General features: G+C 54.6%; 58 protein-coding genes (2 of these 58 cut by a window edge). 15 read left to right on the plus strand and 43 right to left on the minus strand.

The features are described from left to right. From purB to phoQ, 3 genes are all read left to right on the plus strand, one after another. Nucleotides 1-940: the 3' portion of an adenylosuccinate lyase gene (gene purB, locus V6944_RS07735; RefSeq protein WP_333498524.1), read on the plus strand. Its footprint begins 431 nt before the window's first position; the window shows 940 of its 1371 coding nt (coding positions 432-1371); its start codon lies off the left edge, out of view; the stop codon is at nucleotides 938-940. Between the two features lie 124 nt (nucleotides 941-1064). Then, nucleotides 1065-1739, plus strand: coding sequence for a two-component system response regulator PhoP (phoP, locus tag V6944_RS07740; protein ID WP_035896075.1), 675 nt, complete (start codon nucleotides 1065-1067; stop codon nucleotides 1737-1739). After that, complete coding sequence (gene phoQ / locus V6944_RS07745; RefSeq protein WP_333498525.1) at nucleotides 1736-3199, plus strand: two-component system sensor histidine kinase PhoQ; 1464 nt, start codon at nucleotides 1736-1738, stop codon at nucleotides 3197-3199. The genes phoP and phoQ overlap by 4 nt, the downstream gene beginning before the upstream one ends. Before the next feature lie 145 nt (nucleotides 3200-3344). Here the strand turns inward: phoQ and V6944_RS07750 are convergent, their stop codons facing one another. The 29 genes from V6944_RS07750 to V6944_RS07890 form a co-directional block, all read right to left on the minus strand. Next, entirely contained in the window at nucleotides 3345-3602 is a 258-nt protein-coding gene (locus V6944_RS07750; protein WP_333498526.1) for a pyocin activator PrtN family protein, read from the minus strand. Next, on the minus strand, nucleotides 3603-3812 hold the full coding sequence (locus V6944_RS07755) for a hypothetical protein (protein ID WP_333498527.1): 210 nt from the start codon (nucleotides 3810-3812) through the stop codon (nucleotides 3603-3605). Between the two features lie 152 nt (nucleotides 3813-3964). After that, a complete protein-coding gene (locus V6944_RS07760) occupies nucleotides 3965-4300 on the minus strand; it encodes a hypothetical protein (protein WP_333498528.1) in 336 nt (111 codons plus the stop codon). Between the two features lie 29 nt (nucleotides 4301-4329). Continuing rightward, nucleotides 4330-4659 carry a hypothetical protein gene (locus V6944_RS07765; protein ID WP_333498529.1) on the minus strand — a complete coding sequence of 110 codons (330 nt, stop codon included), beginning with the start codon at nucleotides 4657-4659 and terminating at the stop codon, nucleotides 4330-4332. A gap of 122 nt (nucleotides 4660-4781) precedes the next feature. Continuing rightward, nucleotides 4782-4997, minus strand: coding sequence for a hypothetical protein (locus V6944_RS07770; RefSeq protein ID WP_333498530.1), 216 nt, complete (start codon nucleotides 4995-4997; stop codon nucleotides 4782-4784). A gap of 371 nt (nucleotides 4998-5368) precedes the next feature. Further along, nucleotides 5369-5755, minus strand: a complete 387-nt coding sequence (locus tag V6944_RS07775; RefSeq protein ID WP_333498531.1) for a hypothetical protein — start codon at nucleotides 5753-5755, stop codon at nucleotides 5369-5371. A gap of 272 nt (nucleotides 5756-6027) precedes the next feature. Then, nucleotides 6028-6312: a Ref family recombination enhancement nuclease gene (locus V6944_RS07780; RefSeq protein WP_333498532.1), complete on the minus strand. Its 285-nt coding sequence runs from the start codon at nucleotides 6310-6312 to the stop codon at nucleotides 6028-6030. Further along, complete coding sequence (locus V6944_RS07785; RefSeq protein WP_333498533.1) at nucleotides 6309-6548, minus strand: hypothetical protein; 240 nt, start codon at nucleotides 6546-6548, stop codon at nucleotides 6309-6311. The genes V6944_RS07780 and V6944_RS07785 overlap by 4 nt, the downstream gene beginning before the upstream one ends. A 77-nt stretch (nucleotides 6549-6625) precedes the next feature. Then, entirely contained in the window at nucleotides 6626-6802 is a 177-nt protein-coding gene (locus V6944_RS07790; protein ID WP_333498534.1) for a hypothetical protein, read from the minus strand. Between the two features lie 78 nt (nucleotides 6803-6880). Further along, nucleotides 6881-7513, minus strand: coding sequence for a recombinase family protein (locus V6944_RS07795; protein ID WP_333498535.1), 633 nt, complete (start codon nucleotides 7511-7513; stop codon nucleotides 6881-6883). Between the two features lie 173 nt (nucleotides 7514-7686). After that, nucleotides 7687-8217, minus strand: a complete 531-nt coding sequence (locus V6944_RS07800; RefSeq protein WP_333498536.1) for a hypothetical protein — start codon at nucleotides 8215-8217, stop codon at nucleotides 7687-7689. 199 nt (nucleotides 8218-8416) lie between these two features. Then, on the minus strand, nucleotides 8417-9436 hold the full coding sequence (locus tag V6944_RS07805) for a hypothetical protein (RefSeq protein WP_333498537.1): 1020 nt from the start codon (nucleotides 9434-9436) through the stop codon (nucleotides 8417-8419). Further along, the gene (locus tag V6944_RS07810; RefSeq protein WP_333498538.1) at nucleotides 9436-11172 is read right to left on the minus strand and encodes a hypothetical protein; all 1737 of its coding nucleotides are present in this window, start codon (nucleotides 11170-11172) and stop codon (nucleotides 9436-9438) included. Before V6944_RS07810 ends, V6944_RS07805 begins: the two co-directional genes overlap by 1 nt. Further along, nucleotides 11169-12014 (minus strand): phage baseplate protein, encoded by an 846-nt coding sequence (locus tag V6944_RS07815; protein WP_333498539.1) that lies wholly within the window; start codon nucleotides 12012-12014, stop codon nucleotides 11169-11171. Before V6944_RS07815 ends, V6944_RS07810 begins: the two co-directional genes overlap by 4 nt. Further along, a complete protein-coding gene (locus tag V6944_RS07820; RefSeq protein WP_333498540.1) occupies nucleotides 12014-12253 on the minus strand; it encodes a hypothetical protein in 240 nt (79 codons plus the stop codon). Before V6944_RS07820 ends, V6944_RS07815 begins: the two co-directional genes overlap by 1 nt. Further along, nucleotides 12240-12845, minus strand: a complete 606-nt coding sequence (locus V6944_RS07825; protein WP_333498541.1) for a phage adaptor protein — start codon at nucleotides 12843-12845, stop codon at nucleotides 12240-12242. The genes V6944_RS07820 and V6944_RS07825 overlap by 14 nt, the downstream gene beginning before the upstream one ends. 52 nt (nucleotides 12846-12897) lie before the next feature. Further along, nucleotides 12898-13203 (minus strand): DUF2829 domain-containing protein, encoded by a 306-nt coding sequence (locus V6944_RS07830; RefSeq protein ID WP_333498542.1) that lies wholly within the window; start codon nucleotides 13201-13203, stop codon nucleotides 12898-12900. 222 nt (nucleotides 13204-13425) lie between these two features. Continuing rightward, nucleotides 13426-13698: a putative Ig domain-containing protein gene (locus V6944_RS07835; protein WP_333498543.1), complete on the minus strand. Its 273-nt coding sequence runs from the start codon at nucleotides 13696-13698 to the stop codon at nucleotides 13426-13428. Then, nucleotides 13698-14669: an SU10 major capsid protein gene (locus tag V6944_RS07840; protein ID WP_333498544.1), complete on the minus strand. Its 972-nt coding sequence runs from the start codon at nucleotides 14667-14669 to the stop codon at nucleotides 13698-13700. The genes V6944_RS07835 and V6944_RS07840 overlap by 1 nt, the downstream gene beginning before the upstream one ends. 103 nt (nucleotides 14670-14772) lie before the next feature. After that, nucleotides 14773-16530, minus strand: coding sequence for a hypothetical protein (locus V6944_RS07845; protein WP_333498545.1), 1758 nt, complete (start codon nucleotides 16528-16530; stop codon nucleotides 14773-14775). Then, nucleotides 16530-17948: a hypothetical protein gene (locus V6944_RS07850; protein ID WP_333498546.1), complete on the minus strand. Its 1419-nt coding sequence runs from the start codon at nucleotides 17946-17948 to the stop codon at nucleotides 16530-16532. Before V6944_RS07850 ends, V6944_RS07845 begins: the two co-directional genes overlap by 1 nt. Further along, the gene (locus V6944_RS07855; protein ID WP_333498547.1) at nucleotides 17948-18451 is read right to left on the minus strand and encodes a hypothetical protein; all 504 of its coding nucleotides are present in this window, start codon (nucleotides 18449-18451) and stop codon (nucleotides 17948-17950) included. The genes V6944_RS07850 and V6944_RS07855 overlap by 1 nt, the downstream gene beginning before the upstream one ends. 7 nt (nucleotides 18452-18458) lie before the next feature. Then, nucleotides 18459-18860: a hypothetical protein gene (locus V6944_RS07860; RefSeq protein ID WP_333498548.1), complete on the minus strand. Its 402-nt coding sequence runs from the start codon at nucleotides 18858-18860 to the stop codon at nucleotides 18459-18461. An 8-nt stretch (nucleotides 18861-18868) separates the two neighbouring features. Beyond that, complete coding sequence (locus V6944_RS07865) at nucleotides 18869-19783, minus strand: hypothetical protein (RefSeq protein WP_333498549.1); 915 nt, start codon at nucleotides 19781-19783, stop codon at nucleotides 18869-18871. Continuing rightward, nucleotides 19783-20700 carry a hypothetical protein gene (locus V6944_RS07870; protein ID WP_333498550.1) on the minus strand — a complete coding sequence of 306 codons (918 nt, stop codon included), beginning with the start codon at nucleotides 20698-20700 and terminating at the stop codon, nucleotides 19783-19785. Before V6944_RS07870 ends, V6944_RS07865 begins: the two co-directional genes overlap by 1 nt. Nucleotides 20701-20709: 9 nt before the next feature. Further along, entirely contained in the window at nucleotides 20710-22695 is a 1986-nt protein-coding gene (locus tag V6944_RS07875; protein WP_333498551.1) for a portal protein, read from the minus strand. Nucleotides 22696-22706: 11 nt separating this feature from the next. Continuing rightward, nucleotides 22707-24413, minus strand: a complete 1707-nt coding sequence (locus V6944_RS07880; protein ID WP_333498552.1) for a terminase large subunit domain-containing protein — start codon at nucleotides 24411-24413, stop codon at nucleotides 22707-22709. Continuing rightward, the gene (locus V6944_RS07885; protein ID WP_333498553.1) at nucleotides 24410-24907 is read right to left on the minus strand and encodes a hypothetical protein; all 498 of its coding nucleotides are present in this window, start codon (nucleotides 24905-24907) and stop codon (nucleotides 24410-24412) included. The genes V6944_RS07880 and V6944_RS07885 overlap by 4 nt, the downstream gene beginning before the upstream one ends. A 541-nt stretch (nucleotides 24908-25448) precedes the next feature. Continuing rightward, nucleotides 25449-26528, minus strand: coding sequence for a site-specific integrase (locus V6944_RS07890; protein WP_333498554.1), 1080 nt, complete (start codon nucleotides 26526-26528; stop codon nucleotides 25449-25451). A gap of 209 nt (nucleotides 26529-26737) precedes the next feature. Here V6944_RS07890 and V6944_RS07895 point away from each other — a divergent pair, with 209 nt between their 5' ends. Beyond that, nucleotides 26738-27859: a ribosomal protein uL16 3-hydroxylase gene (locus V6944_RS07895; RefSeq protein ID WP_185669972.1), complete on the plus strand. Its 1122-nt coding sequence runs from the start codon at nucleotides 26738-26740 to the stop codon at nucleotides 27857-27859. A 96-nt stretch (nucleotides 27860-27955) separates the two neighbouring features. On the opposite strand, the gene pepT is transcribed toward V6944_RS07895, so the two are convergent. Further along, entirely contained in the window at nucleotides 27956-29182 is a 1227-nt protein-coding gene (pepT, locus tag V6944_RS07900) for a peptidase T (protein ID WP_333498555.1), read from the minus strand. A 267-nt stretch (nucleotides 29183-29449) separates the two neighbouring features. Between pepT and potA the strand changes: the two genes are divergently transcribed. The 5 genes from potA (at nucleotide 29450) to V6944_RS07925 (ending at nucleotide 35147) form a co-directional block, all read left to right on the plus strand. Beyond that, nucleotides 29450-30586 carry a spermidine/putrescine ABC transporter ATP-binding protein PotA gene (gene potA / locus V6944_RS07905; protein ID WP_333498556.1) on the plus strand — a complete coding sequence of 379 codons (1137 nt, stop codon included), beginning with the start codon at nucleotides 29450-29452 and terminating at the stop codon, nucleotides 30584-30586. Beyond that, nucleotides 30570-31427: a spermidine/putrescine ABC transporter permease PotB gene (potB, locus tag V6944_RS07910; protein WP_185666384.1), complete on the plus strand. Its 858-nt coding sequence runs from the start codon at nucleotides 30570-30572 to the stop codon at nucleotides 31425-31427. The genes potA and potB overlap by 17 nt, the downstream gene beginning before the upstream one ends. Next, a complete protein-coding gene (potC, locus tag V6944_RS07915) occupies nucleotides 31424-32215 on the plus strand; it encodes a spermidine/putrescine ABC transporter permease PotC (protein ID WP_185666385.1) in 792 nt (263 codons plus the stop codon). The genes potB and potC overlap by 4 nt, the downstream gene beginning before the upstream one ends. A 16-nt stretch (nucleotides 32216-32231) precedes the next feature. Beyond that, nucleotides 32232-33278, plus strand: a complete 1047-nt coding sequence (gene potD / locus V6944_RS07920; RefSeq protein WP_333498557.1) for a spermidine/putrescine ABC transporter substrate-binding protein PotD — start codon at nucleotides 32232-32234, stop codon at nucleotides 33276-33278. A 684-nt stretch (nucleotides 33279-33962) separates the two neighbouring features. Further along, nucleotides 33963-35147, plus strand: a complete 1185-nt coding sequence (locus V6944_RS07925; protein ID WP_333498558.1) for a hypothetical protein — start codon at nucleotides 33963-33965, stop codon at nucleotides 35145-35147. A gap of 110 nt (nucleotides 35148-35257) precedes the next feature. On the opposite strand, the gene cobB is transcribed toward V6944_RS07925, so the two are convergent. Genes cobB through lolC form a run of 5 tightly spaced genes read right to left on the minus strand, consistent with a single transcriptional unit; the run spans nucleotide 35258 to nucleotide 40201 of the window. Continuing rightward, a complete protein-coding gene (gene cobB, locus V6944_RS07930; RefSeq protein WP_333498559.1) occupies nucleotides 35258-36079 on the minus strand; it encodes a Sir2 family NAD+-dependent deacetylase in 822 nt (273 codons plus the stop codon). Between the two features lie 12 nt (nucleotides 36080-36091). Then, complete coding sequence (gene nagK, locus V6944_RS07935) at nucleotides 36092-37003, minus strand: N-acetylglucosamine kinase (RefSeq protein WP_333498618.1); 912 nt, start codon at nucleotides 37001-37003, stop codon at nucleotides 36092-36094. Nucleotides 37004-37063: 60 nt separating this feature from the next. Continuing rightward, nucleotides 37064-38308, minus strand: a complete 1245-nt coding sequence (gene lolE, locus V6944_RS07940) for a lipoprotein-releasing ABC transporter permease subunit LolE (RefSeq protein WP_185666392.1) — start codon at nucleotides 38306-38308, stop codon at nucleotides 37064-37066. Beyond that, nucleotides 38308-39009: a lipoprotein-releasing ABC transporter ATP-binding protein LolD gene (gene lolD, locus V6944_RS07945; protein ID WP_333498560.1), complete on the minus strand. Its 702-nt coding sequence runs from the start codon at nucleotides 39007-39009 to the stop codon at nucleotides 38308-38310. The genes lolE and lolD overlap by 1 nt, the downstream gene beginning before the upstream one ends. Continuing rightward, the gene (gene lolC / locus V6944_RS07950) at nucleotides 39002-40201 is read right to left on the minus strand and encodes a lipoprotein-releasing ABC transporter permease subunit LolC (RefSeq protein WP_185666394.1); all 1200 of its coding nucleotides are present in this window, start codon (nucleotides 40199-40201) and stop codon (nucleotides 39002-39004) included. The genes lolD and lolC overlap by 8 nt, the downstream gene beginning before the upstream one ends. Before the next feature lie 172 nt (nucleotides 40202-40373). Here lolC and V6944_RS07955 point away from each other — a divergent pair, with 172 nt between their 5' ends. Continuing rightward, the gene (locus tag V6944_RS07955) at nucleotides 40374-40997 is read left to right on the plus strand and encodes a DUF2238 domain-containing protein (RefSeq protein ID WP_333498619.1); all 624 of its coding nucleotides are present in this window, start codon (nucleotides 40374-40376) and stop codon (nucleotides 40995-40997) included. A 28-nt stretch (nucleotides 40998-41025) separates the two neighbouring features. Here the strand turns inward: V6944_RS07955 and V6944_RS07960 are convergent, their stop codons facing one another. From V6944_RS07960 to melA, 3 genes are all read right to left on the minus strand, one after another. Continuing rightward, nucleotides 41026-41280: a SemiSWEET transporter gene (locus tag V6944_RS07960; protein WP_220439554.1), complete on the minus strand. Its 255-nt coding sequence runs from the start codon at nucleotides 41278-41280 to the stop codon at nucleotides 41026-41028. A 2-nt stretch (nucleotides 41281-41282) separates the two neighbouring features. Then, complete coding sequence (gene melB, locus V6944_RS07965) at nucleotides 41283-42713, minus strand: melibiose:sodium transporter MelB (protein ID WP_333498561.1); 1431 nt, start codon at nucleotides 42711-42713, stop codon at nucleotides 41283-41285. A gap of 83 nt (nucleotides 42714-42796) precedes the next feature. Continuing rightward, a complete protein-coding gene (gene melA / locus V6944_RS07970; RefSeq protein ID WP_333498562.1) occupies nucleotides 42797-44152 on the minus strand; it encodes an alpha-galactosidase in 1356 nt (451 codons plus the stop codon). A 419-nt stretch (nucleotides 44153-44571) separates the two neighbouring features. On the opposite strand from melA, the gene V6944_RS07975 reads away from it, so the two are divergent. From V6944_RS07975 to fhuE, 5 genes are all read left to right on the plus strand, one after another. Continuing rightward, nucleotides 44572-44838, plus strand: coding sequence for a hypothetical protein (locus V6944_RS07975; RefSeq protein WP_185666398.1), 267 nt, complete (start codon nucleotides 44572-44574; stop codon nucleotides 44836-44838). Nucleotides 44839-44859: 21 nt separating this feature from the next. Continuing rightward, nucleotides 44860-45198, plus strand: a complete 339-nt coding sequence (locus V6944_RS07980) for a hypothetical protein (RefSeq protein ID WP_185666399.1) — start codon at nucleotides 44860-44862, stop codon at nucleotides 45196-45198. A gap of 181 nt (nucleotides 45199-45379) precedes the next feature. Then, the gene (gene melR, locus V6944_RS07985) at nucleotides 45380-46306 is read left to right on the plus strand and encodes a transcriptional regulator MelR (protein WP_185666400.1); all 927 of its coding nucleotides are present in this window, start codon (nucleotides 45380-45382) and stop codon (nucleotides 46304-46306) included. Between the two features lie 116 nt (nucleotides 46307-46422). Next, on the plus strand, nucleotides 46423-49869 hold the full coding sequence (gene mfd / locus V6944_RS07990; RefSeq protein ID WP_333498563.1) for a transcription-repair coupling factor: 3447 nt from the start codon (nucleotides 46423-46425) through the stop codon (nucleotides 49867-49869). Nucleotides 49870-50153: 284 nt separating this feature from the next. Next, nucleotides 50154-52337 carry a ferric-rhodotorulic acid/ferric-coprogen receptor FhuE gene (gene fhuE, locus V6944_RS07995; RefSeq protein ID WP_333498564.1) on the plus strand — a complete coding sequence of 728 codons (2184 nt, stop codon included), beginning with the start codon at nucleotides 50154-50156 and terminating at the stop codon, nucleotides 52335-52337. Nucleotides 52338-52518: 181 nt separating this feature from the next. On the opposite strand, the gene ptsG is transcribed toward fhuE, so the two are convergent. The 5 genes from ptsG to yceG form a co-directional block, all read right to left on the minus strand. Next, nucleotides 52519-53952 (minus strand): PTS glucose transporter subunit IIBC, encoded by a 1434-nt coding sequence (gene ptsG / locus V6944_RS08000; RefSeq protein ID WP_220440298.1) that lies wholly within the window; start codon nucleotides 53950-53952, stop codon nucleotides 52519-52521. Between the two features lie 319 nt (nucleotides 53953-54271). Next, nucleotides 54272-55066, minus strand: a complete 795-nt coding sequence (locus V6944_RS08005) for a metal-dependent hydrolase (protein WP_333498565.1) — start codon at nucleotides 55064-55066, stop codon at nucleotides 54272-54274. Nucleotides 55067-55076: 10 nt separating this feature from the next. Continuing rightward, entirely contained in the window at nucleotides 55077-56081 is a 1005-nt protein-coding gene (gene holB / locus V6944_RS08010; protein WP_333498566.1) for a DNA polymerase III subunit delta', read from the minus strand. Further along, nucleotides 56078-56719 carry a dTMP kinase gene (gene tmk, locus V6944_RS08015; protein ID WP_333498567.1) on the minus strand — a complete coding sequence of 214 codons (642 nt, stop codon included), beginning with the start codon at nucleotides 56717-56719 and terminating at the stop codon, nucleotides 56078-56080. The genes holB and tmk overlap by 4 nt, the downstream gene beginning before the upstream one ends. After that, a protein-coding gene (yceG, locus tag V6944_RS08020; RefSeq protein ID WP_333498568.1) for a cell division protein YceG crosses the window boundary here: on the minus strand, nucleotides 56709-57671 show its 3' portion. 60 nt of this gene lie beyond the right edge of the window; the window shows 963 of its 1023 coding nt (coding positions 61-1023); its start codon lies off the right edge, out of view; its stop codon occupies nucleotides 56709-56711. The genes tmk and yceG overlap by 11 nt, the downstream gene beginning before the upstream one ends.

Genomic DNA, 57671 nt, shown 5'->3' on the forward strand with positions numbered 1-57671 from the left:
GCCGTACTGGCGCAAAACCATCGATGCTATCAAAGATCTGGCCGTTCAGTATCGCGATATTCCGCTGCTCTCCCGTACTCACGGTCAGCCAGCCACGCCGTCAACCATCGGTAAAGAGATGGCGAACGTGGCCTACCGTATGGAACGCCAATATCGCCAGCTGGCACAGGTTGAGATCCTCGGCAAAATCAACGGCGCGGTGGGTAACTACAACGCCCACATCGCCGCCTATCCGGACGTTGACTGGCACCAGTTCAGCGAAGAGTTCGTCACCTCTCTGGGCATTCAGTGGAACCCGTACACCACTCAGATCGAGCCGCACGACTATATCGCCGAGCTGTTTGACTGCATCGCACGCTTCAACACCATTCTGATCGACTTCGATCGCGATGTGTGGGGCTACGTTGCGCTCAACCACTTCAAGCAGAAAACCATCGCCGGTGAAATCGGTTCTTCCACCATGCCGCACAAGGTTAACCCGATCGACTTCGAAAACTCCGAAGGCAACCTGGGTCTGTCCAACGCCGTGCTGCAGCATCTGGCAAGCAAACTGCCGGTTTCCCGCTGGCAGCGTGACCTGACCGACTCCACCGTGCTGCGTAACCTGGGCGTGGGTATTGGCTATGCGCTGATCGCCTACCAGTCCACCCTGAAAGGCGTGAGCAAACTGGAAGTGAACCGCGATCGTCTGCTCGACGAGCTGGATCACAACTGGGAAGTCCTGGCTGAGCCAATTCAGACCGTAATGCGTCGCTACGGTATCGAAAAACCGTATGAGAAGCTGAAAGAACTGACCCGCGGCAAGCGCGTGGATGCCGAAGGCATGAAGCAGTTCATCGACGGTCTGGCGCTGCCAGAAGAAGAGAAGACCCGTCTGAAAGCAATGACGCCAGCAAACTATATCGGCCGCGCTATCGCCATGGTTGACGAGCTGAAATAATCCCGCCCTCCCCCTCCTTCTTCCTGAAGGAGGGGACTTTCCCGCCAATTTAGTAAATGTTTATCTCCATAAGCTCATAATCAGCGTTAAACTATTCATGTCTTTAATTTAATGGAGAAACAGCATGCGCGTACTCGTCGTAGAGGACAACGCTCTGTTACGTCACCACCTGAAAGTTCAGCTCCAGGAAATGGGCCATCAGGTGGATGCCGCAGAAGATGCGAAGGAAGCAGACTATTACTTAGGCGAGCATATCCCGGATATTGCGATTGTGGATTTAGGGCTTCCCGACGAGGATGGCCTATCGCTGATCCGCCGCTGGCGCAGCCACGACATTTCGCTGCCTATTCTGGTGCTCACCGCGCGGGAAAGCTGGCAGGATAAGGTGGAAGTGCTGAGCGCGGGCGCCGACGACTACGTCACCAAACCTTTCCATATTGAGGAAGTAGCAGCCCGTATGCAGGCGCTGATGCGTCGTAACAGCGGTCATGCTTCACAGGTTATCTCCCTGCCGCCGTTCCAGGTTGACCTCTCCCGCCGCGAGCTCTCCATTAATGACGAAGTGATTAAGCTCACCGCGTTTGAATACACGATTATGGAAACGCTGATCCGCAATAACGGCAAAGTGGTCAGCAAAGACTCCCTGATGCTTCAACTCTATCCCGATGCGGAGCTGCGCGAGAGCCACACCATCGATGTCCTGATGGGTCGCCTGCGTAAGAAAATTCAGGCTCAATATCCCCAGGACGTGATTATCACCGTGCGCGGTCAGGGTTATCTGTTCGAACTGCGCGAATGAAAAATTTACGTCGGCATTTCTTGCCGCTGTCGCTGCGGATGCGTTTCCTGCTGGCGACGGCCGCGGTGGTTATCGTGCTGTCGCTGGCCTACGGCATGGTGGCGCTGGTGGGCTACAGCGTCAGCTTCGATAAAACCACCTTCCGTCTGCTGCGCGGTGAGAGCAACCTGTTCTATACCCTCTCTAAATGGGAAGACAATGCGCTGCACGTTGATATTCCCGAAAATCTCAATATGCAGGGTCCCACGGTCGCGCTGATCTATAACGATCAGGGAAAACTACTGTGGCAGCAAAAAGATCTGCCGTGGCTGGTGAAGAGCATTCAACCCGACTGGTTAAAAGGCAACGGTTTCTATGAGGTAGAAGCCGATGCTACCGCGAGCAGTACCCTGCTGCGCGACGATCATGAGATGCAAAAAGAGCTGACCGAAATGCGCCAGGAGGGCGATGATTCGGAGATGACCCACTCGGTGGCCGTCAACAGCTATCCGGCCACCAGCCTGATGCCCGCGTTGACTATCGTGGTGGTCGATACCATTCCGATTGAGCTTAAGCGTTCCTATATGGTCTGGAGCTGGTTCTCCTACGTGCTCGCCGCCAACCTGCTGCTGGTTATCCCGCTGCTATGGATTGCTGCCCACTGGAGCCTACGCCCCATCGCCGACCTCACCCGCGAGGTACGTGAGCTTGAGGAACATCACCGCGAGCATCTCAACCCCGACACCACCCGCGAGCTGACAAGCCTGGTGCGCAACCTGAACCGGCTGCTGAAAAGCGAGCGCGACCGCTACGATAAGTACCGCACCACGCTCACCGACCTGACCCACAGCCTGAAAACCCCGCTGGCGGTACTGCAAAGCTCGCTGCGTTCGCTGCGCAGTGAAAAGATCACCGTCAACGAAGCCGAGCCGGTGATGCTGGAGCAGATAAGCCGCATCTCGCAGCAGATTGGCTACTACCTGCATCGCGCCAGTATGCGCAGCGATAGCACTCTGCTCAGCCGCGAGCTTCACCCGGTCGCCCCGCTGCTGGACAGCCTGACGTCGGCGCTCAATAAGGTCTATCAGCGTAAAGGGGTCAACATCACCCTGGATATTTCGCCGGAGATCTCCTTCGTCGGTGAGAAAAACGACTTTATGGAAGTGATGGGCAACCTGCTGGACAACGCCTGCAAGTACTGCCTTGAGTTCGTCGAGGTTTCCGCCCGTCAGAGCGACGACTATCTGCATATCTTTGTCGAAGATGACGGTCCAGGCATTCCGCAAAGCAAGCGCGACATCGTGTTTGACCGCGGCCAGCGTGCGGATACGCTACGTCCAGGGCAAGGGGTTGGCCTGTCGGTAGCTCGCGATATTGTTGACCAGTATGACGGTCAGATTATCGCCCACGAAAGCCTGCTCGGCGGCGCGAAAATGGAGGTCCTTTTCGGCCATCAGGGTCTGGACAGTCACGAAGGGTAAATAATGTTTCCGTAGCAGGGTAGTTTTGTGAATACGATGTATAACCCGACGCAAATTTATATAAATCAATAATATATATTTATGCGTGGTGCCTATGGGGTGCCGAATAGGCGTTAAAAAGCCCTCTTTGTGAGGGCTTGGGGGACTATGCGTTGAAGTGCTCGAATGCCTTCTTACCAGCGGCGCGGCCCTTGTCTATCATCTCCGCGAGATCTTCAATGTGTACCAGGCGTGGCGCTTTCTGCGTCTCTACGGTTCGAAACGTTGGTAAAGGCAGCTTTCCTATGTTGGCCCGGTAGTTCGCCGTTGTAGGCTCAATACCGAGGTACTTCTTAGAGATCTGCTCAAGGGTCGGGGTTAGTGTTTCGAACTCCGCCAGCAGATAAAAGAACGTCGTATTCACTTATTGCCCTCCGGCCCGTGGTGATAGTGCCTCTATAGCGGCTGCGCAATCTTGCTTTGCACTATCAGCCGCTTTCCGGTGTTCCTGAAGCTCTGCGTCGTCAATCAGCGCTTTCCACGCGTCAGTCAGCGGGACTGAATCAGCAACCAGGAGGGCCGCAATACGTGCGCCGACAGTGCGCTTGTTTGTTAACTGGTTATTGGTAGTCATAGGGCCTCCTGTAGCTTTCTGGACACTTCCTGCAAGATCGAACTAACCTCCTCATTGTCTTCATTATCAAGCGAATTTAGCGTGTGGAGTAACTGAACAGCTTGCGTGTACGTAAGCTTCAGAGTGACAACGCGGCGTTTATTGTTGGTCATTTAATCGGTCTCCCCGGTTTTGACGTGGCAATAGTGCTCGCCGTTCGGGCGCGTTGACGCTACACCGCAGCGCGGGCATGGCTGCGGCGTAACGTAGACAACACGCCCCGTCCCTCCCGCCGCAACAACCGCGTCATAGGTTTCCTTGTCTGCGTCATACCAATCATCGTTTATTAACTGATAAATCGGCACGGCGGTCAGCGCTGCCAGGGCTATTTCAACCAGAGCCAGATTTTTAGCCGCTGCCACATCATCAGGCCGAGCGTCAACGGCGCACTGCGCCAGCATCTGGCAACCTTTCGCCTGCTCTATTAACTGCTCTTTAGTGAATGTCATTTTGTTTACGCCCCTTGTGGGGCGCTCCGTTAAAAAGGTTCGAAAGGCAGTCGGGCGTTTTCAACCGCCACCTGCTCTGCCACGCTGCGAGATGTGGCACCGAAAATTTTATGGATGTTATAGCCACTCCAGTTCTGGCGGCATTGGTCGAAAATGGTTGGTACGCCGCTTGGTGGCGCTCCGGTGCCGTTTCCGATGGCGAAAGTGCCAGGTGCCACCCGGTGAATCAGCCCCTTGACCGTTGCGTATTTCGCAGCAGACTCAACCGATTTTCTTTCGTGGCCATACATCGCGATCATGTCTTTAATCGTGACCAGCTCGTGTGACTTCAGGTAATCAAGAATGTCGTCTTTTATCATTCTCGCGGCCCTTTGCTAGATGCTCGTGATAAGCGCGCAAGCTGCCGAATTTGGCGATGCGCTCGTTTAGCAGTGCTACGGCTTTTTGTCCGTAGCGCGGGGAACCAAGCCCCGCAACCACTTTAAACATTCTGCTTGCCTTCACACTGAGCACCTTTCTGGCACCCGGTACAGCGCTTAGCTTTGTCATCGCCTGCCAGCGAGCGATAATCACAACCCTGAGACTTAAACCACTTGTCCCACTCATCAACACAATCCGGGCTCTTACCCTCTTTGATGGCTACGGCGATCACCTGGGAGCGGATGTCGCATAACGAACGACCTGCAACAATTTTCACTTACCATTCCCCTTAATTTTTGTGTTGATAGACTGAACGGCTTTGACTACCTTTGCCGGGTCAGCGTCTGAACAAGCGACCTGATAAGAGTCGGCCTGGACGTTGACTGCACATGCACCGCCAAGCGCTACAGTCTCGTTCAGGTTCGGCTCGCTTTTAACGACAGCACACCCGCTAATTAACAGAATTGATGCAAGGAATATTTTTCGCATATTCTTACCTCCTCTAACTCGTTATATTTACCTTCGGCAATTAACCGTGAGCGTTCCCGCGCCGCATTTTTATGCGCAGTCCTGCTTTTATCGTTCCGCCTTAATTTCGATGTAAAACCAATGGATAATGATTCCTTAATATTTCGCTCCCTTGTTCCTTTATTTATTAAATTCCCGTGGATGCTTGTAGCCATTATCAACACTCATTCCCCAACCTGGGGTATTTGGCATCCTTTCGCCCATCATCGCGCCAACCATCCCGCGAAAGCGCAGTTCTGAAATCATCTTTCCGTTTGAATAGATATCCCTACACACCTTCAGAAAGTAACGTTCCTTCCCGCTTGCCACCCGCTCATGCGCCGCGCCCAGCTCGCTTGCCATAGCCATGATTTCAACATCCTTACCCATAGACTCGCGCACCGCCTGTTTTGCAATATCCTGCTGAACCTTCAGTTCGCCACGCAGGTACTTGATACATGAATTGGCCTTTGCCAACTCATTGCGCACCGAAAACCATTTCTTTAATTCCGCTACTAAGCTTTTCATTTCTAACCCTCAGTTCATTTAATGCCGCGTCAATAATCGGCTTATTATGCGACAGCACTTTATTTAAATACTTACGCCCGGATGGGCTGTTATTTCCAGACGACAGACACCATTCAACTGACTCCAATAAATCTGAGTCGGACATCTCGCTAATAATCTTGCTTAAGGTGTTTCTTAACATCGCTCTTACATCCTCTGCCTTTTTGACAGGGGTAGGGGTATGTCAAAACACCATTTTTATTTCTAATGAAATATGGCTGTTTTTTATTTAATCAGATGCTATTGAGAGTTAGGTCAAGTAACTCGCTTTCAGTCCCGTATGCATTTGTGAACGATAGTTTGCCAGCGTGAATTGCTAGTTTCCCATTTCCACTATTTCTATGATGGTTCGTACACAAACAAATAACCTGTTTCCACCCGGCGCGCTGCGCCATGCCTTGGCCCTCTCTAATGTGATGAATCTCTCCCGGCGTTCCCCACACCCCAGCCTGCACATAGCAGGCCACACACCCCAGCTCCGCCACTTTGTTGACGTGCTCGCGCTCTGCCTTTTTCATGATTCCAACCAGGCGAGATCATCAGCAAACAGGCGGTTTGTCTCCTCCACTTCGCACCCGGCTTCCAGAACTGAGAAACAGGCGCGGCCCGTGTTTAATAGCTGGCGATGCATTGCACCTTTGAAGCGGGCAATCTGAGCATCAGATACATGGCTGTTGCGGTTTAAGTATTCGCTCGCCAGTTGCGCGAGGATGCGCTCACGAGCCTGGTTTACCTGCTGAATTAATTTTTCCATTTACTGCTCCTTTGGCTGATTTTGGGCAATAAAAAGCCCACGCGAAGTGGGCTATAGGAAAAGCTCCGACTACGCTGTTATTTTTTGAGTTCTACTGGCACAAGGTCGCGGCGCGGACTACACAGCACATTGTTAACAACCACGTAATCACCGTTAATCCAGTTATTCACCTGCTGTGGCAGCACGCCGTTTGCCCGCGCAAATGCTGATTTATTGCCGTCATAGTATTTTTCAATGTATTCAGTAAGTTTCATAAACCCTTCGTTGTTCCGATGTGATTATATTAAGTGAATTTCACTTAATTGCACAAGCCGTATTTAAGTGATTTTCACTTAATTTATGATTTCAGCACTTTTTGCAACTTTAGCCGCTTTCGCTATCGTTGGGCGGCTAACCCCCATAGCTTTCTCTATCTGGCTGTAACTGCTCCCAGCCTTAAGCAGCGCAATGATAGCTGCTTGCTTATCCAGGTCAGCACCACGCCCCTTGTACTTCCCTTCCGCCTGGGCCTTTGCGATACCCTGCTTTTGTCGGCGGCGGCGATCCTCATAATCCTTTCTGGCAATAGCTGCCAGCATGTCCAGCATCATACCGTTTATTGCGTCCAGCATACGCCCGGTGAACTCATCACCCGCCGCCGCTAACATGTGCGACGTTGGCAAGTCCAGGGCAACAACGCGAATACCCTTTTCCGTGATTGCGGTTCGAAGCTTTATCCAATCCGTGGCATTCAGGCGCGAAAGGCGATCGACTTGCTCAATAAGCAAAACATCACCCACCTGAGCTGATTCCAAAATTCTGAACAGCTCCGGCCTTTCCAGTTTCGCGCCGCTTTCATTTTCAACGTGCCAGATGGGTGAACGCAGCCCATGCTCTGAGGCGAATTTAACCAGATCGTTTTTAGCTCGCTCGGCATCCTGTTCGTTTGTCGAGGCTCTTAGGTACCCAAAAACCACTGAAGCCAATTTTTAACCCTCTTTAGTTAACTTTGAGTCAAATCCCTAAACCAGTTAACTTTAAGTTATTTCCATGCCTAAACCAACACGGTAAATGATGGTTTATAATCGGTACACCCTTACTTAACCACCACAAAAACAAAAAATCCCCCGAAGGGGATTGCGCTGATTTGCTATTTTTGCTAGCTCTGATTTAGCATTTTGTTTACCGTACTGCGGCTAAGCTTTCCGGTGTCCACTCTTCTATCAACTTCCTTTTCGCACAAATATGCCGACATCGCTTTTACATCATCGGCGTGCTTATCACTTTCGTTCGTGACGGACTTTTCACACTCAACCAAATCTTTCAATGTCGCAGCCCTTAACACTTTTTGCATCTCTGGGCTTTTTGCTCGCTCCACCAATAGCTCATGCCGCTCCTGTGCTTTTTCTTGCGCCTGTTCATTCGCTTGTTTGTTCGCTTGCTCCTGGGCCTGCTGCTGTAACTGCGCCTGATATTGGAGTAAATCAAAAGACTCCTCACACCGCTCATAGCGCGCCGTGTCCATATCCGCATCGGCTCGCGCCATATACGTACCAGCCATCGCGGCCCCAAATTGTGATCCCGCCGCTTCGGATTTCAATTCCTGGCACTGCGCATGCCTTGCTTTCCCCGCGCAGCCAGAAAGGGCAACAAGAGCGAATGCCGCCAGCACAAGCCGCTTACTCATCATAAGAGCAGTACCCTCCTTTGTGGTGCGATCCAGTCCCGCCGTGTGGATGCTCACCCTTTGGACAAGCCATCGCCGAAGCTGCAACCAACAACATCCCCAAACACATAATCATTTTTTTAAATTTCACAAGATTTTTCCTAGCCAATAAAAAACCCGCACATCATGCGCGGGTTTGGGTGTTGGGTTTGGTGTGATGGTGCTATTCGGTTTGGGGGATAATAATGCCGGGGTTTAGTGCGAGTAGCTCTGCGTAAATCTGCGCCTTGATTCCTGCATCCCTTGCAGCCAACATTTCCTCCAAACCTTCAACCTCCGCTGCAGTTGGTGGATTTGCCGTTCCGTATAGCGTGTTGATGTTCGCTGTCCCTGCGTCAATCTTTGACTTGCTCCCTGATAACGCTACTACGCGCCCGTTCCCGTAGTTGATATGCAGAAACGCGCTCGTGTCTCCTCCTATACTGAAGAACCCGCACGAGTCTGCTTCCCACTCGGTGATGTCGGACGCTTTGCAACCGTAGCGATAAAATCCTGCCCCGTAGTTGGTGCGCAAGTCCTGCATGATTTCCGCTGCCGTCTTTGTTGTCGCATCGTTTGATACCATCACCCCAGAGCCGACACCATAGCTCGCCCCATTATCCACCACCCTCCCCCCGGTGGTAATTTCCCCCGCCACCGTCAGCGTATCGTCCATTGTCACCGCGCTCGGGAAGTTGGTTAGCTCCACGTTGCCGTCAGTATCTGGGGCGGTGCCGTTCACGGTTGACACTCCTTCAGTCTGCACAACGATATTCCCGTCAGCGTCCGGGCTGGAGCCGTTGACCGTCATAACGCCAGTGTCGATGGTTGCGTTTCCGCTAGCGTCTGGCGATTTGTCATTTACCTTCATCACCCCGGTGTCGACGGTAACATTACCCTCGTCATCTGGTGACTGTCCGTTTACTGTCAGTACGAGTGATACCACGTTGCTTGCCTTTGATTTTTTCCAGAGTGAGAGAACGATTGATTGGCTTTGAGCAATCTTTAACAGCTCCGCCTGAACCAACTTAGTCATGCCGTGCATATCTTCCGGCACGTTGATTTGTGCCACCTGATACAGCTGCGGTGGGGCTTCTGTTACCTGGCTATTGCTGGTTGAGCTGGGGCTGGTTTGCCGGGTGGCCTGCTTGCTTCGCTCCAGTGCGTTCAGCTTTGCGCGCGCCTTTGATTCTGCGGGGGTCATTAGTAGGCTCTCCCGGTATTAGCTGTTTTGAACGTGATGCCCACCGGGATTGCTCCCTGACCGCTGATTTCAAGGCGATAGCCGTGGGTTTCACCTTCCGTTCTCCATGTCTGGCGGCGCTGAGAGTATAGCGTTGCGATGCTCTGCGTGTCCCACGTGTAGCCACCATCTGGGTTATCGGCTCGGCCCATCATGACGGTTAGCGGGTCGGTGCCTTTACCGTTCAGATACGTCTCGCAGATCATGCTGCGATAGCCCGTATTGAACTCAAGCCCCCGGCGCTCAACGTAGCATTGCAGGCTTTGCTGCTGCATGGCCCATGCGCCGTTACTGTAGTTATGGCGATTCTCTGTGTAGCCGCTATTCAGGTAGTAGATGCCACCAGCAGCGCAACTGCCAATCATCGTGCCCTGGCTGATTTTTTCGGCGCCAGCATTCCATATGGCAGTTTCGCTATCCCATTCCGTATCGTTTTCATCCCACTCAACAGGAATCATGTCAGATGTAGGCGGCAACGGTGCAAACACTGCGTCGTAGATGTATGGCAGCGTTCGCTTTGACCACGTGCCGTTAACGTAGTTATACGTTAGCGCCTGAGTCTTTGCGTAATCCCCGTCAGCCTGGTCGGTTCCGCGACACATCACCCATATTTCGTTTAGCTCCGGGTAGTTAAGCATCCGCACCATTCCCGGCTCCGCGCTCGCAACAAGACTTGATAGCCATTCGCGGCACACGTTATCCGCGATGGATTTCCAACTTACGGCATCGTGGCGAACAACGTCCGACCCGGTAAACACATAGTTATAGCCTTTGGCGTTGACGCAACAACCAATGTCGAGACAGCCTAGGTCGGAGTAAACGAGCTTTGTGATAAACGGTGATTGGTCATTGCCGGACGGCGTGAGGCTAAACGTCTCACGCTCGGTGTAAACGTAGAGTGTGCCGCCATTCTCGCAGCCGTCGATAACCTGCGTGGCGCTGGACAGGTCTTGCCACCCCGCGTAGCCATCAATCACTGCCGCCGCGAAATCCTCCGATGTTCTGTTCGCTGCGGTGTCATCCCAGTTAATCGGGAAGGCGTCCTCTTGTGCGAATCCTGACCAACGAAGGCGGGCTGGGTAAGGAACGTCCGCACCACCAGCAGACTCTTCAACAGTGTTTAGCGCGATCAAACGGTTATCGAATGAAATAACGTTTTTGCACGTCCACCGGCGCACTTCAGTTGTCTGCGTTCCGTCTGTCTGCTCACCCCAACCAGGAAGGGTGTCAAAGTCCGTCCAATCGTACTGCTTCCCTACCGGGGGCTGCGCCGTCATACCGAACAACACGCAGTTGTTAATGACGGCTTTATATGCGCTCCACGGGTCGGCAGTGGGCCAACCGGCAAACGCCGTGTAATAGCCAATCATTTCCGGTGCTGCCATATTTTGAGAGCACACCGAGAGAATGCTGTCGCCGTCCGATTTAGCGATCTGCAGCATAAACAGCAGTCGCGCGCCGTTGCTGAACCCGTCAAACAAGATGGGTTGCATCAGGTAAATGACGCCATCCCAACTATCGCCCTCCGCCGTTTCCGTATAGTACGATTCCGGCGCATTCCCTAACCCCTGCTCAATTTCGCGCCCGTTGAAGCGAACGTTGAGCGCGTCCGTGAAAGCCTGGTCGGGCAACATTGTCGGGTCGCCGTCCATCATTATGCCAACAGACCCCAGTTGTTGAATTGATGGTTTTGTCATGCTGTGCGTACCCAGATATACATGCCGTAGTAAGGGTTAACAAACACGCCGCCATCCGTAGCGCTCCCTGTACCAATAGCAACTCTAACCCCAGTGACACCGTGACCATGTGTGCCGTCATTTGTTGTTTTGTACTCCGTTCCGCTGTATGAGCTTGATGTGTCCGACATGCACTTACCGCTACCTCCTGAACCATATGAAGTATGTAGAAACGGGTCTGCGTTTTCCCCTCGCACCCCGTTTCCGTGTTCATGTCCACCCCCACTATCCACCGTTCCCGTTGGGGTAATTGATTGCGCGATAATCTGGTCGTTTCCTACGCGCCAGCTTCCCGACTGCGCCCCCAGCGAGAATTCACCAGACATGCCATTTTTATCTACTGCAGCGCCAACACCCGCTACCAATCCGACCACTTCCGACCATGTACCGAATCCCAGGTAATCAGCCGGGTTTCGCGTATCGGTGGCGCTCATGTAAACAGCCCCTACCGGATAGAAGATGTTTACCAGCGCCTGAAAATTCATCATCAACGCCGCGTTGGCTTTTGTCTGCTCCATTGTCGGTGTTAACGATATTCCGCAAGCCTGATTTCCTGCGCCGTCCTGAAGGTGCCACGCCGCTGGTGATGTTGTTGTTGCGTCAGCCTGAGTTAACGCCATCCCAGCAGTTAGGTTATTGAACTCATCCGGCGTGCCGGTGATGGGGCCGTTGGCGTTTGGGAATGTTGCCTTTACCGATTTCTTAACAACACGAATATGGTCGTCTCCGTCGCTCTCCGGGTCTGTGCCAAGAGGCCAATCTTCCTGCAAATCTGAAATATACCCGCCTGCTTCTACTGGCATTATTTAGCCTCCATTTTATCGACCTGCTTTTCTAGCGTGTCGATTTTGTATTGATCCACTGCCTCGTATTTAACGAGCGTTGCGAGGGTTTCACCCTCTTTTGCCTGGGTTCCCACAACCTGCGTTAACTGCTCCTGAGCGGCGCCGACGCGCGCGCAGAATGCCGCGATAGTGCATACGCCGGAGAACCCGATAAACGCCAGCGCGTAAAGCACCGGGTGCGGTTTAGAAGTATCCATGGCGCTTTCTCTTTGCTGTACCCGTCTTGGCGAGCTGCTGGCGGGAGTTGTTGAGGTTGTTGATTTCGGCTTCCGCCATCTGTTGCCAGCTTGCTGCGGCATCGTCCTTTGAGAACATCCCGCAGTAGTAGAGCGATAGCCATAACAGCGCATTCTCTGCGCCATCGGTGTAGGCGTTCGTCTGGTTTGCGCTGGTGATCCGGGTAGGTTTTTGATAACCAGTCACCTCCACGGCACCTGGCTTAACCAGCTCAATAGCGTTGCCGTTCATGGCGTAGTGGAAGTCATAGCCGGAGATTTCCGGGCGTTGGTTAATGACGGCGCGCAATCCGGTGATATCGCCGTATGTTGTGGATGTGCCCACCAGCCCGGCGATAGTCACGCTGCTGATTTCCAGATAGTCGGACACGTCAACGCTCAGCGCGTCAGCTGCGTAGTCAGTAGTGACAATCATGGAACCGATACGCAAGCCATTATCCAGCGCAGTTTGCGCTGCGGCGATGAATTGAGGGATGGCGTTGATAGTCTGGCTGTCGGTGCGTCCGCACCAGGTTTTGATATTGCTTACGAGGTCGTTATAGGTAGTGCTCATAATTCACCTGTAAAAAAGGCGGCAAGCGCCGCCCTTTAGTTATTTATCGCTGTTATTCAACAACTACCCAATCTTCCGCCAGCATATCGGTCTGGCTCGCCAGCCACGGAACAAAACCACCGTCAGCAGTGCGCATGCCAATCCACGGCAGCAAGCGATCGTTAACGCCATCAACCTGGTACATTGGCTCATGAGGTGCTGCGCTCTGCGGCGGCTTAACCAGTTGCAGATGCATGCCCTTGCCGTTCCAGCCGCTGCGCGCCGCGCACTTACCATCACGCAGCATTGCCAGCATGCCGCCAAAACCCATGCTGTACCGATGCCCACAACCTGCTACTGCTACATTTTCGTTTTTCATCGTTCTATTCCTTATGCGTATTTGAGGGTTTTCTTTGGATCGGCGAACTGGTGACAGATTCGCGCAATCATTCGCCCGTCCGGCGTATCTGGCGTTGCTTGCCCGGTTAGCACTTTGGTCACGTTCCGCCCTCTACCTCTTCACCCAGCGCCTCACGCTGGCTGGACACCGCAACAAAACAGATTTGCGCGATGGTCATTACCTCAATGCTTTTGATGCTCATTACGCCACCGTGATCGTTGCGGTTGCCGTTTTAGTGGTTCCGCTATCGTCCTTCACGGTTGCCGTGAGTGTTGCGGTTCCTGCCGTTGTTGGGGTTCCAGTGATTGCCCCGGTAGTGCTAACTGATAACCCTGCTGCACCCGCACCGCTTAGCGCGTACGTCGTCGTAATGCCCGTTGCGTTGCTCGGAGCGACCGTCACCGTAGCTTGCCCGGTATAAGCGGCGCTATGGGTGGCGGTTGTCGGGCTAACTGCAACGGTTGCGCCAGTCATTACGACGCTGGCTTTCCCTCAATCCATGCGGAGCGCCATGGGTTGGCGTGTTCCCAACCAGATTCCAGCAGGAACGCCACTTCATCGGCATCGCCCAGTTCTGGCAGGTCTTTGACACGAGGCTCGCCAAATACAGCCTCTTGCCAATCTTCCGGGTTGTAGATGAGAACGGTGCCGTTAGGCATCATTGGGTTGAACATCACCATTACCGTTTGCCCAAAGGCATCGGTCAGGGTGCTGACTTCCCAGCTCACTTCCGTGGAATTTTCGAATACACGAACGCGATTTCCGTTCTCCCCGGTTTTCTCCTGCATACCGGAAATGGTGTCCGACATATCCATGGATGCCATGAGAATCTTTGGCTTTGCGCCTACGGTTTTCAGGCGCTTGAGAGCGTCTTTAATGTCATCTTCGGTAGGTGTGGCTGATTCCGAAACGATATAGGTTTGGATACCTTTAAGCGGATCGCCAGAAATGGTGGTGCCGCCATCGGTACTGGAAATCAGGTATTTGATACCCGCCGCAGTCGCTGCCACCGGGTTGCCGTCAGAACCATCAGCCGGGGCGACTGCGGGGCCATTGTTGAACATTGCCCATTCAAAATCGGCTTTCAGTTCAGTGGCGCGCTTTTTGGATTGGCGATCAAGCTGACCGGTTCCGGCATAGTACGACTGTCGCTGAGCTTCGCTGGTTACTGCCAGGCCAAGAATGAGCTTCTGGGTGTAGTTTTCCAGCATGGTGGTTTTGCCGTAAGACTTCGGTACATCTGCCCACTGAACGTTTTCAGGGTAGGCATTTGAACCAGGGGCTTTCAGGCTGTCGATCTGCCATCTGTGATGCTGGTTATCGACTTTCTTTTTGCCGATGGTAGACCAGAACATGGTCTGCTCAGGGTCCAGCATGGCAATGTCGTTAGCTACTTCGCTTTTTACGCCAACGTGGTCATAAGACCAGAGGGTTAAGGCTGCCATTCATATAGGCCTCCTTTGCGGGCTTCATGCCCATTGAGCAATGCTCATTGAAAGGAATTACGTGTTAGAACGCCGCGATTTGATCACGAACAAATTACAACTGTCAATTGCTTTTATTTGCGGCTGCAATTAACTCAGCTCGCTCCGCACGATTTACTACACGGCGAACAACGGCCCCTTTAGCCCTTTCACCCGCCGCTTTCACGATAGGTGCAGCTATTGCGCCAGGTACGCCACCCATCATAAATCCCGCCATTACGGTGCTCGCAGCGTTATCAGTTACCCTATCCATGGCTGTTGAGGCTCTCACGCCTGGTAGTGCAGCGCGAACGGCTTCCATTTGCTCATACATGCGCATTGCCTTGGCTCCGCGTTGCGCCGCGTCATGAGTGTGCGTCATTGCCCAATACACGGCGCGCTCATCCTCTGAGATATCTTTCCAGGTAGCCTCGCCCTTGATGCCAGCCGCGTCATTCATGATTGATTTGACGTTTTTTTGCATGTTGTTCAACAGCTTAATTTTATGCTCAAGAGCGGTTTGCCTACTCCTCTCCCCAGCTGCGCGCGCTTCCTGGTATTCAGCCGATGTAATGCCGCGTTCCTTGGTTAACTCATTGTTTAAACGCTCCATTGATGCGGAATAAGCGTCCGAAATTCCCGCCCGGTGCGCTGCCGCCTGTTTTGCCGATACATAGCTGCGAGTTTCAGGGTTCATAATCCCTTTTGCATCCAGCCATTCGGTAATGCCTGGGGCTTCTTTCACCGCTGTCAGCAAGCGCTTAATGTTGACGTGTGGCGCGGTCGTTAAGAATTGTTCCAGGTCGAATTTAGTGCCGTTGATGTAAGATGCAATGGAGTCATACAACTGCTGCGCCGGAACCTCTTCACCCGCATCAATGCGATTGATGATCGCGTTCGTCGGCTCATGCTCCGCTCTCATCACCTGTTCAAACTGCCCATAGCCCGATAGTTCTGGCCTTTCCTCCCCGGGGAACGGCAAATGATGGTTCTCGTAGTCCTCCGTGAACGACCGGAACGTTTGAAGCGCCTTTTCTGCCGACTCACCCACGCGCCCGGTTTCCTCCGGCCTTATCACGTTCAGGATGTAGCTCTCAGCCTCCACGCCCACCAGCCGCCGTGCTATTTTTTGATTGTAGGTGTCCATCCATTGCGCTTGCTGCGCTGTCATGGCGTCAATGCGATCAGTATTAACCTTTGCGGCCTTAACAGCCTTTTCTGCTTCCTGCTCGCTCCCTGCTGCGCTTATTGGCGCTTCGTCGGTGTACTTCTCCGCATTTGCCACATCTTCCGGTAAATCAACGTGCCCTAAACGCCCCTTCAGATACTGAACCGCTGACGGCGTGAAGCGCTCAAGCACTGGCGCAACTATCTTTCCAGCCACTGCTGAAACAGGCTTCGCGATAAGACTCGCAACACCCGGAATCGGTAAAATAACATCCTGGAAAGGGTGCTCAGGAAACGCATCTTTCCCGCCCGTCTCAACTGCATGAGCAGCTGAATCAAGAGCCAGCTGAGAACCGGAGTCAATGGCGTACGCGGTAGGTAGCGATAGACCCGCGGTAACTGGTGCGAGAGCCAGCCCCACGCCAGCCGCCATCGCCTGTGGGTTCTCCTTTGCCACCTTAACGACAGTCGACGGATTGAAGTTCTCCATTTGCTGGATAGCGTCCATTGCTTTTGCATCTCCACCAGCAGCTTTGTACGCCTCCGGGTAATCAGCAAAATCATTAGCGACGGCATACCCCTTTTGCACTGCGTGGGCTGCGATTTGCGCCTGGGTGGCATCATCAGGGACACCCGTCATTGTGAAGCCGTTCGGCAAAATAACACTGTGAGTCATTACCAGGCCCCCGACGTTGCTTTGGCGTTATGCTCCGGCACATCACTGAAGCTAGTTGTTTTCGGTGCGACCTTGTCAATGGCGGCGGTTGCTGCCGCTTCTGGAGTTAGCGTCCCGTTTGCAAGGCCAGTGATTGTGTCAGGCGATACGTGGAATGCCGCAACCAGGTCGCGCATAACCTGCGGGTTAGACAGATCAAAGCCGTTTGTGGTAACAACGTTTTGCACGTGCGCCATGTGTGACTCTGCCTGCGCCTGGGCATTGCTGCGGGTCAGGTCTCGCGCCTGCTGGCGTTCAGAATCCGTTAAGCCGCCGCCTGTTTTTCTGTTCAGGTAGTTTTCAGCGGCATCCACTCGGCCCGTGGTAAGTGACTCCATTAAGGGCTTGATCTGCGTGGTTCGCGGCGATACGTTCGGCGACTCACCCACCTGGAACTGCATCAGAAGCTGCTCATCGCCTGCTTTGTTGTCCGGTGTATGCGCCACCTTCTGTGCCGCCTCTAAAATTTTGTCATACATCGCCGTTTGCTGTGACTCCGATGTGCGGAGGTTCTTGGCGGCCGTTGCCTGGCCTATCGCATCTTTCAGCATCTGTCCATGGTAGGCCTGACCTGCGGCGGCGATGTATGCCGCACGCTCTTGCGGGTCGGTGATCTGCGACGGCACATCAACCTTATTCGGGTCGAAGCTGGCGAGCTGCCCCCCCGGCGTACCGCCACCAGCCCCAGGCGCCGACATCTGCTGCCCCGCTTGCGCTCCCATTTTTGCAATTGCCGCCATGCGGGCGCTAGCGGCGTTCTGTAGCGCGATGTTTTCCATAACACTCTCATGCTGCGCCATCTGGTCAAGCCTGCGGTTTTGCAGGTCAAACTGCTTATCCTGGCTATCCATGCGCGCGTTAAACTGGTCGTTCTGCTGATCCATTTTCAGACCCTGCATTTGCAGGCTGGACTCATCGCGCGCCATCGCTTCCATTTGCTGGCTTTCCTTGTCCAGTTCTGAGTTATCGCCCGTTTCGTACCACTTCAGAATTGCAGGGCCGCTAAAACCCTTTTGATGCAATTCGTTTAGGTATTCGCTGCGCTGACGCAGGTCGTTGCCGTGGTCATGAAGCGCCAGGGCTGCTGACATGCCAACGGCGATACCGCTTGCGGCGTTCCCGGTGACGATGGCCCCCAGCAACCCCATCACGCCGGACGCGATCCACGATGTGCGGCGAATTTCTGAATCACTCGGCGGCGTGATGTTCGGCATTGAGTTCTTTTGGGCCAGCATGGCCTCGAGAATGCTCTGCGTTTGCATAACGTTCGGTACAACACTGCCCTGGTTCGGTGTAACTGAGTACCCCTGACCTGCGTCCAGATTGGTTTGCACCTGGTTTACCTGTCGCTGCTGCTGTAGTTGGGTTGTAGCTGTCATTATTTCGTACCTACGAGTCGTTGACCTTTCATGACCTTGCTTGCGGTCTGCTGTTCACTGGATGACTTAACGCCTGCTCCCTGCGGCTTGCCTTGCTTGAGGGCTTCGTCGTAGGTGTCTGCCATCAGCTGATAGGCAAGCTCCTCCCCGCGCTGCTGAGTAATTTTCCCGTCCAGTACGTTTTGGTAGATGTCCTGCAACAGCTCGTTAAGGTGCTGCGTTTTCACCTGGTACTCAGGGAATGATTCGGCGAACGTCTCCGGAGACATCGACCCGCGAACCTTCATGATGTCCGGCACGTTGTATGCCGGTTCTGGTTTTTTAACCCAATCAACCTGGTCGGCGTTCGGATCATATTCAGGCGTGAATCCCTCCTGCATGGCCCATCTCACTTTTGCAGGCTCATCAGCCTGCACCGATTGCGGCTGGTAATTGGCGAGCATTGCGCTCGCCACCTCTTCAACCTGTTTAAACATCGCATCAAACTGTTTATTGATATTCACACTCACCTCAGAGCAGGTTTTTGAAGCTGGTAAGACCCTGTAATGGGTCATTGTTGCCGAGCTTGGTAGCGTCATTCAGCAAGCTGGTGTAGCCACTGGTATTGGCGCTCACGCCATGCCCAGAACCGCCAAGCGGCGCAACCGGGTTTCGCTTTGGAGCCAATGCCGCCCCCATAACCCCTTGCATGATTGGCCCCAGGGCTTTTGTTGCCCATTCAGGCAGCAGGCTTGAACCGGGCATGGCATCACCTGCACGGTGCCCCTCCATACCCTGATTAATCGCTGTGTCTAATGACGTTCCATCGGCAATACTACCTAGCGCCGAATTAACCTCAGAGGCCGAATGGGCCACCTGGCCCACGCTATCCCCCACCCCTAAAAACGCTTCTGCTGAATCTAAAATGCTCACGGTACCCCCTAGATAAACATCAGTGCAGACATTGCGGCAGCGCCCATAATTTCCGAGTGGAGACTGCTGCCAGTGCCTCCGCTAGACTTTACCTTGCTGTTCGTGGTGGTCGTGGTGTCGATGCCGGCAGTCGGCAGCACCTCATCCATCAGCAGTGCGAAGTTAATCGCTGACATATTGTTGTTAATCATGTCGTTGCGGCGGTTGTTATCATCCACTTTCTGGTTAAACCACTGCTCAAACACCCCGGCGTTCATCTGGTTCTTCTCGCCGTTCGCCGCCATCGTTCCACCAGCTTTCGCGATCGAACCACCAGCGCTCATCAACTGGTCAAGCAAGCCAACCTCACCAGACATAGCGCCAGTTGTGAGACCTACTGAGCCCTTCAGAATCTGCATGGCGAGGTCTGATTCCTGCTCAACCATGCTGTTTGCACCACTGGACAGAACGGAGTTGCGTGCGCTATCAGCAGCGCTACTGCCAGCAACCGAAGTTGAGGCCATATTGCTCTGCGCTTCGCTGCCAAACTCGCTACCCATCTCGCTGTATACCTGGTCTTGAATGGCGCTGTCCTGGCTATCCATGAAATCACCAGCTTTGTTGTACAGCCCAGTAACGCCGCTCATGAACTGCGTTTTGCCGTTACCCTCCAGCAGGCCCTGAATGTTGGTAATGGCCTCATCAATCAGGCTCAGGCCACCCTTTGCAAGACTTGTCCCGGCAGTGATGGCGTCACCACTTCCAGCGCGGTCTAACGCCGCCTGCTCAGCCGGGGTAATGCCTGCCACTACGCTGTTTTCGTAGTTAATGCCGCTGTAATCATTGATGTAATTCGTCACGATTGGCTCAACGTACTGAGCCAGCCAGGATGTGGTATTGCTGGTTGATGATGAGGATGATGATCCCCCTCCGAATAGACCCATTATTTGTACTTATCCCCCCATACTTTCGCGCCGAACGATTTAGAGCCCTGGGCCTTTGGTGCTGGCTTTGTCAGTGGCTGCTTAGGCGTTTTTAGCGCGCTGGCGGTTTCGTTAGCCTTTTTACCCAGGCGCTTTGCGTTATCGGAGCGCAGGCGGCGCAGTTCATCAGCGTCGCGAAACACCTGCATCAATTCAGGTGAGATAACGTCACCAATTTTGTCGCCCACAACCTTTTCGAGGCCTGCGGCGACGGCGCGAATTTCGTCAGCACTCCATTTCTGGCGTGTCAGGGTGTTCACGGTCTGGCTTGCGCGCTGGCGGCGAATCTTGTCCATGCTGTTGCGCTGGTATTCGGCGCTTTTCTCTGCGGCCTCAACCAGGATTTCTTGGCGCTTCTTTGCCTCCCGGAGCTGGTCGTAAGCCATGGCCTTGTCATGCGGAGCAAGGCGACCAGATGCAATCTGTGCTTCCAGATACTCAATTTGCTTTTCCGTTTCGGTCTGCGCCATAGCCTTGTAACGCGCTGTAGCGGCCTCTGATTGGTTGATAGCATCAACCAATGGCTGAACACTCTGGTTATAGCGCTGATAGCTCTCACGCTCGCGGAGCGACTCCTCTACCTGGTCGGCGGTGTACTCAACGCCGTTAAACTCCCAAACGTCTACTACTTCAGGTTCGCCTTCGCCTGGTTTAGCGCCTCCCTCCAGCGTGGTGCTGTCGTCGGTTCCGGCGAGAATGTCGACCGCTGCGCTGTCAGGTGGTGTTCCTGCGCTCGCTTCTGGGCCTTTGTTGTCTTTTTCTGCTGGCTCGCGACCGAGAGCCCCGAGAACAGCCGATGCAAGAGCTGACCGTCCGACTCCTCCCACGGCAGGCGTTTGCGGTTTGGTTTGGGTGTTCTGTTCATTCTGGTTTTCCATGGTGATCTCTTATTGTTGGTCGATGGTTTCTTGGTTCTGGGCATTCTTGGTGACGGCGTTCGCGCCATCCTGGGCCAGCTTCTGCGCGTCTAACATGGTCTGAACCATGCTGATTCGGGTTTGCGCCTTGATTTGGTCAATCTTGGCGATGTCATACAGGCCATCGTTGAGCTTTTTCATTGTGTCGGCCTGCATATCCTTGACCTTGGCCTCAGCCAGGCCAGTAGCAGCAATTTCGGAGCGCAGTTTGTTGACGGTGATGAATTTGGTGATCGCCTGCTCAAGCGGCGACGGCTTCGGCATATCCTCCGGTGGCGTGATGTAGCGGCTAACGTCCTCCTGCCCGGTAATTGCCCGGTAATAGTCGGCGTAGATGTTGTATGCGTTCTGGGGCTGGATGTTTTTCGGCAGCGTGCCGAGCTGAGCCGCTGTTTCATATGCCGATTTAACATTGGCGGCGGCGCGGGTGCGGTCGTACGGGGATTCAATGCTGATTGACATGCCCAGGTCGGAGCGAATGACCTTGAACGGAATATCAACGCCGTCCAGCTCCATTGTCTCGCCCATTTCCTGGAGCACCAGGAGCATCAGCTTGTAGATTGGTTTGATGAACGTCTCGGCGACGGTGCTGGCGATCTGGTTTTCGTTCAGTTCCTGCTTATCCTGGGTAAGCTGGATTGCCGTTCCGCTGGCGTTGCTGTTTTCTTCCAGCGCCTGGGCCTGACCTGCACTCCCCTGAATGACAGACTCAACATCGGCGTTAATTTCTTCGTTAAGCAACTGCATAGCTTGGGGAACGTCAGTACCGCCCAGCTTCTGGATTGCGCCAGGGCCGTTTGCCTCATATGCTGCGCCGGGGCCGCGCTCATCCATCAGCGTAGCTTTGCCGTCTTGAGTTAGCAGGTTGTCGATATAGACGTATTCGCCGTACGCGGCACCATCAGCACTACGCTGAATAGCTCGCATAGCGCGGGTTTTATTTACCTGCTCGTTAACTGTCATATCAAACAGTGACTCGCTGTAGCCTGAGCCAGAAACGACGCTCATCCCACCCCAGACAAGCGGACACCAGTCGACTTCCTCAACACTTAGCATTTCGGTATCGGTGGTGATCACGTGCCACAGCTTTGGCTTTTTGCCCTTATAGCAGCCGCGCCAGTAGTGGTGGTAAACAGTGATAGTGCGGTTGTAGTCGTTGTAATCACCGTCAGGCGCATCAATATCGCCGTCCATATCATCCACAACGATTAGCTGTTTGCTCTCCCCTGTAGGTCGATTGAGATCATCTTTAGCGCCGTTCACAAGCTTGCTCTCCGGGAGCCCCTGTTCCACTGCCTCGGCGATGGTCAAGTCCTCGGAGTATGCCGCGTACGGCGAACTCTCAACGTCGATTGCGCGCGGGTGAAGATAGAAATGCTGGTAGTCCACCAAATTAATGACCGGGTATTTAATCTTGCGGACACCCTGAATCCAGCCCGTGGCGGTGCGATTGTTCTCATCAACGTCCAGCTCGTGCTGAATGTTGTAGCCAGCTTTCATCAACGCTTCGGCCTGCATCACGATCGCCTCAAGTGGCGCGTCAGTGAAGTTGGCTTTCTCGCTCTCGTAGCTCTTTTCCGTGTACCCAACGCGCGCTGCCTGGTTCCCCGTGATGAGGATTTCCTTTAGCGCTTCCATCATCAGGCGATAGTAGCCATCAATTTTCAGCGTTGCGGTGTGCACGGCGCGGGAGATTGCCGTTGCCAGCTTGCCGTTTGTCATGCGATCACTATCAAACGATGCCGGGGAACGCTGCGAGTTGGTGAACAGCTCCACCAGCGACGGATAAACGCTCTCGAAGCTCTGCCACATCACGCGAGACGCAGAGATATCGCCTGGTGATGCCTTTGGTGGGTACTCGCCGCGATACGTCTCATAAGAGAGCGTATAGCGCGCGGAGAGCGCGTCATGAATCCGCTTGGCGGCGTTCATCTGCTCCATTACTACATTGAGCAACTCAGTTTTATTCACAGCTTGAATGCTCCTGATTTTTTGCCAGGTCTGGCATAACTCGCCGTGTCCCTGGTGTATGGGTTGTTATTGATTACCGGCACCGGAACGGCGCGGCGGGCCTGCATCATTGGAATGCCGTCAAACTCAACGCGGGTTGCCCCATATCGAATTGCATCCATGAAGTGGTCGTTTTTCGGTGAGGGGATCGTGCGCTTGCCCTCTTTCGTCCACTGGTACAAGCCCAGCTCACGGAGGGTTTCGCGGCAATTGCGGAAGATGAACAGCTCGCCATCCTGGAACCACTGCGCCAGCAGCGCGATAGAGCCAACCTTGCTGTTACGGTTGGTTTCCATCGGTATTTGACTCTCGTGCAGCTTCCAAACGCGCGGTGTCATCTTCGCCCCTTGGCGGCGCATGATTTCGGAGCGGGTGATTTGCGTACCGGACTGAATGCCGTCGCCATCGTTCGGGGCCACTACCGGGATGGACGGAAGCCCAAGCCCGGAGAACTCCCGCAACTCAGCAGGCGCATGAGACACGGCGACATCCCAATCACTCGGCTTGTTTCCGGTAATTTTGCAGGCCATGTAATCAGGCATGTGAGCGTTCGGGTAAATCTCACGCTCGGTGATGCGTGGCGCAACAGAGCTTTGGTTGTACCACTCGCTGAAGATGTAGCGACGCCCGGTGTCGCGATCGTAGGCAACGAACACAATCACGGACGGGTCACTCTCTCCGGTGTAACCGAAGTCAAGCGCAGCCATAACCAGCCAGGTTGGCGGGATGTCGAACGGCGCGCAGGTGATCGCATCCGGGCTAAATGGGTAGATTTTGCCAACACCAAGAACCGGCTCACCGTGGCGACGCATGTCGCGCTGGTAGTACGGCGTGAGGGCCAGTTGCTCTTCAATGTCCTTCTCGGTGAAGTGCGGCGCATCGTCCCAGCTCGCTTTCTGGAAGTGAATCTCCCCGGAAAGGTCGTCGCGACAGCGGGTGTATAGGTCGGTTTCTCCATGCTCAGGCGTTGCAGTGACCACCACTACGCCCTTGGTTGTCATGGTTCGCGTCTGCGACTGAGCGACAAGCAGATCCTCTTTCGGTGATTGCTCGTCGATCCAGACGAATACCACCGCTTGGCCCATGAAAACTTTCTCATCCTGCATTGCGGAGTACAGACGGCAGGTCGACTCCTCACCAGAGACGTGGTAAACGCGGAACGACTTCACCGCCTGGCCATCACACACCAGGGAATCCATGTTGATGCGCTCGCGAGGGATGGAGCCAGTACCAATCAGGTGGCGCTGGCGTGCATCGTCAGTGCCGAGCAATTCCTTTTGCAGCGTGGTACGCGTGGAGTCAGCGGACACACCGATAGCCCACAATACGCGAGCAGTGGTAATTAGCTCATTGGTGACGCGGTAGCCGTTCCACCAATCTGGGTAAAGCCCGGTTGCGTGATAGCTGAACTCGGCGGCGGCGCTGAATGTCTTGCCGATACGGTTGGCGGCTGACAGATAGCGCAAGCGGTGATTCATACCGGAGTCGAACCACTTCAGTTGGTACTCATAGGGGATAAAGCCGTCAACCTTCCACTGTTCTTTGACAGTCACGGCAGCCTCGATCACATCGAGATTGTTGCGGATGTCCTCCATTGTGGAATTAGAGAGCGCGCGCGCAGCGGCGAGCAGGTTCTGACGGTATTCAGGAGTGGTGAAATTCACGCGACACCCCCCAGACGCTTCAGGAGGCCATTGATACGGTCAGCCTCTGGCAGTTCCAGCTCTGCGGCGACCTCATCAACATCGAGACGCGCCGAGGCTGCAACGATAGAACGCTGAGCGGCGGTGATCAGGTTGGCGAACGCGGTATCTTTCAGGCCAGGCTTGTCGAGTCGCTCATATACGCGAGACAACAAACCACCCTCAGCCTGGGCCACTGCCAGCTCATCTTCCGCCAGAGCAGCAGCACGAGACATGGCGCGAGCCTTGCGGAACGCGGCATAACGGAGGAATTGCTTTTGAGTCGGTAGACCCTTTGGAGGCGCAAACCCGGCTTCACGCATTTCCGTCAGGAGCGCGGGAACCTCGGATTCAAGCAGCATTTCACGGCGATCGTGAATAGCGTTCTGCTTGTCGATTTGCTTTTGATTGAGCGATAACGCAACGGCGCGCTTGTTTCGGGCCTGCTTGCGGAATCTGGACGCTTTACTACTCATTGCCGGTTCCCACCAGCAGCGGGCATCGTGCCCCTAGAGTTGCCTCATGAAAAAAAATACTCTTCCCCCGCACCCCCTTCACGCAAGTGACTCTTGGTGATCACACACACCAATAGTGGGCTGTTCTGTGCGGGAGCAAAAAAAACACCAGCTCACGCTGATGCCCTTCACTCGCGGGGAGACCCGGTTTAGCCTTTCGTTCTCCCTGTGAGATTCCCTAACCTGCTAACTTTTCAGGCCGCCTAACGCTCTCACCATCCGGGTTGCATCGTTGAAGTGATTACCGCTCTATGTGGCGCTAACTCTCAGCTCACTGTCACTCATCAACGTTGAACAGCATTCCCGGAACTCTTACGCAAACCCTCGGCGATACTTTTGGGGGTCTTGTCGGGTTCTTCCCTTACGCAGCCTCAAGCACCAAGCCGAAGCCTCAACGAATCTGACTGCGCTCTATCCCGGAATAGTTACCGAGACAGCAAGCCGGAACCCCGGCTCTTTTTTAGGGAAGCATGAATTTTTAGTGGATCGCAAGACGGTAATTTTATTCCGGGTTGTTGCGCCTCTGGAGTTCGGCAAAGCGATCGTGCAGAGTTTTCGGGTACATCTCGCGGTAAACAGTCCAAAGGGTCTGAATGTTTTTATGCCCCGTTACCTGGGCAACCTCTTCGACACTGAACCCCATTTCAAATAATCTACTTGCGCCCTCTCGCCTTGTGTCATGGAACCTTATTCCCTCAATGCCTAATGACGCTTTAACATCCAGGAATATTTTAGATATTGTTTTAGACCGACAAGGGAATATTCTTTCGTCTATTTTTGGCTGTTCCTGCAATATATCCCACGCCCGACCAAGCAATGGGACAACCATATGATTACCTTGCTTTTTTCTTGGGTCTTTTCTGTCCCTGACAATGACAGAACGCGTTGACTCATCGACATCACTCCACAATATTGAGCAGATTTCACCGACGCGCATACACGAGTAAATAGCAAACTCAAATATATCTGCATAATGCACTCTGGTTCTGGAATGGCCCTGTTTTTTCTTTAGCACATCCAAAATCGCATCAAAGTTTTCTCTATCAATCCTCTGGTTTCGCTTATTTGACGGGTGAGTTATGCCCATCTTCGCCATATATTTTCTAGCGGCCTCAAACTCACTTGTGTTTATCTTGATGGAGAAGAAGGGTTCGGCGGCATCCAGCACTGTTTTCAGGTAGGAGAAGTCAGCCAGCAGTGTCGAGCCGGAAATCTCTTCCCGGCGCGATCTGCCGAACTCCACGTAATCTGTCATGGTTATCTCATCCAGGCGCTTGAGAGCCAGCGCTGATACTTCCATGCGCTTCATTCGGTCTACTTTATCCCGGCCCTTTCTTATGCCCTTATCCGCAAGATAGCGGCGTATAAGCGCACCCAGGGTGATTCCTTCGCCCTGCTCTGGTATGCCGTTGGATTCCAGTTCTGCGACGCGCTGAGCACCCCACGCTTTCGCCATTGCCTGTTTAGGGAACGTGCGGTTCTCTCGGTGCTTATAAAGCCCCGCCTCTTTCACGCCAACAGTGCATCTGTACCGGGCCACGCCTGCGGCGGTGAGTCTCTTCTCTATCGTATAAAAGGCCATTCTCTTAAATCTCTGGGGTGCTGGATGGGGTGCTATTACACATAAAATAGAGAATTTAGGAGGTTTTGTGTGCTGTTTCGTGCGGGTGGCGGCTAGAGCTTGAAATATAACGCTTTGTTTTTTCGGGGTGTTTTTGAAGTGTTATCTTTTCGTAAAAAGTCGATTGTGGATGTATAATCCGGACATACATCTGCTGCGGAAATATCAATATGGAATACCACTTAACGTTAAATTGGCCCGATTTTATGGCGCGCTACTGGCAAAAACGCCCGGTGGTGCTGAAACGCGGCTTCGCCAACTTTATTGACCCTATTTCACCGGATGAACTGGCTGGTCTGGCGATGGAAAATGAAGTGGATAGCCGACTGGTGAGCCACCTTGATGGCAACTGGCAGGTCAGCCACGGTCCTTTCGAAAGCTACGATCACCTCGGTGAAAGCAACTGGTCGCTGCTGGTTCAGGCCGTTGATCACTGGCACGAACCCTCCAGCGCGCTGATGCGCCCGTTCCGCGCCCTTCCCGACTGGCGCATTGACGATCTGATGATCTCCTTCTCGGTGCCGGGCGGCGGCGTGGGCCCGCACGTCGATCAGTATGACGTCTTTATCATTCAGGGTACCGGCCGTCGTCGCTGGCGCGTGGGCGAGAAAACCGCGCTCAAGCAGCACTGCCCACATCCGGATCTGCTGCAGGTGCAGGCGTTCGAGGCGATCATTGATGAAGAGATGGAGCCCGGCGATATCCTCTATATTCCACCAGGATTCCCGCACGAAGGCTACGCGCTGGAAAATTCACTCAACTATTCCGTAGGCTTCCGTTCGCCGAACAGCCGCGAGCTGATTAGCGGCTTTGCCGACTATATTCTGCAGCGCGACCTCGGCAACCAGCACTACAGCGACCCGGACGTACCGTCACGCGATCACCCGGCGGATCTGCTGCCGCAGGAAGTGGATCGCCTGCGCGACATGATGCTAGGGTTGATCCAGCAGCCGGAGCATTTCCAGCAGTGGCTGGGCGAGTTTATCAGCCAGTCGCGCCATGAGCTGGATATCGCGCCGCCGGAGCCGCCGTATCAGCCGGACGAAATTTACGATGCGCTGCAACAGGGCGATATGCTGCAACGCCTGGGCGGCCTGCGGGTGATTCGTATCGGCGATGATTTCTTTGTTAACGGCGAGAAAGTGGATTCACCGCATCAGCAGGCGCTGGACGCGATGGCGGGCAGTATTATGCTGGAGAGCCAGCATTTTGGTGAGGCGCTGGACGACCCATCCTTCCTGGCGATGCTGGCCGCGCTGGTGAACAGCGGGTATTGGTTTTTTGCTGAGTAATGCGCGATAAACCCGGCGGCGCTGCGCTTGGCCGGGCTACAATTGTGCAATATGTAGCCCGGGCGAGCGAATGCGACCCCGGGTTTTCTTTACTGATTAACCGCGTTTCGCCGTCAGCTCCGCAATGCGCACAATCACCTGCACCGCCTTCTCCATCCCTTCCAGGGTCACAAACTCGTGCTTGCCGTGGTAGTTATAGCCGCCGGTAAAGAGGTTCGGACACGGGAGTCCCATAAACGACAGCTGCGCACCGTCGGTGCCGCCGCGAATCGGTTTGAGATCCGGCTCGATATCGCAATCGCGCATCGCCTGCTGGGCAATATCCAGAATATGAGGATGATCGACCACCTTTTCGCGCATATTGTAATAGCTGTCTTCAATAATCAGCTCAATATAGCAATCCGGGTGTAGACCTTTCCCCACCTTCTTGGCGATCTCCATCATCTTGCGTTTGCGTGCTTCAAACTGCTTGCGGTCGAAATCGCGCACGATGTAGTGCATCTCAGCACGATCCACCGAGCCTTTGATGCTGGTGAGATGGTAGAAACCTTCGTAGCCTTCGGTGGTTTCCGGGCTTTCGTCGGCCGGTACTTCCGCGTGAATGCGGGCCGCCAGCGACAGCGCGTTGACCATCACCCCTTTCGCGGTACCCGGATGCACGTTGTTGCCAACAATCTTGATGGTGATAGAAGCGGCGTTGAAGTTCTCAAACTCCAGCTCGCCCACGCCACCGCCGTCTACGGTATAGGCCCACTGGGCGTTAAAGGCGTCGACATCAAAGTGCTTCGCCCCTTTGCCGACCTCTTCGTCCGGGGTAAACGCCACGCGAATATCGCCGTGCGGGATGTTTTTCTCTTTCAGCACCGCCAGCGCGGTCATGATTTCGGCAATACCGGCTTTATCATCGGCACCCAGTAGCGTTTTGCCGTCGGTGGTGATAAGCGTTTGCCCCAGCAGTTGATGCAGCACTGGGAACATCACCGGCGACAGCACTTCATCACCGATCCCCAGCGCAATATCACCGCCGCGATAGTTTTCAACAATTTGCGGATTGACGTTTTTGCCGCTGAAATCCGGAGCGGTATCAACATGGGAGATAAAACCGATCGCCGGAATATCGCCGCTGACGTTCGCCGGGAGGGTGCCCATCACCGTTCCCTTCTCGCTCAGCGTGACGTTAACCAGCCCCATTGTTTCCAATTGCTCTTTGAGCAGATGTAATAGTTTCCACTGCCCTTCGGTACTCGGCACCTGACGCACGCCGGGCTTCGACTGTGTGTCCAGTGAAACGTACTGCAAAAAACGCTCAAGCAATTTATCCATGTAGCCACCCTCACTTTTTGTGACAACATTATCAATAAGCAGGAAAACACAAATATTGCGTCAGGTCACTTTTAGCCCGGCAAAGGCCATTTTTTTCATCAATTCGTCGCTAATCATCAGATATACCTAAGGTAGCTTAGACAAGGATTGGCGATTGGGTATCGTTTGCCGTAGAATGCCAGCCCTTATTAATAAATCTCAGACCTCTAAACGTCTAAAGGTGGATAACCACAAACCCCGCATCGGTAAGCCATCCGGTGTGTTGACATGGGACAGAGTAAGAAATTGAATACAAAATCGCGTTCGCTTTCACCGCTGGTGCAACTGGCGGGAATTCGCAAAGATTTCGATGGGAAAACGGTCATCTCCGATCTGAACCTGACCATCAATAACGGCGAGTTCCTCACGCTGCTTGGCCCCTCTGGCTGCGGTAAAACAACCGTTCTTCGCCTTATCGCTGGGCTGGAAAACGTCGATGCCGGGACCATCCATCTGGAAAACCAGGACATCACCGACGTGCCCGCCGAAAACCGCCACGTCAATACCGTGTTCCAGAGCTACGCGCTCTTCCCGCATATGACCGTTTTCGATAACGTCGCCTTCGGCCTGCGGATGCAGAAAACCCCGGCAAACGACATCGCCCCGCGGGTTCACGATGCGCTGCGTATGGTGCAGCTTGAAGAGTTTGCCCAGCGTAAACCGCACCAGCTCTCCGGCGGGCAGCAACAGCGCGTCGCCATTGCCCGCGCCGTGGTCAACAAGCCGAGCCTGCTGCTGCTCGATGAATCCCTCTCCGCGCTCGACTACAAGCTGCGTAAGCAGATGCAGAACGAACTGAAAGCGCTGCAGCGCAAGCTCGGGATCACCTTCGTGTTCGTCACTCACGATCAGGAAGAAGCCCTGACCATGTCCGACCGTATCGTGGTGATGCGCGACGGCAAAATTGAGCAGGACGGCACGCCGCGCGAAATCTACGAAGAGCCGAAGAATCTGTTTGTGGCGAGCTTTATCGGCGAAATCAACATCTTCAACGCCACCGTCATTGAACGTCTCGACGAGCTGCGCGTTCGCGCCAGCGTCGAAGGCCGCGAGTGCAATATTGACGTCAAATTCCCGGTCACCCCAGGGCAGAAGCTCAACGTTCTGCTGCGCCCGGAAGATCTGCGCGTCGATGAAATTCACGACGGCACCGACGTCGACGGCCTGATTGGCTACGTGCGCGAGCGTAACTATAAAGGCATGACGCTGGAGTCGGTGGTGGAGCTTGAGAACGGTAAGATGGTGATGGTCAGCGAATTCTTCAACGAAGACGACCCTGACTTTGACCACTCGTTAGATCAGAAAATGGCGATTAATTGGGTAGAAAGCTGGGAGGTTGTACTGGCTGATGAAGAGCACAAGTAAGTTCCAGAATGTGGTGATTGCCACCATCGTCGGTTGGCTTGTGCTGTTTGTGTTCCTGCCCAACCTGATGATCATCATCACCAGCTTCCTGACGCGTGATGATGCCAACTTCGTCCAGATGGTCTTTACCCTGGACAACTACGCCCGGCTGCTTGACCCGCTATACGCCGAGGTGCTGCTGCACTCGCTGAATATGGCGTTTATCGCTACGCTGGCGTGCCTGGTGCTGGGCTATCCCTTCGCCTGGTTTCTGGCGCGCCTGCCGCATAACGTGCGTCCGCTGCTGCTGTTCTTGCTGATTGTGCCCTTCTGGACCAACTCGCTGATTCGCATCTACGGGCTGAAAATTTTCCTCAGCACTAAGGGCTATCTCAACGAATTCCTGCTGTGGCTGGGCATTATTGATACCCCTATCCGCATCATGTTCACCCCCAGCGCGGTGATTATCGGCCTCGTCTATATTCTGCTGCCGTTTATGGTAATGCCGCTCTACTCCAGCATTGAAAAGCTCGATAAACCGCTGCTGGAAGCGGCGAAAGACCTCGGCGCCAGCAAGCTGCAAACCTTTATCCGCATCATCATTCCTCTGACCATGCCGGGGATTATCGCCGGCTGTCTGCTGGTGATGCTGCCAGCGATGGGGCTGTTCTACGTCTCTGACCTGATGGGCGGCGCGAAAAACCTGCTGATTGGTAACGTCATCAAGAGCCAGTTCCTCAACATCCGCGACTGGCCGTTTGGCGCGGCCACCAGCATTACGCTGACCGTGGTAATGGGGCTGATGCTGCTGGTGTACTGGCGCGCTTCGCGCCTGCTAAATAAGAAGGTGGAGCTGGAATGATCGGTCGACTGCTGCGCGGCGGCTTTATGTCCGCCATTTATGCCTATCTCTACATCCCGATAATCATTTTGATCGTCAACTCGTTTAACAGTTCACGCTTCGGGATCAACTGGCAGGGTTTCACCACCAAATGGTACAGCCTGCTGATGAACAACGACAGCCTGCTACAGGCGGCCCAGCACTCGCTGACGATGGCGATTTTCTCCGCCACCGCCGCGACGCTGATTGGCTCGCTGACCGCCGTGGCGCTGTACCGCTATCGCTTTCGCGGCAAACCGTTCGTCAGCGGCATGCTGTTCGTGGTGATGATGTCGCCAGATATCGTGATGGCGATTTCCCTACTGGTGCTGTTTATGCTGCTCGGTATTCAGCTGGGCTTCTGGTCGCTGCTGTTCTCGCATATCACCTTCTGCCTGCCTTTCGTGGTGGTCACCGTTTACTCACGGCTGAAAGGCTTTGACGTGCGCATGCTGGAAGCGGCGAAAGATCTGGGCGCCAGCGAACTGACCATTCTGCGCAAAATTATTCTACCGCTGGCGCTGCCGGCAGTAGCCGCAGGCTGGCTGTTAAGCTTTACCCTGTCGATGGATGACGTGGTGGTCTCGTCGTTCGTGACCGGGCCAAGCTATGAAATTCTGCCGCTGAAGATCTACTCGATGGTGAAAGTGGGCGTTTCACCGGAAGTGAACGCGCTGGCAACGATTTTGCTGGTTCTGTCGCTGGTGATGGTGATTGCCAGCCAGCTGATTGCACGAGATAAAACCAAGAGCCTGAAGGTCAGGCACTAAACTCAGGGGACGTAAAATGAAAAAATGGTCACGCCACCTGCTCGCGGCAGGTGCTTTAGCGCTCGGCATGAGTGCGGCCCACGCGGACGATAGCAAAACGCTCTATTTCTATAACTGGACGGAGTACGTGCCGCCAGGCCTTCTGGAACAGTTCACCAAAGAGACCGGCATCAAGGTTATCTATTCGACCTACGAGTCGAACGAAACCATGTACGCCAAGCTTAAGACCTACAAAGACGGCGCCTACGATCTGGTGGTGCCGTCGACCTACTTTGTCGACAAAATGCGCAAAGAGGGCATGATCCAGAAGATCGATAAAAGTCAGTTGAGCAACTTTAAGAACCTCGACCCGGAGATGCTCAACAAGCCGTTCGATCCGAACAACGACTACTCGATCCCCTACATCTGGGGCGCAACGGCGATTGGTATCAACAGCGATGCCATTGACCCGAAAACCGTCACCAGTTGGGCCGACCTGTGGAAGCCGGAATATAAAGGCAGCCTGCTGCTGACCGACGATGCCCGTGAAGTGTTCCAGGTGGCGCTGCGCAAGCTCGGCTATTCCGGTAACACCACCGATCCGAAAGAGATTGAAGCGGCCTACAACGAGCTGAAAAAGCTGATGCCAAACGTGGCGGCGTTCAACTCCGACAACCCGGCTAACCCGTATATGGAAGGCGAAGTGAATCTGGGGATGGTATGGAACGGCTCCGCGTTCGTTGCCCGTCAAGCCGGTACGCCACTGGAAGTGGTGTGGCCGAAAGAAGGCGGTATCTTCTGGATGGATAGCCTCTCTATTCCGGCCAATGCCAAAAACAAAGAAGGCGCGCTGAAGCTGATTAACTTCCTGCTGCGCCCGGACGTGGCAAAAGAGGTGGCGGAAACCATCGGCTACCCAACGCCAAACCTGGCGGCGCGCAAGCTGCTGAGCCCGGAAGTCGCCAACGACAAATCGCTCTACCCGGATGCCGAGACCATCAACAAAGGCGAATGGCAGAACGATGTCGGTAGCGCCAGCACGCTGTATGAAGAGTATTACCAGAAGCTGAAAGCGGGACGTTAATTTATCGCCCCACTAGCCCGGCAGGCACCGCGCCGCCGGGCTACACCAGCTCGTAGGCCTGATAAGCGCAGCGCCATCAGGCGCTCCGGTGCGGTTTGTCGGATGGTAGCTGGTCTACGGTTTATTCGATGGTAACGAGAAGAAATGCTTCGACGCGGGGGACTGGCTGTTACCATCTCGCCTGAATTCAAAACACTCGATCTAAGCGGTAAATTTTATATACTCTAAGAGTATATAAAAATAATAGATAATATTTTATTATCTGTCTCGCGCATCATCATTGATAGATAATAAAAATAAATAAACGAGTCATTATATGAAACTTCAATAAAATTGATTAAACAAAAACAATTCATTGTGTAAATTTGTTTGCCTTGCGTTATATTCCTTACATTATTTGAATGCCACATTCATATCGCAAATATATATTTATCACGAAAACAACACCACCATCAATGATGGCGGGTCAAAGAAAATATAAAAATAATATTTTCTTATTGACTGTATGCTCATTTCAAGTTAACTTTCTTCCACGGTAACATCCGCATTCATCAACTCACATCATTAAGCAACGCTAATTTATAGAATCGTTCACCTATAAATTTGTTAGGTGTATATAACAAGATTAGCAGGGCCTCTACTCAGATAACATTTTGAGGATGTGTAACATCAAGGACGATATGCATGCGAAAAACAATCACTCTCGCAACGTTTTCTTTAATAATGCTATTTAGTACTACACTAATGGCAGCCAGTGGTTCCTGTACCATAACGACTAAAAACACCACCAGCTTTACTGTACCCACGATCTCCAGCGATCGAATAACCGCCGGATTATCCGGGAATATGGGTACATATCGAATATTATACACCTGGAGCTCATATCGAACGCCGACAGCGAGAGGAACTTGTACGTCATCAACACCGATCAGCTATGATACCTATCGATATATGATTACATCATATGGTGACCCTATATTTTCTAATAATGAATGGATATACCCGACTAACGTTAGTGGTATTGGCATCTCCTTTTACTCATTTGCAACTTCATTATCTATAGGGACGGCAGATAACCCAACTATAAATATAGACAACTATACCGGCACTAGCGTGGGCTTACATCCCTATGCGTTAATCCAGATCAGATTATGGAAGATACCGGGGATCAATGGAACAGCAGACAGTGATGGTAGTCTTAATTTCGATGGTTTTACTTTTATTGAAGTTGTACGCCCGAGAAACTACCCTTCCGATAAAATTTCTAATATCCCGGCTGAAGATCAATCAAATGCATTAGCAGGCAGCGTTACGATGAATTCAATAGCCATTTCGGGGAAAATATCTCTTGTTCCAGGGACGTGCTCACTCGATGATAAAAATATTGAAATGGGAACACACCATCATTCACCGGCTAAAAACACCACGCCATGGGTGAATGCAAACTTCACGATTAATTGCCCTGAAGCTTGGGGATATGGCAGAACAGCAACCATGTCAGGGACCACGGAGAATACGGTCACCTCTCGCTCAACGAATAATGACAACACCGGAATTATCGTTACGGTGTATCCATACAATAGCATCGTTGATAATAATCGTGGGATTATGGAAGTTAACAAAAATGGTTCCAGTGGTTACGATATTCAACTCGCCTGGGGCGATTCAGCGACATTACCAACAACAGCAGACCCATCAGTCCCCGTAATCTATGGTCAACCGCAGATAATATCTACAAACAATTTTGGGCACGCCGGGGCAACCACTTCACAAGAAGTAAAAATGTCAGCCCGTTATATTCGTAATTCTGAAAATGTAGAGCCGGGAAGAGCCGATGCAAGTGTAGAAATAGTTGCTAGTTATAACTAAAACAATTCAATAAGTTTATATAACTCAACTGGTTACAATAATAACGACTCCCTATTTCGGGAGTCGTAGCACACAAAAATATCGTTCCAGACTATCCTTGTCCGGGTGTATCACATTTCTTTCAGCAACTTCGCCACGAACGCTGGCACCACTTCGCTTGCCAGACCATAGTGCTTCTCTTCAAACTCGCTGCCGACCTGGCTTGGCTCAAGGTTCAGCTCGACGGTGTGCGCACCGTGCAGCTTCGCTTCGTGAACAAAACCCGCCGCCGGGTAGACGTGGCCCGATGTGCCGATGGCGATAAAGATATCCGCCCTCGCCAGCGCCATATAGATATGGTCCATCTCAAACGGCATTTCGCCAAACCAAACGATATGCGGGCGCAGCGGTGCCGGGAACTGGCAGCAGTGGCAGCGATCGTCAACAGTCAGATCGCCCGGCCAGTCAAACACCTGGCCGCTTTGGGTGCAGCGCACCTTCAGCAGTTCACCGTGCATGTGCAGCACGTTTTTGTTGCCCGCGCGTTCGTGCAGATTGTCGATATTCTGCGTCACCACCAGCACGTTCTCGCCCAGCGCCTCCTCCAGCCTTGCCAGCGCCAGATGTGCCGGGTTCGGCGCAATTTCTGCCTGCTGTAGCTGACGGCGACGTTCGTTATAGAAGCGCTGCACCAGCTCAGGGTCGCGGTGATAGCCTTCCGGCGTCGCCACGTCCTCAACCCGATGCTCTTCCCACAGCCCGTCCGCCGCGCGGAAGGTTCGAATGCCCGACTCCGCCGAAATGCCTGCGCCCGTCAGTACGACCACTCTTGGTTTATCCATCTCTTCTGGTATCACCCTGTCCGTAAAGAAAATGCGCTGGCGCAGACGCTGGCGCAGCTGACGTTTATTCCGACGAAAACGGCTCAATCGATGTAAGCGGCGCGACTGCATATCTACTCCATGTTAGTTGGTCAGATGAAGGAACGCCGCGCCACGCATTCCCCCTGCGTCACCGTGACGGGCGCGCTCAATGCGCGGCGTACGGGCTACAGGCAGTAAATGACGCGGTAAGCGGTGCGCTAGTCCATCGGCGATCGCTGTAAAATTAGATAACCCACCGCCGAGCACCACCAGGTCCGGGTCGACGATAGTCAGGATGTTGCCAAGGCACACCGCAAGCAGATCCAGATAGCGTTCAACGTGCTCACGCGCGTTGTGATCTCCTTGCTGCCAGAGGGCAACAATCTCCGGTGAGGTCAGCGGCTGCTGATAAAAATGCGCGTACAACCACGCAAAACCCCGACCGGATAAATAGTTTTCAATGCAGCCGGACTGGCCGCAGCCGCAGCGGGTAAGCGGAAAATCACGCCCCACCACCTCCAGCGCATCCACCGGCAGGCGGATATGGCCAAACTCGCCGGTAATATAGCTATGACCGGTAATCGATTTACCGTTCAGCACGATACCGCCGCCAACGCCGGTGCCGAGAATCAGCCCCATCACCAGCGGATACTGGGTGAACTCGTCGTCCCAGGCTTCAGAAATCGCGAAGCAGTTAGCGTCGTTATCCAGACGGACGTCGCGATCGAGCAGACGGCTTAAGTCTGCCCGCAGCGGTTTACCGCTGGCCGCCGGGACGTTGGCCGCGTACAGCAGGCCGCCTTCGGTTTCCGGCATGCCGGGAATGCCTATCCCCACCGTACCCCGACAGTCAAAGCGTTCATCAGCCTCTTTTACCAGCGCGATGACCGCGTCAAGAAAGCTGTCATAGCTCTCTTTCGGCGTGGGAACGCGTGTTTCCCACCGTAGCTGGCGCGATGAATCAAATACGCCAAGTGCAATCTTGCTGCCGCCAATGTCAAATCCGTAATGCATCATTGTTCATTCCTCTAACTGACGCGCGCAGCAGCAAGGCCACACGGTCAGGACGTCAAATTACTGGCCACTCAGCACCCTCGCAGGGTCGATTCGGCTGGCGCGACGGGCGGGATACCAGCTCGCCAGCAGACTCAGCAACAGTGCCGTGACCAGCACATAAACGACATCCAGCCAGTGCAATTCAGACGGCAGGAAGTCGATAAAATAGATGTCGCCAGATAAGAACTGGTGACCAATAAGTTTTTCAATTACGTTGATAATGTTGGTCAGGTACAGGGAGCCAAGCACCCCAATCACCACGCCACACACGCTGCCCAGCAGGCCAGCCAATAAACCATACCACACGAAAATGGCGCGAATCAGCCCGTCTTTAGCGCCCAGTGTGCGCAGCACCGCAATATCGCTGCTTTTATCTTTCACCGCCATCACCAGCGTGGAGACGATGTTAAAGCAGGCCACGCCAATCACCAGCACCATCGCCAGATACATGATGGCGCGGATCATCTGGATGTCGCGGTACATGTAGCCGTAGGTGCCAATCCAGCTTTTGATGTAGACGTAATTGTTGGTCACTTCGCCTGCGTCACGCACCAGTTTGTTGGCGTTAAAGACGTCATTTACCTTGATGGCGATACCGGAGATGCTCTCACCCATGTCGAGATACTGCTGGGCGTCCTGCATAGGGATCATCGCAAAGCTGTGGTCGAGCTGGCCGCTCAATTGCAAAATACCCGTTACGTGCAGGCGCACGCGTTTTGGCTGCAGCAGTTTATGTTCCGGGTTCGAGTTCGGGATCATGATAGAAACCCAGTCTCCCGCCTTCACCTTCAGCGCATCGGCCACGCCTTTGCCGAGAATAATCTGCTGCTCACCGGCTTTAAAATTAGCCCATGCTTCAGCCTGGATAAAACGCGGCAGCGCGCTGAGCTTGCTCTCCTGCACCGGATCAACGCCTTTCACCTGGATGGCGCGCAGGTTGCTGCCGCTCTCGACCAGGCCGGTAAAGTTGATGTACGGCGCCGCGGCTTCAATACCTTTTACCGCTTCCACTTTTGGCAGCACGTTCTGCCAGTGATTCCACGGCTGGTTAACCGCTTCAATTTCACCGTGTGGCACCACCGCCAGAATGCGGTTGTTTAGCTCACGCTCAAAACCGTTCATCGCGCTGAGGCCAACGATCAGCACCGCTACGCCCAGCGCAATACCGACCGTAGAGATAACGGAAATCAGCGACACCATGCCGCCGCGCCGACGGCCGCGGCTAAAGCGCAGGCCAATCAGTAATGAGAGGGACGGAGCCATTAATGCGCTCCCATCAGGGTCAGTTGGTCGCTCAGGTGGCCATCGCGCATTTCGAGCTGACGGCCCATCCGTTTCGCCAGTTGAAGGTCGTGCGTCACCACCAGGAAGGCGGTGCCCTGCGACTGATTCAGCTCACCCAGCAGTTTGAAGATGCTGTCGGCGTTTTTCGCATCGAGGTTGCCGGTCGGTTCATCGGCCAGCACCAGGCGCGGGTTATTCACCAGCGCACGGGCAATCGCCACGCGCTGACGTTCGCCGCCGGAAAGCTCCGATGGACGGTGGCTCGCGCGATGCTCAAGCCCTACCGCTTTCAGCATTTCCAGCGCACGGGTGGTGATTTCAGCCGTTTTCTTCTTGCCAATCAGCAGCGGCATCGACACGTTTTCCAGCGCGGTAAAGTCCGGCAGCAGATGGTGGAACTGGTAGATAAAACCGAGCTTCTGGTTACGCAGTTCAGCTTTCGCTGCCGAAGAGAGCTTGCTCATCGGCTGACCGCTGAAAATCACATCGCCGGTGGTTGGCGTATCCAGCCCACCGAGCAGGTGCAGCAGCGTGCTTTTACCGGAACCGGAGGTGCCGACAATCGCCATCATTTCGCCTTCGCCAACGCTGAAGCTGACATTGTGCAGAACGTCGGTTTGCACATTGCCTTCCTGATAGCGTTTGCACAGGTTGTCGCATTGCAACAGGATCTTATTCATAACGTAAAGCCTCAGCGGGTTGAGTGGCGGCAGCGCGCCAGGAAGGGTAAAGCGTCGACAGCAGCGCCAGGGCCATCGCCACCAGCGCAATCACGATAACCTGCAGCGGCTCGATGGCAACCGGCAGCGCCGCACCGTCGAGGAACGCACCGATAATCGGCATTAAATTGTTGAGCTGGCTGGCCAGCAGCACGCCAAGCACCGCGCCTAGCAGCGCGCCGATAATGCCCGCACTGGCACCCTGCACCATAAAGACGGTGAGGATCTGCCGCGGCGTCAGCCCCTGGGTTTGCAGAATGGCGACCTCGCCCTGCTTCTCCATGACCATCAGCCCCAGCGAGGTGATGATGTTAAACGCGGCAACGGCGACGATCAGGCTCAGCAGCAGCCCCATCATGTTCTTTTCCATGCGCACGGCCTGGAACAGCTCGCCTTTACGCTCGCGCCAGTCCTGCCATTTGGTGCCCTGCGGCAATGTTTGCTGGCTCAGAGTATCCACCTGCAGCGGTTTATCCAGCCACAGACGCCAGCCGGTGATATTTCCCAGCGGGTAGAGCATCAGGCGGGAGGCATCCTGAATATTGACCAGCATCTGGTAACCGTCGACCTCGCTGTTGGCAGCGAAGGTACCAATCACCGTAAACAGGCGCTGGCTCGGCAGGCGGCCCATCGGCGTAAACTGGCTGGCAGAAGGCACCATCACGCGAATTTGATCGCCGCGGTTAACCCCAAGCTGACCGGCAAGCTGCTCGCCAAGAATGACGTTATATTTTCCGGCGGTGAGATCGGTCTGTTTGACGTTGACCAGGTACGGCGTGAGCGGATCTTTTTGCGCCGGGTCAATCCCCAGCATCACCCCGACCGAAACGCTGCGTGCGCTTTGCAGCACCACGTCACCAGTGGTGAGCGGCGCGACGCGCGTCACGCCCTGGAGCTTCGCGCTCTGTTCCGGGTGCTGTTGCGGGTTGAGGGAGCCCTGTTCGGCTGTCAGAATGGCCTGCGGCATCAGCCCCAGGATGTTGTTTTGCAGCTCGCGTTCAAAACCGTTCATCACCGAAAGTACGGTGACCAGCGCCATCACGCCAAGCGTGATGCCGATAGTCGACAGCCAGGAAACAAAGCGACCGAAGCGGTCCGCTGCTCGCCCACGCATGTAGCGCAGGCCGATAAATAGTGCGACAGGTTGGTACATGTAATCCGTCTGGTTGCTGAAAGCAGATGCACGAGTATATAAGCGAAAGCAGGATGGGTAAATGACTGAACCGTAAGCGCAAGGCTGACAATCGCTGACGAAAGGACGCAAACATTGAATTTTTGGCCGTCACGGACAATAGTGATGTTTTCCCTTTATTTGCGAATTCATGATGATCCGCACCGTAAATCCTCTGCTGTTATCCGCAGGTGCGGCGCTTCTGGCGCTGTTCCTGATTTATACCGGCGTGAACGCCGCTGAAAAAGTGACCTGGCTGATGGAGGTCACCCCGGTGATCATCATCGTGCCGCTGCTGCTGTTGACGGCGAAACGCTATCCCCTCACCCCGCTGCTTTACACGCTGATTTTCTTTCACGCCATCATTCTGATGGTGGGTGGTCAGTACACTTACGCTAAGGTGCCGATTGGCTTTGACGTGCAGGCCTGGCTTGACCTCAGCCGTAACCCGTACGACAAACTGGGGCATTTCTTCCAGGGGCTGGTACCGGCGCTGGCGACGCGGGAAATTCTGCTGCGTGGGCACATTGTACGTGGGCGTAAGATGCTGGCGTTTCTGGTCTGCTGCGTGGCACTCGCGATTAGCGCGACCTACGAGCTGATTGAGTGGTGGGCGGCGCTGGCCATGGGGCAAGGCGCGGATGATTTTCTCGGCACTCAGGGCGACCCATGGGATACGCAGTCGGATATGTTCTGCGCGCTGCTGGGCGCACTCACCACGGTGATTGTGCTGGCGGGCTGGCATTGCCGACAGTTAAAAGCTGCCGGATGGCGCTAACGCCATCCGGCAATCCTCGCAATACGCCCTACCCGCGTCGGAACTTGATAATCAAGATCGGCATGGCGAACACCAGCGTCATCAAATTCGCCATGCTGACCGCCGTATCTTCAATCATCACGCCGTAAATCAGCCACATCACCAGTCCGCAAACGAACATAATGTACATCAGGCCGGAGATCCCCTGGGTGTTGCGGGTGGCGATCACCTTAATGGCCTGCGGTAAGAACGACAGTGTCGTCAGGCAGGCGGCTACATAGCCAATCCAGGAAGCCCACTCCATCGTTAAGCCTGCGCATCGCGAGTGACGGCAATCGGCCTTACCGGCACCTCTTGCTGTGTGGTGGGCGTCGGCACTTTGCGGTATTTATCCAACAGGTGAATCTGAATTTTACGCAGTTGATCGCCGTTCAGACGGTAGAAGCGGAAATAGAGCACCAGGGTCACGATAAAGAACAGCGCAGGCAGTACGATCATAATGAACTGCATGCCCATAATGGTCTGGGCAGACTGCGCCACGTTAGGGGTATAGCCAATCACCCCCAGTACGACGGCGATAAAGAATGCGGCAAAGGCCGAGCCCCCTTTCACCACCATGGTTTGCACCGAGTAGGCGATGCTCTCACAACGAACATGAAGCTTAAATTCGCCGTAATCCACGGTATCCGCCACCATAATCACCTGCAGCACCCAGAACAGCGCAGTGCCAACATTGAGGAAGATACCGGCTATCACAATGAGCGGGGCATTATGGTAACCCGCCCAGGCCATCGCAAAGAGTCCCGCACAGCTGATGACCGGCAGTATTGATGCGCCAGCCCACAAAATCCGTCGAGAGAGTGCGTTAACCAGCCGAGGGAAGAAGATAAGCGTCAGCAGGTTTGCACCACCCGCGTAGGAAAGATAGTACGGGAACAGATCCGCATCGCCGATCACATAGGTGAAGTAGTAGATAGCAAAGCCGTTGATGATGTTCGAGGCGATGTTATAGGCCAGCGCCATTCCTAACAGGCAGGAGAGCTGATCGTTTTTGTAGATGAGCCCGACTATTGATTTTAAGGTGATACGCGAGCTGTCCGCTGACGCCTGGCTATCCGAAGAGAACACCTCATGGACGTTCCGCAGCGTGACAATCGTCGAGACGATAAAGAACGCGATCAGCACCAGCGTGAACATCTGAAAACCGAACCCTCTGTCCGCCCCGCCAACATAGTTCACAAACGGTAGAGTGATACCCGCAGTCACAAACCCAGCCAGACTGGCAAAAAAGCGAGGATACGGTACCAGTTGTTCGCGCTCGCGCTTGTCCAGCGTTATCGTCGGTACCAGCGACCAGAATGGAATATCCATAATGGTATAGGTCATGCCCCACAATATGTAGGTCACGCAGACAAACACCACCTGAGCGGTGCCTTCAAACAGATGCGCGCTGAACAGTAAAAACAGCACCAGCGAGTTCGCCAGCGTTCCCATCAGGATCCACGGTTTAAACTTGCCCCACCGTGAGCGGGTCGCGTTAACAATCCAGCCCATAATGGGATCGTTAATCGCATCCCAGATGCGCGCCACCAGAAACAGCGTGCCCACCAGGCCTACCGATAATCCCACCACGTCGGTGTAGTAGTACATCAGGTACATGTAGACGATACCGATGGCGAAATCCTTACCAAACGCACCGAATCCGTAACTGAGTTTTGTTGTCAGAGAGATGCTCATAGGGTACCGGGTCGCTGTTACCAGCGCCCGCCTTCTGTTATTAGAGAGGTAAGCGCCGGGTCTTACGCCCGGCGCAGTTGGGCTTAACGGTGCAGCCAGGCCGGCAGCCAATCGCCGTGTGAGGCAATCAGGTCATCCACCAGCGCGTAAATCTCTTCAATGCCCAGCACCGCGGCGGTATGCGGGTCCATCAGCGCCGCGTGGTAAACGCGGTCGCGGTTTTCGGTCAGAATCGCTTCGGTCAGCAGCGTCTGCACGTTGATATTGGTTTGCATCATGGCCGCCAGATGCGACGGAATCGCGCCCACTTTAGTTGGCTGGATACCGTTGGCATCCACCAGACACGCCACCTCAACGCAGCTGCCCTGCGGCAGGTTATCGATAAGCCCGTCGTTACGGACGTTGCCGTAAATCACGCTCGGCTCGCCGGTCCAGATAGCGTTCATAATGGTGCTGGCGTATTCGCGCGACGGTTTGATATCGATGCGGTCGGCGGTTTTGTACTCTTCCAGCTCTTTATGCCAGTTCGCCAGTTGCTCGACGCAACGTTTTGGATACTCATCCAGCGGCACCTTATAGCGTTCAATCAGATCCTCGCGCCCCGGTTTGATAAACCACGGGGTGTATTCTGCAAAGTGCTCTGACGACTCGGTGACGAAATAGCCCAGCTTTTTAAACATCTCATAGCGCACGATATTCTGGCAGCGTTCATTGCCGTGAATATTCGGTTTCGGCGCCTGCCCCGCATCATAGGCGGCCAGCAGTTCCGGATAGAGGTTAACGTAGCGACCGTCGGCGGTTTTACGCTCCAGCTCCAGGTAGAACGCCATATGGTTAATCCCGGCACTGCGGTAGCGCAGCGTGGTAGGGTCGATATTCAGGTCACGCGCCAGCTCTTCCGCCGTGCCCTGTACCGAGTGACACAGCCCCACCTGTTTGATATGTGGATAGCGGGCGTACATGGCCCAGGTGTTCATCGCCATCGGGTTAACGTAGTTAAGCATGGTGGCGTCAGGACAGACCTCGGTCATGTCGTCGCAAATTTGCCACAGGTGTGGGATGGTGCGCAGCGCACGCATAATGCCGCCAGGGCCGAGGGTATCGGCAATGGTCTGCTCCAGCCCGTGGCGTTTACAGACCTCAAAATCGGTCACGGTGCATGGCTCATAGCCACCAATCTGGAAGGCGACCACCACAAAATCAGCCCCCTGCAGCGCCGCTTTACGGTCGGTATGGCAGGTGATATGGCCGGACGCACCGGCGGAATCCATCAGTTTGCGCACCACAATGTGCGACTCTTCAAGGCGCGTCTCGTCGATATCCATCAGGGCGATATGCGCTGATTTAAGTGCCTCGCGATGAAAAACATCGCCCAGAATATTTTTAACAAAAATGGTCGAACCCGCGCCGATAAAGGTAATCTTTGGTGCTGTCATCATGACTCTCCAGAAACAGTAGTGAACGCCTTTATCGTGGCACGCGCCCTGGCCGAAAACCTCCGTCTTCCCTGATGAGCATTCCCAAAAACTCAGATCTGATGCCGCTCGCGACAAGATCTGAGTTTTTGGGAGTAATTTGACTAAAAAGCAGAGTATCCGGCCTGCTAATCAGGCTAGTATCTGTTTATGACCGCCGAACTGGTCAGACGCTTTATGCAGGATTGCCTGAATCGTTTGGTAGAGAGGGTGGTGCTAAATGCCGCTTTTGCGCTAATGGCAAGTGCGACAATTAAAAACAGAGGGGGGGGTAAAATTTATGACAAATATTGCACCCCTTGCGAACTGTTGCTAATGTAGACAGTGACAGTATGCCAGCACGGTCATCCAGACCGTTGGCCAATGAGATAAGGTGTAAAACGATGACAACCACGATTTCCCAAAAGTCGGCTCGCGAAATGCTTGGCAACCCTGAGCAATTCAGAGGTGGGGTCTATATCACCAAAAATGGCACGACAGAGCTGTTTGTGCAGACCGCCGACGAACGTGAAGCGGAACTGGCCGAACGCCAGCTGCACATGGAAACTGCAGCCATGCTGAAACTGGTCGGGTTGTCCCAGCGTGATTATGAGGAAGGCCATTATAGTTCTGGTCGCGATGCCCTTGCCCGCAGGAGAGCGGCGGAGTAACAGTGGGTCCAGGAGGACAACGTGACGATCGTATACATTACCAGGACTGCCGAGCAAACGCTCGATGTCATAGAAGCGTACAAAGCGACACGGATGCCGCTGAAAGAGGCCCAGGCTTTCACGGCCGACTTACTGGAGCGGGCACTCGACGCGATTGAAACCAATCCGACGCGCTACCCACCAGACCCAGGTGCCCTGCAAATGGGCATAACGCTGCAACGCTGGTTAGACGTAGATTCGCAGTATCTCTGCCTATATCGATATTTCCCCAAAGAAGATATGGCCCTTCTGGACATTTTCTCCAGTACCCGCCAGAACTATCTCTCTTTGCTCTACATGGTCCAACTCTCCCGGCCCTAAGCACAATGGCTCGCATTCGGAGGCCTCTAACGCTTTCAGCAAAATACACATTTTCCGGTAAGCACTGACGCCGCAGGCTTGCACCTACAACTCACCGAAACATAGCTAACGGATATAATAGCACCCGCGTTTGAGTCTGCCCTGCTGGCATGATTCTGATAATTCAGGAAACGGAGTCACCATGAGCGACGAGCCAATCACCTTTCTGCCCCGCGATCCGCATATGTGCAACGGCGATGAAAAGCAGACCCGTAGCCCACTGTCGCTCTATTCCGAATACCAGCGCATGGACATTGAACTGCGTCGGCCGCACGCCATGCCTGCCAGCCACTGGCACGGTCAGGTGGAGGTCAACGTGCCGTTTGACGGCGATGTGGAGTATCTGATTAACAATGAAGTGGTGCAGATTAAACAGGGGCACATCACCCTGTTCTGGGCCTGTACTCCGCATCAGTTGACGCGGCCGGGCGACTGTCGGCAGATGGCGATTTTCAGCCTGCCAATGCACCAGTTTCTCTCCTGGCCGCTGGACCGGGAACTGATTAACCATGTCACCCACGGCATGGTGGTGCAATCGCTGGCGACTCAGCAGCTCAGCACCTTTGAAGTGCTGCGCTGGCAGCAGGAGGCCTACAGCCCGAACGAACAGATTCGCCAGTTGGCGATCGATGAGATCGGCCTGATGCTCAAACGCTTTAGCCTCTCCGGCTGGCAGCCCATCCTGCTTAACAAAACCTCGCGTACCCACAAGAACAGCGTCTCGCGCCACGCGCAGTTTTACGTCAGCCAGATGCTGGGCTTTATTGCCGATAACTACGATCAGGCGCTGACCATTAACGACGTGGCGGATCACGTCAAGCTCAACGCTAACTATGCGATGGGCATTTTTCAGCGCGTGATGCAGCTCACCTTAAAGCAGTACATCACCGCCATGCGCATTAACCACGTACGCGCCCTGCTGAGCGACACCGATAAAACCATCCTTGATGTGGCGATGACGGCGGGCTTTCGCTCCAGCAGCCGCTTCTATAGCACCTTCAGCCGCTACGTCGGGATGTCACCGCAGCAGTACCGCAAGCTCAGCCAGCAGAAGCGACAAACGCTCTGATCCGCCGGATTCATCATTTTATGCGGTTGCACTCCCGCCGCCATCACGGATAATAAGTACAGCAAATTTATATTATTACCGTGAGAACACGGCTTTCTGGAGAACGTGCGCCGACTATGCCTGAACATGCCCGTTACGACCTACCGAGTAAACCTGGCGACCAGCGCCAGCTTGGCGAACTGACCGGTGCCGCCTGCGCGACGCTGGTGGCAGAGATTGCTGAACGTCACGCAGGCCCGGTGATCCTTATTGCCCCGGATATGCAAAATGCGCTGCGTTTGCACGACGAAATCGGCCAGTTCACCGACAATCTGGTGATGAATCTCGCCGACTGGGAAACGCTGCCTTACGACAGCTTCTCCCCGCATCAGGACATTATCTCCTCACGCCTGTCGACGCTATACCAGCTGCCAACCATGCAGCGCGGCGTACTGATTGTGCCGGTCAGCACGCTGATGCAGCGCGTCTGCCCACACAGTTTCCTGCATGGCCACGCGCTGGTGATGAAAAAAGGCCAGCGCCTGTCACGCGACGCGCTGCGTAATCAGCTCGAAGGCGCAGGCTATCGCCACGTTGATCAGGTGATGGAGCACGGGGAGTACGCCACCCGCGGCGCGCTGCTTGATCTCTATCCGATGGGCAGCGAGCAGCCATACCGCCTCGACTTCTTCGACGATGAAATCGACAGCCTGCGCGTCTTCGACGTCGACAGCCAGCGCACGCTCGAAGAAGTGGACGCCATTAACCTGCTGCCAGCGCACGAATTCCCGACCGATAAAACCGCCATCGAACTGTTCCGCAGCCAATGGCGCGATAAGTTCGACGTCAAGCGCGACGCCGAACATATCTATCAGCAGGTCAGCAAAGGCACGCTGCCTGCCGGTATTGAATACTGGCAGCCGCTGTTCTTCAGCGAACCGCTGCCGCCGCTATTCAGCTACTTCCCGGCCAATACGCTACTGGTTAATACCGGTGATATCGACGCCAGCGCGAACCGCTTCCAGGCCGATACCCAGGCGCGATTTGAAAACCGCGGCGTCGACCCGATGCGTCCGCTGCTGCCGCCTGCCCAACTCTGGCTGAAAACGGATGAGCTAAACAGCGAGCTGAAAAAATGGCCGCGCGTACAGCTCAAAACCGAGAGCCTGCCGAAGAAAGCCGCCAACACTAACCTCGGCTTCCAGCCGCTGCCAGAGCTTGCCGTTCAGGCGCAGAACAAGTCGCCGCTGGAGAGCCTGCGTAAGTTTATTGAGTCGTTTACCGGCCCGGTGATTTTCTCGGTAGAGAGCGAGGGCCGTCGTGAAGCACTGGGTGAACTGCTGTCGCGCATTAAGCTGGCGCCAAAACGTATTCAGCGTCTGGATGAAGCCACCGGCAACAACCGCTATCTGATGATTGGCGCCGCCGAGCATGGTTTTATCGATACCCAGAATAACCTGGCGTTAATCTGCGAAAGCGACTTGCTCGGCGAGCGCGTGGCGCGACGTCGTCAGGATGCGCGTCGCACCATTAACCCGGACACGCTTATCCGCAACCTGGCGGAACTGCATATTGGCCAGCCGGTGGTCCACCTGGAGCACGGCGTTGGCCGCTATGCCGGGATGACCACGCTGGAAGCAGGCGGGATTACCGGCGAGTATCTGATGCTCACCTACGCCAGCGATGCCAAGCTGTACGTGCCGGTCTCTTCGCTGCACCTTATCAGCCGCTACGCGGGCGGTGCGGAAGAGAACGCGCCGCTGCATAAGCTGGGCGGCGACGCCTGGACGCGCGCGCGGCAGAAAGCCGCCGAGAAGGTGCGCGACGTAGCGGCCGAACTGCTGGATATCTACGCCCAGCGCGCCGCCAAAGAGGGCTTTGCCTTCAAACACGACCGTGAGCAGTATCAGCTGTTCTGCGATAGCTTCCCGTTTGAGACCACGCCGGATCAGGCACAGGCGATTAACGCGGTGCTGAGCGACATGTGCCAGCCGCTGGCGATGGACCGACTGGTGTGCGGCGACGTGGGCTTTGGTAAAACCGAAGTCGCCATGCGTGCCGCCTTCCTCGCGGTTGAAAACCATAAGCAGGTTGCGGTACTGGTGCCAACCACCCTGCTTGCCCAGCAGCACTACGACAACTTCCGCGACCGTTTCGCCAACTGGCCGGTGCGCATTGAGATGCTGTCGCGCTTCCGGAGCGCCAAAGAGCAGACGCAAATTCTGGCCGAAGCCGCCGAGGGTAAAATCGATATTCTGATCGGTACCCATAAGCTACTGCAAAGCGACGTTAAGCTGCGTGACCTGGGCCTGTTGATTGTCGATGAAGAACACCGCTTTGGCGTGCGCCATAAAGAGCGCATTAAGGCGATGCGCGCCGACGTCGATATTCTGACCCTGACTGCCACACCGATTCCGCGTACGCTGAACATGGCGATGAGCGGCATGCGCGATCTGTCGATTATTGCTACCCCACCGGCCCGCCGTCTGGCGGTGAAAACCTTCGTGCGCGAGTACGACAGCCTGGTGGTGCGCGAAGCGATTCTGCGTGAAACGCTGCGCGGCGGTCAGGTTTACTACCTGTTCAACGACGTTGAAAACATTCAGAAAGCCGCCGATAAGCTGGCGGAGCTGGTGCCGGAAGCGCGTATCGCCATCGGCCACGGGCAGATGCGCGAGCGCGAGCTGGAACGGGTGATGAACGATTTCCACCACCAGCGTTTCAACGTGCTGGTGTGTACCACCATCATCGAAACCGGTATCGACATCCCAACCGCCAACACCATTATCATCGAGCGGGCGGACCACTTCGGCCTGGCCCAGCTGCACCAGCTGCGCGGTCGCGTCGGTCGTTCGCACCACCAGGCCTACGCCTGGCTGCTGACGCCGCATCCGAAAGCGATGACCACCGATGCGCAAAAACGTCTGGAAGCCATCGCCTCACTGGAAGACCTTGGCGCGGGCTTCGCGCTGGCGACCCACGACCTTGAAATTCGTGGTGCGGGTGAACTGCTCGGCGAAGATCAAAGTGGCTCCATGGAGACCATCGGCTTCTCGCTATATATGGAGCTGCTGGAAAACGCCGTCGATGCACTCAAAGAGGGCCGCGAGCCATCGCTGGAGGATTTGACCAGCCAGCAAACCGAGGTCGAACTGCGCATGCCGTCGCTGCTGCCGGATGATTTTATTCCGGACGTCAACACCCGCCTGTCGTTCTACAAGCGGGTAGCTAGCGCGAAGGGCGAGAATGAGTTGGACGAAATCAAGGTTGAGCTGATTGACCGCTTCGGCCTACTGCCCGATGCCGCGCGCAACCTGCTGGATATCGCCCGTTTACGCCAGCAGGCGCAGAAGCTCGGGATCCGCAAGCTCGAAGGCAATGAGAAAGGCGGCGTGATTGAGTTTGCCGAGAAGAATCACGTGAACCCGACGTGGTTGATTGGTCTGCTGCAAAAACAGCCGCAGCACTATCGTCTCGACGGCCCGACGCGCCTGAAGTTCTTCCAGGACCTGAGCGAGCGTAAAACGCGTATGGAGTGGGTGCGCCAGTTTATGCGCCAGCTTGAAGAGAACGCGATCGCCTGAGTCTCCCCCTGCCGGGTGGCGCGACGCTTACCCGGCTCACTCCCCTGCTGATGTTGGCCCGGTAAGCGCAGCGCCACCGGGCAATCTCCCAGAACACCTCTAAACCTGCCTACTGAAAAACCGTTTCATTTCCTGTTATATCCCGACTTACTTTTGTTTACATTTGAATAAAAATGCGTATATTTCTCGTTTGCATTTACTTTCAAATGCGCAGTGGCATATTTCATTGACCGCGGCCACAGAGCTGCGGGACACAACAACACTCGTTTGATTAAGGACTTACCATGTCTTTTTCTTCCAACACCCGGAACGGACGTCTCACGCCGTCATTGCTGGCGATGGGCGTCACCCTGGCGCTCTACCCTGGCCTCAGCATCGCGGCAAGCAGCAACGAAGATACCATCATCGTCGATGGCTCAACGGACAGCGGCACGACTGACGATGCGCAGGACTACAGCGTAAAATCGACCACTGCTGGCACTAAAATGCAGATGATCCAGCGCGATATCCCGCAGTCGGTCAGCGTTGTCAGCGAACAGCGCATGCAGGATCAGCAGCTACAGACGCTCGGCGATGTGATGAACAACACCATCGGTATCACCAGCAGCCAGGCCGACTCCGACCGCACCAGCTACTTCTCCCGCGGTTTTGCGATTGATAACTATATGGTCGATGGCATTCCGACCTATTTTGAATCTCGCTGGAATCTGGGCGATGCGCTTTCCGATACCGCTCTGTTTGAACGTGTAGAAGTGGTTCGCGGGGCAAATGGGCTGATGACGGGGACAGGAAACCCTTCCGCCTCCATTAACATGATCCGTAAACATGCCACCAGCCAGGAATTCAAAGGCAACCTTTCCGCTGAGTACGGTAGCTGGAACAAACAGCGCTATGTTGCCGACCTGCAAAGCCCGCTAACCGATGATGGTAAAGTTCGCGCACGCATCGTTGCTGGCTATCAAAACAATGACTCCTGGCTCGATCGTTATAACAACGATAAAACCTTCTTCTCCGGTATTCTGGATGCGGATCTTGGTGATACCACCAGCCTCTCCGTAGGCTATGAATATCAGCGCATCAACGTTAACAGCCCAACGTGGGGTGGCCTGCCGCGCTGGAATACCGACGGCAGCACTAACCATTATGACCGTGCGCATAGCACCTCACCGGACTGGGCCTACAACGATAAAGACATCAACAAAGTCTTCATGACGCTGACCCAACGCTTTGCCGATACCTGGCAGGCAACGCTGAACGCCACCCACTCAGAGGTGAAGTTCGACAGTAAAATGATGTACATCGATGCCTACGTGAATAAGGCGGACGGCACGCTGGTTGGCCCATACGGTAGCTACGGCAAGGATTATGAATATGTCGGCGGGACGGGCTGGAACAGCGGTAAGCGAAAAGTTGACGCGTTAGATCTGTACGCCGATGGCAGCTATGACCTGTTCGGCCGCCAGCATAATCTGGTACTGGGCGGCAGCTACAGCAAACAAAACAACCGCTATGTCAGCTCCTGGGCTAACGTCTTCCCGGATGCTGTCGGCAACTTCGCTAACTTCGACAGCGCCAATTTCCCAGAGACCAACTGGAACCCGCAAAGCCTGGCGCAGGACGATACCACGCGCATGAAATCGCTGTATGCCGCGACGCGTATCACGCTGGCTGACCCGCTGCACCTGATCGTTGGCGCGCGCTACACCAACTGGAGCGTCGATACGCTGGCCTACAATATGGAGCAAAATCACACCACGCCGTATGCGGGTCTGGTGTTCGATATCAATGATAACTGGTCAACTTACGCCAGCTATACCTCCATCTTCCAGCCGCAAAACGACAAAGACAGCTCGGGCAAATACCTGAAACCGATTACCGGCAACAACTATGAGGTTGGTCTGAAGTCTGACTGGATGGACAGTCGCCTGACCACCACGCTTGCCGTATTCCGTATCGAGCAGGATAACCTGGCGCAGTCTACCGGGGTGCCGATTGCCGGCAGTAATGGTGAGATTGCTTATACCACCGCCGACGGTACCGTCAGCAAAGGCGTTGAGTTTGAACTCAACGGCGCGCTGACCGATAACTGGCAGATGACCTTTGGTGCCACCCGCTATGTGGCTGAAGACAATGAAGGCAATGCGGTAAACCCTAACCTGCCGCGCACCACCGTGAAGCTGTTCACCAGCTACCGCCTGCCGTCCGTACCTGAGTTGACCGTTGGCGGCGGCGTTAACTGGCAGAACCGCGTCTATAAAGACACCGTTACCCCATTTGGCACCTTCCGCGCTGAACAGGGAAGCTATGCGCTGGTAGACCTGTTCACCCGTTACCAGGTGACTAAAAACTTTGCGCTGCAGGGCAACCTCAACAACCTGTTTGATAAAACCTACGATACCAATATCGACGGTTCTATCGTCTACGGTGAGCCGCGCAACGTGAGCATTACGGCTAGCTATCAGTTCTGATTTTTGTCAGCCTGAGCACGATGTTCCCCGGGGTCGGCGCATGCGCGCCTCGCCCGGGCTACAGGTTTCCATGTAGCCCGGCCAAGCGAAGCGCCGCCGGGATTGACTCCCATCTCACAGACGTAAAAAAGGCAGCCATTCGGCTGCCTTAGTCTCCCCAATCTTACGACCTCGTAATCAATTAGTGATTACGAATATAGTCGTCCATCTCGGTTTTCAGGTTATCGGATTTAGTACCGAAAATCGCCTGAACGCCGGAACCTGCAACCACCACGCCAGCAGCGCCCAGTTTTTTCAGGCCAGCCTGATCAACTTTCGCTACATCGGCTACGCTCACGCGCAGACGGGTGATACATGCATCAAGGTTCGTGATGTTTTCTTTACCGCCGAAGGCTGCAATCAGCGCCGGAGCCATTTCACTGGTTGCGGTTGCTTTGGTGTCTTCAGTGTTATCTTCACGACCCGGGGTTTTCAGGTCCAGTGCTTTAATCAGCACGCGGAAGACAACGTAGTAAACGATCGCATAGCAGATACCGACGATCGGGAACAGCCACAGTTTGCTGCTGTTACCGGACAGTACGATAAAGTCGATCAGGCCGTGAGAGAACGACGTACCGTCACGCATACCCAGCAGGATACAGATCGGGAACGCCAGACCAGCCAGAATCGCGTGGATGATGTACAGAATCGGCGCAACGAACATGAAGGAGAACTCGATCGGCTCGGTAATACCGGTCAGGAACGAGGTCAGCGCTGCGGAGATCATGATACCGCCCACTTTTGCACGGTTCTCTGGTTTAGCAGAGTGCCAGATGGCAATCGCCGCAGCCGGCAGGCCGTACATTTTGAACAGGAAGCCGCCGGACAGTTTGCCCGCAGTCGGGTCACCTGCCATGTAGCGAGGGATATCACCGTGGAATACCTGGCCTGCGGCGTTGGTGTATTCACCAATCTGCATCTGGAATGGAACGTTCCAGATGTGGTGCAGACCGAACGGCACCAGGCAGCGCTCGATGAAGCCGTAGATACCAAACGCCACAACCGGGTTCTGGTAAGCAGCCCACTGAGAGAAGGTCTGGATAGCAGTACCGATTGGTGGCCAGATGAAGGACAGGATCACACCGGTAAAGATAGCGGCCAGACCTGAGATGATCGGTACAAAGCGCTTGCCCGCGAAGAAGCCCAGATATTCTGGCAGCTTGATGCGGTAGAAGCGGTTGAACATGTACGCAGCAATTGCACCGGAGATAATACCGCCAAGAACACCGGTATCAGCCAGGTGTTTAGCGGTGATTTCTTCAGCCGGTAAATGCAGTACCAGCGGCGCAACCACAGCCATGGTTTTCACCATGATGCCATAAGCGACGACTGAGGCGAGTGCGGATACGCCATCGTTATTGGTGAAGCCTAATGCCACACCGATAGCGAAGATAAGCGGCATGTTAGCAAAAACAGAACCGCCTGCTTCTGCCATAACATGAGAGACGACGGCTGGCAGCCAGCTGAAGTTTGCGGAACCGACGCCCAGCAGGATACCTGCGATAGGCAGCACGGAAACCGGCAGCATCAGCGATTTACCGACCTTCTGCAGGTTAGCAAATGCATTCTTAAACATAATTAGGAGTGCTCCTGAGTATTTGTACTTTTGTTATACACGTTGTGTATATCTACGTTTTCACGCATTGGTGAGAGGGGAGAGACTCACCAGGGACAGGACATCTAAGTGCCCTTTTTATTTATTACACAGAGTAAAATAATTCACTCCGGTTTTGTTTGACGGCTATCACGTTTCAAAGAGCTATGGCGTAAAATCTTAATCTTCTTTACATAAAACGTGTCTGTATGTTTCAGAAATAACATTCACCGCCACTTTTATGGCGGTGAACTGTACTCGCTTTGTCTATTAATTACGAGCAATAAAATAAGCTATGAAATCAGGCAGATTGCAGGCGGGATGGGCCGATGTGGAAAAGGCGGGCAAAGTTATCGGTCGTCTGCAGCGCAAGCTGCTCAAGGCTTACGCCCTTCAGCACCGCCATGTACTCTGCCACGTCTCGTACCATCGCTGGCTGGTTCTCTTTACCACGATGCGGTACCGGAGCCAGGTACGGGGAATCGGTCTCAACCAGCAGCCTGTCCAGCGGTACATAGCGTGCGGCATCGCGAAGCTGCTCCGCATTACGGAAAGTGACAATGCCGGAAAACGAGATATAGAAACCCATATCCAGCAGCTTACCCGCCGTCTCTCTATCTTCAGTGAAACAGTGTAGTACACCGCCGCAATCCGTCACCTTTTCTTCCTGCAGAATAGCCAGGGTGTCGGCACGCGCATCGCGGGTATGTACGATGACCGGCTTGTTCAGCTCGCGGCCAATCTGAATGTGCTGGCGAAAAGAGAGTTGCTGCTGCGCTTTGGTTTCCGGCGTGTAGAAGTAGTCCAGCCCGGTTTCCCCCATCGCAACCACGCCCTCTTCCGCCGCCAGACGACGCAGTTCTTCGACATCGTACGGCTCGTCCTGATTCAGTGGGTGAACGCCGCAGGAGAAGACCACTTCCGGGCGATTACCCACCAGCTCACGCATGCTGCGATAGCCAGGTATGGTAGTGGCGACTGCAAGGGCAAAACGGACGTCGCGCGCGGCGGCTTTCGCCATCACATCGTCAACGTCTTTGTGCAGGGATTCATAGTTAAGGCCATCAAGATGGCAATGCGAGTCGACTAAAAACATGGTGTCTCTCTTAGAGGTGGGATACTGGCAGTACCACACCAGGTTGCAAATATTGTTCCCAGCGCAGCAGGCGCTCGGTGAGGATCAATTCCCGGTTCAGCCCCGTCACGCTCAGCAGCTGCTCACGGCAGGTGCAGGCATCGGCGGCTATCACCTGTAGGCGTGAAGCGGATAGCGTGTTCGCCAGTTGATGCACTAAGCCAAGGCTATCGGCGTTGGTCAGCCGCGTAATGTGCTGTTGATGCTTCAGGGCGTCCAGCAGCAGCGACGAGAACCAGTGCAGGCGCGCCACGACTGAATCATGGTTCAGCGTCGGCAAAAGCGCCAGCCAGTCGCCGCTGGTTAAGGTGGCACTCAGCGCCTGGCAGAGCTTTTTACGCGCCCCCCAACTTTCTGGGGCCAGCAGTTCCAGCGCGGCCGCCGGTGCATGGTCGCACAGGCGCAGCGCGGTGAGCAGCGTCTCGCGCGGCTGGCTGATTTCACGCTCCAGCCACGCCAGCGCATAGGCTTCGCTCGGCGGCGCCAGATGGAATGCGCGACAGCGGCTACGCAACGTCGCCAGCAGGCGCGCGGGCTCTTCGCAGGCGAGGAAGAACCAGGTGTTTTTCGGCGGCTCTTCCAGCGTTTTTAACAGCGCGTTGGCGGCGGCTTCAGTCAGCAGTGCCGCATCGGCAATCCACACCACTTTCGCCCCGCCAAGGCGTGAATGTTCGTACAGCTTTTCGCTGGTGTCGCGCACCGCGTCGATGCCCAACGTGCTTTTGCCTTTCTCCGGCTGCAGCACGTAGTAATCCGGGTGCGTCCCCGCCTGCATCAGCTGGCAGCTATGGCACTGACCGCAGCTTTTATGCCCGTCGGGGGTCTGGCACATCAGAAAACGGGTGATGGCGTAGGCCAGTGAATCAGCCCCCATTCCGCCGCGCGCCTGAATCAGCAGCGCGTGGTGACCCCGTCCAGCCTGGTAGCTTGCGACAAGCTGCTCAAACGGTGGGCGTAACCACGGATACCATTTCATGCCTGCTGCTCCGCAACCCAGGCGGTAACCGCCGCGCGGATATCGTTCATCACGTTGTCCAGCGGCTGGGTGGCATCAACGGTAATAATGCTGCTATCTTCCGCCGCCAGCTCCAGATAACGGGCGCGGGTGCGGTTGAAAAAGTTCAGCGATTCCTGCTCAATACGGTCGAGGTCACCACGCGCACGCGCGCGCTTCAGGCCTACTTCCGGCGTCACGTCGAGATAAATAGTCAGGTTCGGACGAAAATCGCCGAGCACGGTATTGCGCAGCGTCGCCAGCATCTCTCTATCGATACCGCGACCACCGCCCTGATAGGCCTGAGTGGAGAGATCGTGACGGTCGCCAATGACCCACTTCCCGCTCGCCAGTGCCGGTTTGATTACCGTTTCAACCAGTTGGACGCGCGCGGCGTAGAACATCAGCACTTCCGCTTTATCGGTAATCACTTCGTCGCCGACTGATTTGATGTCCAGCACCAGGCTGCGCAGTTTTTCTGCCAGCACTGTGCCGCCCGGTTCACGGGTGAACAGCAGATCGTTTACGCCGAGGTCGCGAAGCGTTTCGACAACCACGTCGCGAGCGGTGGTTTTGCCCGCCCCTTCCAGTCCTTCAATGACGATGTAATTACTGCGCATTTTTATCCTTTAGCACTTTCAGGTAATCCTGTACCGAGCGGTTATGGCTCGCAAGATTGGTATTAAACGTATGCCCGCCTTTGCCGTCGGCCACAAAATAGAGGTACGGCGTTTTTGCCGGATGCGCGGCGGCATTCAGCGAGGCTTCGCCAGGGCTAGCAATCGCCCCCGGCGGCAGGCCAGAAATCGTGTAGGTATTATACGCGGTTGGGGTCTCAAGATCCTTACGGGAAAGCTTTCCATCGTAGCGCTCACCCATGCCGTAAATAACGGTTGGATCGGTTTGCAGACGCATGCCAATGCGCAGGCGGTTGATAAACACCGACGCTACGCGATCGCGCTCTTCGGGTACCGCGGTCTCTTTCTCAATAATCGAGGCCATCGTCACCAGCTGATTTTTGTCATTGTACGGCAGGTTATCCGCCCGCCCTTCCCAGACTTTATCGACCTGCGAGACCATTTTCTGGTGCGCGCGCTTGAGGATAGCCACATCGCTGGTGTTGGCGGTGTACATCCAGGTGTCAGGCCAGAACCAGCCTTCCACCCATTGCGGGTTATCGAACTTAAGCGCTTCGGCCACCGTGGCGTATTTATCGTCGCTCAACGTGTGTTTGATGTACGGTGCTTCACGCAGCTGCTTGAGATAGTCGCTGAGGCGCATCCCTTCCACAAAACGCAGCGGGAACTGCGCCTCTTTGCCGCTACCCAGCAGCTGCAGCATTTCACGCACGGTCATCTGCGGCGTTAAGCGGTAGGTGCCAGCCTTAAAGTGGGAAAGCTCTGGTTCAAGACGCAGCAGCCACTGGAACACCCGTGGACGGTTAAGCACTTTTTCAGCGTAAAGCTGGTCGCCTAGCGCCAGTCGCCCGGTGCCGGTTTTTAGCGTAAAGATGGTCTCATCTTTAATCAGGAGGGTGCTGTTGGCGAGCTGTCGGACTTTCCACACGCCGAC

Source organism: Kluyvera sp. CHPC 1.2972, assembly GCF_036759925.1.
Taxonomy (GTDB): Bacteria; Pseudomonadota; Gammaproteobacteria; order Enterobacterales; family Enterobacteriaceae; genus Kluyvera.

Excerpts from the sequence above, each read along its gene's own strand:
- V6944_RS07800 (WP_333498536.1), bottom strand. The coding sequence starts at position 8,217 with ATGATGAGTAAGCGGCTTGTGCTGGCGGCATTCGCTCTTGTTGCCCTT.
- V6944_RS08005 (WP_333498565.1), bottom strand. The coding sequence starts at position 55,066 with ATGTTTTTAGTCGACTCGCATTGCCATCTTGATGGCCTTAACTATGAA.
- V6944_RS07845 (WP_333498545.1), bottom strand. The coding sequence starts at position 16,530 with ATGACTCACAGTGTTATTTTGCCGAACGGCTTCACAATGACGGGTGTC.
- lolE (WP_185666392.1), bottom strand. The coding sequence starts at position 38,308 with ATGGCTCCGTCCCTCTCATTACTGATTGGCCTGCGCTTTAGCCGCGGC.
- fhuE (WP_333498564.1), top strand. The coding sequence starts at position 50,154 with ATGTCTTTTTCTTCCAACACCCGGAACGGACGTCTCACGCCGTCATTG.
- lolC (WP_185666394.1), bottom strand. The coding sequence starts at position 40,201 with ATGTACCAACCTGTCGCACTATTTATCGGCCTGCGCTACATGCGTGGG.
- phoP (WP_035896075.1), top strand. The coding sequence starts at position 1,065 with ATGCGCGTACTCGTCGTAGAGGACAACGCTCTGTTACGTCACCACCTG.
- V6944_RS07775 (WP_333498531.1), bottom strand. The coding sequence starts at position 5,755 with ATGAAAAGCTTAGTAGCGGAATTAAAGAAATGGTTTTCGGTGCGCAAT.
- V6944_RS07830 (WP_333498542.1), bottom strand. The coding sequence starts at position 13,203 with ATGAAAAACGAAAATGTAGCAGTAGCAGGTTGTGGGCATCGGTACAGC.
- V6944_RS07890 (WP_333498554.1), bottom strand. The coding sequence starts at position 26,528 with ATGGCCTTTTATACGATAGAGAAGAGACTCACCGCCGCAGGCGTGGCC.
- mfd (WP_333498563.1), top strand. The coding sequence starts at position 46,423 with ATGCCTGAACATGCCCGTTACGACCTACCGAGTAAACCTGGCGACCAG.
- V6944_RS07790 (WP_333498534.1), bottom strand. The coding sequence starts at position 6,802 with ATGAAACTTACTGAATACATTGAAAAATACTATGACGGCAATAAATCA.
- V6944_RS07850 (WP_333498546.1), bottom strand. The coding sequence starts at position 17,948 with ATGACAGCTACAACCCAACTACAGCAGCAGCGACAGGTAAACCAGGTG.
- V6944_RS07835 (WP_333498543.1), bottom strand. The coding sequence starts at position 13,698 with ATGACTGGCGCAACCGTTGCAGTTAGCCCGACAACCGCCACCCATAGC.
- ptsG (WP_220440298.1), bottom strand. The coding sequence starts at position 53,952 with ATGTTTAAGAATGCATTTGCTAACCTGCAGAAGGTCGGTAAATCGCTG.
- lolD (WP_333498560.1), bottom strand. The coding sequence starts at position 39,009 with ATGAATAAGATCCTGTTGCAATGCGACAACCTGTGCAAACGCTATCAG.
- V6944_RS07865 (WP_333498549.1), bottom strand. The coding sequence starts at position 19,783 with ATGGGTCTATTCGGAGGGGGATCATCATCCTCATCATCAACCAGCAAT.
- pepT (WP_333498555.1), bottom strand. The coding sequence starts at position 29,182 with ATGGATAAATTGCTTGAGCGTTTTTTGCAGTACGTTTCACTGGACACA.
- V6944_RS07765 (WP_333498529.1), bottom strand. The coding sequence starts at position 4,659 with ATGATAAAAGACGACATTCTTGATTACCTGAAGTCACACGAGCTGGTC.
- V6944_RS07885 (WP_333498553.1), bottom strand. The coding sequence starts at position 24,907 with ATGAGTAGTAAAGCGTCCAGATTCCGCAAGCAGGCCCGAAACAAGCGC.
- V6944_RS07840 (WP_333498544.1), bottom strand. The coding sequence starts at position 14,669 with ATGGCAGCCTTAACCCTCTGGTCTTATGACCACGTTGGCGTAAAAAGC.
- V6944_RS07870 (WP_333498550.1), bottom strand. The coding sequence starts at position 20,700 with ATGGAAAACCAGAATGAACAGAACACCCAAACCAAACCGCAAACGCCT.
- holB (WP_333498566.1), bottom strand. The coding sequence starts at position 56,081 with ATGAAATGGTATCCGTGGTTACGCCCACCGTTTGAGCAGCTTGTCGCA.
- potB (WP_185666384.1), top strand. The coding sequence starts at position 30,570 with ATGAAGAGCACAAGTAAGTTCCAGAATGTGGTGATTGCCACCATCGTC.
- melA (WP_333498562.1), bottom strand. The coding sequence starts at position 44,152 with ATGATGACAGCACCAAAGATTACCTTTATCGGCGCGGGTTCGACCATT.
- potC (WP_185666385.1), top strand. The coding sequence starts at position 31,424 with ATGATCGGTCGACTGCTGCGCGGCGGCTTTATGTCCGCCATTTATGCC.
- V6944_RS07960 (WP_220439554.1), bottom strand. The coding sequence starts at position 41,280 with ATGGAGTGGGCTTCCTGGATTGGCTATGTAGCCGCCTGCCTGACGACA.
- melR (WP_185666400.1), top strand. The coding sequence starts at position 45,380 with ATGAGCGACGAGCCAATCACCTTTCTGCCCCGCGATCCGCATATGTGC.
- V6944_RS07760 (WP_333498528.1), bottom strand. The coding sequence starts at position 4,300 with ATGACATTCACTAAAGAGCAGTTAATAGAGCAGGCGAAAGGTTGCCAG.
- melB (WP_333498561.1), bottom strand. The coding sequence starts at position 42,713 with ATGAGCATCTCTCTGACAACAAAACTCAGTTACGGATTCGGTGCGTTT.
- V6944_RS07820 (WP_333498540.1), bottom strand. The coding sequence starts at position 12,253 with ATGGATACTTCTAAACCGCACCCGGTGCTTTACGCGCTGGCGTTTATC.
- cobB (WP_333498559.1), bottom strand. The coding sequence starts at position 36,079 with ATGCAGTCGCGCCGCTTACATCGATTGAGCCGTTTTCGTCGGAATAAA.
- V6944_RS07955 (WP_333498619.1), top strand. The coding sequence starts at position 40,374 with ATGATCCGCACCGTAAATCCTCTGCTGTTATCCGCAGGTGCGGCGCTT.
- tmk (WP_333498567.1), bottom strand. The coding sequence starts at position 56,719 with ATGCGCAGTAATTACATCGTCATTGAAGGACTGGAAGGGGCGGGCAAA.
- nagK (WP_333498618.1), bottom strand. The coding sequence starts at position 37,003 with ATGCATTACGGATTTGACATTGGCGGCAGCAAGATTGCACTTGGCGTA.
- V6944_RS07975 (WP_185666398.1), top strand. The coding sequence starts at position 44,572 with ATGACAACCACGATTTCCCAAAAGTCGGCTCGCGAAATGCTTGGCAAC.
- V6944_RS07895 (WP_185669972.1), top strand. The coding sequence starts at position 26,738 with ATGGAATACCACTTAACGTTAAATTGGCCCGATTTTATGGCGCGCTAC.
- potD (WP_333498557.1), top strand. The coding sequence starts at position 32,232 with ATGAAAAAATGGTCACGCCACCTGCTCGCGGCAGGTGCTTTAGCGCTC.
- phoQ (WP_333498525.1), top strand. The coding sequence starts at position 1,736 with ATGAAAAATTTACGTCGGCATTTCTTGCCGCTGTCGCTGCGGATGCGT.
- V6944_RS07925 (WP_333498558.1), top strand. The coding sequence starts at position 33,963 with ATGCGAAAAACAATCACTCTCGCAACGTTTTCTTTAATAATGCTATTT.
- potA (WP_333498556.1), top strand. The coding sequence starts at position 29,450 with ATGGGACAGAGTAAGAAATTGAATACAAAATCGCGTTCGCTTTCACCG.
- V6944_RS07815 (WP_333498539.1), bottom strand. The coding sequence starts at position 12,014 with ATGCCAGTAGAAGCAGGCGGGTATATTTCAGATTTGCAGGAAGATTGG.
- V6944_RS07810 (WP_333498538.1), bottom strand. The coding sequence starts at position 11,172 with ATGACAAAACCATCAATTCAACAACTGGGGTCTGTTGGCATAATGATG.
- V6944_RS07825 (WP_333498541.1), bottom strand. The coding sequence starts at position 12,845 with ATGAGCACTACCTATAACGACCTCGTAAGCAATATCAAAACCTGGTGC.
- V6944_RS07785 (WP_333498533.1), bottom strand. The coding sequence starts at position 6,548 with ATGGAAAAATTAATTCAGCAGGTAAACCAGGCTCGTGAGCGCATCCTC.
- V6944_RS07805 (WP_333498537.1), bottom strand. The coding sequence starts at position 9,436 with ATGACCCCCGCAGAATCAAAGGCGCGCGCAAAGCTGAACGCACTGGAG.
- V6944_RS07755 (WP_333498527.1), bottom strand. The coding sequence starts at position 3,812 with ATGACTACCAATAACCAGTTAACAAACAAGCGCACTGTCGGCGCACGT.
- V6944_RS07780 (WP_333498532.1), bottom strand. The coding sequence starts at position 6,312 with ATGAAAAAGGCAGAGCGCGAGCACGTCAACAAAGTGGCGGAGCTGGGG.